Source organism: Sulfitobacter dubius, assembly GCF_027214245.1.
Classification (GTDB): Bacteria; Pseudomonadota; Alphaproteobacteria; order Rhodobacterales; family Rhodobacteraceae; genus Sulfitobacter; species Sulfitobacter dubius_A.
Map to the genome: position 1 here is coordinate 564,015 of NZ_JAPWHM010000003.1, position 55,800 is coordinate 619,814.

Annotated in this window: 52 protein-coding genes, 1 tRNA gene and 1 riboswitch (1 of these 54 cut by a window edge); of the genes, 20 read left to right on the forward strand and 33 right to left on the reverse strand. The window is 62.9% G+C overall.

From position 1 onward, the window contains the following. Positions 1-398, forward strand: partial view of a DUF2244 domain-containing protein gene (locus tag O4H31_RS09805; RefSeq protein ID WP_269345366.1) — the 3' portion only. Its footprint begins 85 nt before the window's first position; the window shows 398 of its 483 coding nt (coding positions 86-483); the start codon falls outside the window, past its left edge; its stop codon occupies positions 396-398. Positions 399-449: 51 nt separating this feature from the next. Here the strand turns inward: O4H31_RS09805 and O4H31_RS09810 are convergent, their stop codons facing one another. Next, the gene (locus O4H31_RS09810; protein ID WP_067622724.1) at positions 450-908 is read right to left on the reverse strand and encodes a GatB/YqeY domain-containing protein; all 459 of its coding nucleotides are present in this window, start codon (positions 906-908) and stop codon (positions 450-452) included. A gap of 194 nt (positions 909-1,102) precedes the next feature. Between O4H31_RS09810 and carA the strand changes: the two genes are divergently transcribed. After that, on the forward strand, positions 1,103-2,263 hold the full coding sequence (gene carA, locus O4H31_RS09815) for a glutamine-hydrolyzing carbamoyl-phosphate synthase small subunit (RefSeq protein WP_269345242.1): 1,161 nt from the start codon (positions 1,103-1,105) through the stop codon (positions 2,261-2,263). Positions 2,264-2,356: 93 nt separating this feature from the next. Then, positions 2,357-4,303, forward strand: coding sequence for a glycosyltransferase family 2 protein (locus O4H31_RS09820; RefSeq protein ID WP_269345244.1), 1,947 nt, complete (start codon positions 2,357-2,359; stop codon positions 4,301-4,303). Here O4H31_RS09820 and O4H31_RS09825 read toward each other — a convergent pair. Continuing rightward, a complete protein-coding gene (locus O4H31_RS09825) occupies positions 4,254-4,907 on the reverse strand; it encodes a GntR family transcriptional regulator (protein ID WP_067622715.1) in 654 nt (217 codons plus the stop codon). The two genes, O4H31_RS09820 and O4H31_RS09825, sit on opposite strands and share 50 nt — an antisense overlap. A 101-nt stretch (positions 4,908-5,008) precedes the next feature. Between O4H31_RS09825 and O4H31_RS09830 the strand changes: the two genes are divergently transcribed. Next, on the forward strand, positions 5,009-5,656 hold the full coding sequence (locus O4H31_RS09830; protein WP_243263142.1) for a pyrimidine 5'-nucleotidase: 648 nt from the start codon (positions 5,009-5,011) through the stop codon (positions 5,654-5,656). Further along, positions 5,656-6,855 carry a UbiH/UbiF family hydroxylase gene (locus tag O4H31_RS09835; protein ID WP_269345247.1) on the forward strand — a complete coding sequence of 400 codons (1,200 nt, stop codon included), beginning with the start codon at positions 5,656-5,658 and terminating at the stop codon, positions 6,853-6,855. Before O4H31_RS09830 ends, O4H31_RS09835 begins: the two co-directional genes overlap by 1 nt. 18 nt (positions 6,856-6,873) lie before the next feature. Here the strand turns inward: O4H31_RS09835 and O4H31_RS09840 are convergent, their stop codons facing one another. The 3 genes from O4H31_RS09840 to O4H31_RS09850 form a co-directional block, all read right to left on the reverse strand. Next, the gene (locus tag O4H31_RS09840) at positions 6,874-7,998 is read right to left on the reverse strand and encodes an aminotransferase class V-fold PLP-dependent enzyme (protein WP_269345249.1); all 1,125 of its coding nucleotides are present in this window, start codon (positions 7,996-7,998) and stop codon (positions 6,874-6,876) included. Positions 7,999-8,060: 62 nt separating this feature from the next. Continuing rightward, complete coding sequence (locus O4H31_RS09845) at positions 8,061-8,516, reverse strand: Lrp/AsnC family transcriptional regulator (RefSeq protein WP_269345252.1); 456 nt, start codon at positions 8,514-8,516, stop codon at positions 8,061-8,063. Further along, on the reverse strand, positions 8,513-8,968 hold the full coding sequence (locus O4H31_RS09850) for an Lrp/AsnC family transcriptional regulator (RefSeq protein WP_269345255.1): 456 nt from the start codon (positions 8,966-8,968) through the stop codon (positions 8,513-8,515). The genes O4H31_RS09845 and O4H31_RS09850 overlap by 4 nt, the downstream gene beginning before the upstream one ends. A 134-nt stretch (positions 8,969-9,102) precedes the next feature. Between O4H31_RS09850 and ilvC the strand changes: the two genes are divergently transcribed. After that, complete coding sequence (ilvC, locus tag O4H31_RS09855; RefSeq protein WP_067622701.1) at positions 9,103-10,125, forward strand: ketol-acid reductoisomerase; 1,023 nt, start codon at positions 9,103-9,105, stop codon at positions 10,123-10,125. A gap of 76 nt (positions 10,126-10,201) precedes the next feature. Beyond that, a complete protein-coding gene (locus O4H31_RS09860; protein ID WP_269345258.1) occupies positions 10,202-11,122 on the forward strand; it encodes a DMT family transporter in 921 nt (306 codons plus the stop codon). A 6-nt stretch (positions 11,123-11,128) separates the two neighbouring features. Here O4H31_RS09860 and glmM read toward each other — a convergent pair whose 3' ends face one another. The 9 genes from glmM to O4H31_RS09905 all read right to left on the reverse strand — a co-directional run bounded on the left by glmM (position 11,129) and on the right by O4H31_RS09905 (position 22,573). Continuing rightward, a complete protein-coding gene (glmM, locus tag O4H31_RS09865) occupies positions 11,129-12,475 on the reverse strand; it encodes a phosphoglucosamine mutase (protein ID WP_269345260.1) in 1,347 nt (448 codons plus the stop codon). Beyond that, positions 12,472-13,485, reverse strand: a complete 1,014-nt coding sequence (gene folP, locus O4H31_RS09870) for a dihydropteroate synthase (protein WP_269345262.1) — start codon at positions 13,483-13,485, stop codon at positions 12,472-12,474. The genes glmM and folP overlap by 4 nt, the downstream gene beginning before the upstream one ends. Beyond that, the gene (locus O4H31_RS09875) at positions 13,485-14,414 is read right to left on the reverse strand and encodes a dihydroneopterin aldolase (RefSeq protein WP_269345264.1); all 930 of its coding nucleotides are present in this window, start codon (positions 14,412-14,414) and stop codon (positions 13,485-13,487) included. The genes folP and O4H31_RS09875 overlap by 1 nt, the downstream gene beginning before the upstream one ends. Before the next feature lie 113 nt (positions 14,415-14,527). After that, on the reverse strand, positions 14,528-15,172 hold the full coding sequence (locus tag O4H31_RS09880; RefSeq protein WP_201722067.1) for a cell wall hydrolase: 645 nt from the start codon (positions 15,170-15,172) through the stop codon (positions 14,528-14,530). A 126-nt stretch (positions 15,173-15,298) separates the two neighbouring features. Beyond that, positions 15,299-17,836 (reverse strand): putative PEP-binding protein, encoded by a 2,538-nt coding sequence (locus tag O4H31_RS09885; protein ID WP_269345267.1) that lies wholly within the window; start codon positions 17,834-17,836, stop codon positions 15,299-15,301. A 74-nt stretch (positions 17,837-17,910) separates the two neighbouring features. Next, positions 17,911-20,124, reverse strand: coding sequence for a glycine--tRNA ligase subunit beta (gene glyS, locus O4H31_RS09890; RefSeq protein ID WP_269345268.1), 2,214 nt, complete (start codon positions 20,122-20,124; stop codon positions 17,911-17,913). A 92-nt stretch (positions 20,125-20,216) separates the two neighbouring features. Further along, on the reverse strand, positions 20,217-21,032 hold the full coding sequence (locus tag O4H31_RS09895) for a DUF1206 domain-containing protein (RefSeq protein ID WP_269345269.1): 816 nt from the start codon (positions 21,030-21,032) through the stop codon (positions 20,217-20,219). 81 nt (positions 21,033-21,113) lie between these two features. Continuing rightward, the gene (locus O4H31_RS09900; protein ID WP_269345270.1) at positions 21,114-21,629 is read right to left on the reverse strand and encodes a DUF6446 family protein; all 516 of its coding nucleotides are present in this window, start codon (positions 21,627-21,629) and stop codon (positions 21,114-21,116) included. Continuing rightward, positions 21,626-22,573: a glycine--tRNA ligase subunit alpha gene (locus tag O4H31_RS09905; RefSeq protein WP_269345272.1), complete on the reverse strand. Its 948-nt coding sequence runs from the start codon at positions 22,571-22,573 to the stop codon at positions 21,626-21,628. Before O4H31_RS09905 ends, O4H31_RS09900 begins: the two co-directional genes overlap by 4 nt. A gap of 155 nt (positions 22,574-22,728) precedes the next feature. On the opposite strand from O4H31_RS09905, the gene O4H31_RS09910 reads away from it, so the two are divergent. Next, a complete protein-coding gene (locus O4H31_RS09910) occupies positions 22,729-24,585 on the forward strand; it encodes a serine protease (protein WP_269345274.1) in 1,857 nt (618 codons plus the stop codon). 66 nt (positions 24,586-24,651) lie between these two features. Here the strand turns inward: O4H31_RS09910 and O4H31_RS09915 are convergent, their stop codons facing one another. The 7 genes from O4H31_RS09915 to O4H31_RS09945 form a co-directional block, all read right to left on the reverse strand. Further along, a complete protein-coding gene (locus O4H31_RS09915) occupies positions 24,652-26,100 on the reverse strand; it encodes a TrkH family potassium uptake protein (RefSeq protein ID WP_269345276.1) in 1,449 nt (482 codons plus the stop codon). Positions 26,101-26,181: 81 nt separating this feature from the next. After that, entirely contained in the window at positions 26,182-26,430 is a 249-nt protein-coding gene (locus O4H31_RS09920; protein ID WP_269345278.1) for a hypothetical protein, read from the reverse strand. Continuing rightward, on the reverse strand, positions 26,427-26,558 hold the full coding sequence (locus O4H31_RS09925; protein WP_269345280.1) for a hypothetical protein: 132 nt from the start codon (positions 26,556-26,558) through the stop codon (positions 26,427-26,429). The genes O4H31_RS09920 and O4H31_RS09925 overlap by 4 nt, the downstream gene beginning before the upstream one ends. 87 nt (positions 26,559-26,645) lie before the next feature. Next, complete coding sequence (gene folE2 / locus O4H31_RS09930) at positions 26,646-27,737, reverse strand: GTP cyclohydrolase FolE2 (protein ID WP_269345282.1); 1,092 nt, start codon at positions 27,735-27,737, stop codon at positions 26,646-26,648. A 77-nt stretch (positions 27,738-27,814) separates the two neighbouring features. Beyond that, positions 27,815-29,005 (reverse strand): O-succinylhomoserine sulfhydrylase, encoded by a 1,191-nt coding sequence (gene metZ / locus O4H31_RS09935; RefSeq protein WP_269345284.1) that lies wholly within the window; start codon positions 29,003-29,005, stop codon positions 27,815-27,817. A 65-nt stretch (positions 29,006-29,070) separates the two neighbouring features. After that, positions 29,071-29,147: riboswitch (SAM riboswitch) on the reverse strand. Positions 29,148-29,209: 62 nt separating this feature from the next. Beyond that, entirely contained in the window at positions 29,210-29,815 is a 606-nt protein-coding gene (locus O4H31_RS09940; RefSeq protein WP_269345286.1) for an inner membrane-spanning protein YciB, read from the reverse strand. Positions 29,816-29,825: 10 nt separating this feature from the next. Beyond that, positions 29,826-30,728 (reverse strand): DMT family transporter, encoded by a 903-nt coding sequence (locus O4H31_RS09945; RefSeq protein ID WP_243262657.1) that lies wholly within the window; start codon positions 30,726-30,728, stop codon positions 29,826-29,828. A 63-nt stretch (positions 30,729-30,791) separates the two neighbouring features. On the opposite strand from O4H31_RS09945, the gene O4H31_RS09950 reads away from it, so the two are divergent. Further along, positions 30,792-31,277, forward strand: a complete 486-nt coding sequence (locus O4H31_RS09950) for an MgtC/SapB family protein (protein WP_259984687.1) — start codon at positions 30,792-30,794, stop codon at positions 31,275-31,277. Positions 31,278-31,310: 33 nt separating this feature from the next. On the opposite strand, the gene ftsY is transcribed toward O4H31_RS09950, so the two are convergent. Continuing rightward, positions 31,311-32,681: a signal recognition particle-docking protein FtsY gene (ftsY, locus tag O4H31_RS09955; protein ID WP_269345293.1), complete on the reverse strand. Its 1,371-nt coding sequence runs from the start codon at positions 32,679-32,681 to the stop codon at positions 31,311-31,313. A gap of 96 nt (positions 32,682-32,777) precedes the next feature. Further along, a complete protein-coding gene (locus O4H31_RS09960) occupies positions 32,778-34,490 on the reverse strand; it encodes an NAD(P)H-dependent oxidoreductase subunit E (protein WP_269345295.1) in 1,713 nt (570 codons plus the stop codon). 161 nt (positions 34,491-34,651) lie between these two features. Between O4H31_RS09960 and O4H31_RS09965 the strand changes: the two genes are divergently transcribed. Further along, positions 34,652-35,653 carry an alkane 1-monooxygenase gene (locus O4H31_RS09965; RefSeq protein ID WP_269345297.1) on the forward strand — a complete coding sequence of 334 codons (1,002 nt, stop codon included), beginning with the start codon at positions 34,652-34,654 and terminating at the stop codon, positions 35,651-35,653. Positions 35,654-35,694: 41 nt separating this feature from the next. After that, positions 35,695-36,084, forward strand: a complete 390-nt coding sequence (locus tag O4H31_RS09970) for a hypothetical protein (protein ID WP_269345299.1) — start codon at positions 35,695-35,697, stop codon at positions 36,082-36,084. Positions 36,085-36,090: 6 nt separating this feature from the next. Here the strand turns inward: O4H31_RS09970 and xseA are convergent, their stop codons facing one another. Then, positions 36,091-37,653, reverse strand: a complete 1,563-nt coding sequence (xseA, locus tag O4H31_RS09975; protein ID WP_269345301.1) for an exodeoxyribonuclease VII large subunit — start codon at positions 37,651-37,653, stop codon at positions 36,091-36,093. 70 nt (positions 37,654-37,723) lie between these two features. On the opposite strand from xseA, the gene purD reads away from it, so the two are divergent. Beyond that, entirely contained in the window at positions 37,724-38,989 is a 1,266-nt protein-coding gene (purD, locus tag O4H31_RS09980) for a phosphoribosylamine--glycine ligase (protein ID WP_269345303.1), read from the forward strand. A 30-nt stretch (positions 38,990-39,019) separates the two neighbouring features. On the opposite strand, the gene O4H31_RS09985 is transcribed toward purD, so the two are convergent. Together O4H31_RS09985 and O4H31_RS09990 are read right to left on the reverse strand one after the other, a co-directional pair. Then, positions 39,020-39,715 carry an FG-GAP repeat domain-containing protein gene (locus tag O4H31_RS09985; RefSeq protein WP_269345305.1) on the reverse strand — a complete coding sequence of 232 codons (696 nt, stop codon included), beginning with the start codon at positions 39,713-39,715 and terminating at the stop codon, positions 39,020-39,022. Beyond that, positions 39,715-40,038, reverse strand: coding sequence for a 2Fe-2S iron-sulfur cluster-binding protein (locus O4H31_RS09990; protein WP_269345307.1), 324 nt, complete (start codon positions 40,036-40,038; stop codon positions 39,715-39,717). The genes O4H31_RS09985 and O4H31_RS09990 overlap by 1 nt, the downstream gene beginning before the upstream one ends. Positions 40,039-40,204: 166 nt before the next feature. Between O4H31_RS09990 and O4H31_RS09995 the strand changes: the two genes are divergently transcribed. After that, positions 40,205-40,756 (forward strand): peptidoglycan-binding domain-containing protein, encoded by a 552-nt coding sequence (locus tag O4H31_RS09995; RefSeq protein ID WP_269345309.1) that lies wholly within the window; start codon positions 40,205-40,207, stop codon positions 40,754-40,756. Between the two features lie 54 nt (positions 40,757-40,810). On the opposite strand, the gene O4H31_RS10000 is transcribed toward O4H31_RS09995, so the two are convergent. The 6 genes from O4H31_RS10000 to rpiA all read right to left on the reverse strand — a co-directional run bounded on the left by O4H31_RS10000 (position 40,811) and on the right by rpiA (position 47,346). Beyond that, positions 40,811-42,298, reverse strand: a complete 1,488-nt coding sequence (locus O4H31_RS10000; protein WP_269345311.1) for a DegQ family serine endoprotease — start codon at positions 42,296-42,298, stop codon at positions 40,811-40,813. A 194-nt stretch (positions 42,299-42,492) separates the two neighbouring features. Next, positions 42,493-42,687 carry a DUF2065 domain-containing protein gene (locus tag O4H31_RS10005; protein WP_269345313.1) on the reverse strand — a complete coding sequence of 65 codons (195 nt, stop codon included), beginning with the start codon at positions 42,685-42,687 and terminating at the stop codon, positions 42,493-42,495. After that, a complete protein-coding gene (gene hflC / locus O4H31_RS10010; RefSeq protein WP_269345315.1) occupies positions 42,684-43,799 on the reverse strand; it encodes a protease modulator HflC in 1,116 nt (371 codons plus the stop codon). Before hflC ends, O4H31_RS10005 begins: the two co-directional genes overlap by 4 nt. Continuing rightward, positions 43,799-45,022: an FtsH protease activity modulator HflK gene (hflK, locus tag O4H31_RS10015; RefSeq protein ID WP_269345317.1), complete on the reverse strand. Its 1,224-nt coding sequence runs from the start codon at positions 45,020-45,022 to the stop codon at positions 43,799-43,801. Before hflK ends, hflC begins: the two co-directional genes overlap by 1 nt. A gap of 68 nt (positions 45,023-45,090) precedes the next feature. Further along, the gene (gene gorA / locus O4H31_RS10020) at positions 45,091-46,470 is read right to left on the reverse strand and encodes a glutathione-disulfide reductase (RefSeq protein WP_269345318.1); all 1,380 of its coding nucleotides are present in this window, start codon (positions 46,468-46,470) and stop codon (positions 45,091-45,093) included. An 87-nt stretch (positions 46,471-46,557) separates the two neighbouring features. Next, complete coding sequence (gene rpiA / locus O4H31_RS10025) at positions 46,558-47,346, reverse strand: ribose-5-phosphate isomerase RpiA (protein WP_093926686.1); 789 nt, start codon at positions 47,344-47,346, stop codon at positions 46,558-46,560. Positions 47,347-47,599: 253 nt separating this feature from the next. On the opposite strand from rpiA, the gene O4H31_RS10030 reads away from it, so the two are divergent. After that, on the forward strand, positions 47,600-48,973 hold the full coding sequence (locus O4H31_RS10030; RefSeq protein WP_269345322.1) for an L-serine ammonia-lyase: 1,374 nt from the start codon (positions 47,600-47,602) through the stop codon (positions 48,971-48,973). A gap of 94 nt (positions 48,974-49,067) precedes the next feature. Beyond that, complete coding sequence (locus O4H31_RS10035) at positions 49,068-49,979, forward strand: pirin family protein (protein ID WP_269345323.1); 912 nt, start codon at positions 49,068-49,070, stop codon at positions 49,977-49,979. An 18-nt stretch (positions 49,980-49,997) separates the two neighbouring features. On the opposite strand, the gene O4H31_RS10040 is transcribed toward O4H31_RS10035, so the two are convergent. After that, positions 49,998-50,582 carry a TetR/AcrR family transcriptional regulator gene (locus O4H31_RS10040; RefSeq protein ID WP_259984651.1) on the reverse strand — a complete coding sequence of 195 codons (585 nt, stop codon included), beginning with the start codon at positions 50,580-50,582 and terminating at the stop codon, positions 49,998-50,000. A 75-nt stretch (positions 50,583-50,657) separates the two neighbouring features. On the opposite strand from O4H31_RS10040, the gene O4H31_RS10045 reads away from it, so the two are divergent. The 5 genes from O4H31_RS10045 to O4H31_RS10065 all read left to right on the forward strand — a co-directional run bounded on the left by O4H31_RS10045 (position 50,658) and on the right by O4H31_RS10065 (position 55,661). Next, positions 50,658-51,026, forward strand: coding sequence for a hypothetical protein (locus O4H31_RS10045; protein WP_269345326.1), 369 nt, complete (start codon positions 50,658-50,660; stop codon positions 51,024-51,026). Positions 51,027-51,142: 116 nt separating this feature from the next. After that, positions 51,143-52,429: a homoserine dehydrogenase gene (locus tag O4H31_RS10050; RefSeq protein WP_269345328.1), complete on the forward strand. Its 1,287-nt coding sequence runs from the start codon at positions 51,143-51,145 to the stop codon at positions 52,427-52,429. A 285-nt stretch (positions 52,430-52,714) separates the two neighbouring features. Further along, positions 52,715-53,677, forward strand: coding sequence for a class II fructose-bisphosphatase (gene glpX, locus O4H31_RS10055; protein WP_269345330.1), 963 nt, complete (start codon positions 52,715-52,717; stop codon positions 53,675-53,677). A 52-nt stretch (positions 53,678-53,729) separates the two neighbouring features. Further along, positions 53,730-55,469, forward strand: a complete 1,740-nt coding sequence (recJ, locus tag O4H31_RS10060; RefSeq protein ID WP_269345332.1) for a single-stranded-DNA-specific exonuclease RecJ — start codon at positions 53,730-53,732, stop codon at positions 55,467-55,469. 117 nt (positions 55,470-55,586) lie between these two features. Then, positions 55,587-55,661 (forward strand) — tRNA-Glu (locus O4H31_RS10065). Positions 55,662-55,800: the final 139 nt, after the last annotated feature.

Genomic DNA, 55,800 nt, shown 5'->3' on the forward strand with positions numbered 1-55,800 from the left:
TTGCGGCTTTCATACTGGCGACTTTCACGCTGGCGATGATCCCGCTTTTCGCCATGCTCGGCACCGCCCTGCTCTGGGGGCTGCTGCCCTTCGTGCTCTTGGCCTTGGGCGCGGTTTACTGGGCTTTGCAGCACAATCATCGCGCCCGGCAAATCGAAGAGGTACTGACCCTCGACGAGACCACGGCGCGGCTGGTGCATACCACCGCCAAGGGCGAGGTGAAGGATTGGAACTGCAACCGCTATTGGACCCGAGTGAAGAAATACGACGATGACGGCCCGGTGCCGCATTACGTGACCCTGCGCGGCGAGGGCCGCGAGGTAGAGATCGGGGCCTTTCTCAGCGAAGAGGAGCGGATCGCGCTTTACGATGATCTGTCACGTCACCTGCACACCTAAAAAGGGCCGGACCCAACGGCCCAGCCCTTCATCTCAAACCCTGATCGCGACTCAGCTCAGGCGGTCTTTGATAACCGGCCCCACCGCGCCAAAATCCATCTGGCCGGTATAGCGCTCTTTCAGCAGCCCCATGACCTTGCCCATGTCGCGGATTGAGGTCGCGCCAACGTCGGCCACAGCCTTATCCACCGCGGCAGAGGTTTCGGTAACGCTCAGTTGCCGTGGCAGGAACTCTTCAATCACCTCGACTTCTTCGCGCTCCCGCTCCGCAAGGTCCAGACGCCCGCCCTCTTCATAGGCGCGCGCCGATTCCTGACGCTGCTTGGCCATCTTGCTGAGAATGCCCAGCACTTCGGCATCCGACACGCCCTCATCCGTGCCGTTGGCCCGGGCGGCGATGTCCTTATCCTTGATCGCGGCATTGATAAGCCGCAGCGTCGAAAGCCGGTCCGCCGCCTTGTCTTTCATGGCCTGTTTCAAAGCATCCGAGATGCGCATCCGCAATGACATGGTGGTTTCCTGTGTTTCGCTAAATCCAAGTGTCGCAGCTTACCTGCTCTCTCCGCGCGGAGCAATGGGGGGCGACGGAAGGTAACCCACTGTTATAAAACGATATCTCATTTCTCTCCGGCTATTGACCCCGCGCCCGCACGGGATTAGGTTGCCACCCGTTTACCCGCCCATTTCTGCCCGGAGACTGCCCCATGTCCGCGCCCGCTCGCCCACGCCCAACCGCCTGCCTTGCCCTTGCGGATGGATCGATTTTCTACGGCATGGGGTTTGGCGCCACCGGCCAGACCGTGGCGGAGTTGTGCTTCAACACCGCGATGACCGGCTACCAAGAGATCATGACCGACCCTTCCTATGCGGGCCAGATCGTGACCTTTACCTTCCCGCATATCGGCAATGTCGGCACCAATCCCGAAGATGACGAAACCGGCGACCCGGTCGCTGCCGGGATGGTCGTCAAATGGATGCCCACCACGCCCAGCAGCTGGCGCAACATCCAGCCGCTGTCGGATTGGCTCGCCGCGCGTGGCCGCATCGCCATCGGTGGGATCGACACCCGCCGCCTGACCCGCGCGATCCGTCAGCAGGGCGCGCCGCATGCCGCCCTTGCCCATGACCCGGACGGCAACTTTGACATCGAAGCACTGGTCGCCGCCGCCCGCAGTTTTGCCGGGCTCGAAGGCATGGATCTGGCTAAGGATGTCACCTGCGCCCAGACTTACCGTTGGAACGAGATGCGGTGGGCATGGCCCGACGGCTACGCGCCCCAGACCGAGGCCAAACACAAGGTCGTGGCCGTGGACTATGGCGCGAAACGCAACATCCTGCGCTGCCTTGCATCTGCGGGCTGCGACGTGACCGTGTTGCCCGCCACCGCGACCTATGACGATATCATGGCGCATAAACCGGACGGCGTATTCCTTTCCAACGGTCCGGGCGACCCGGCAGCGACCGGCGCCTATGCCGTGCCGATGATCCGCGACGTGCTGGATAAAACCGATCTGCCGGTCTTTGGCATCTGCCTTGGCCACCAGATGCTGGCGTTGGCGCTTGGTGCGACCACGGTCAAGATGAGCCATGGCCACCATGGGGCGAACCACCCGGTCAAAGACTATGACACCGGCAAGGTCGAGATCACCTCAATGAACCACGGTTTCGCAGTCGATGGCCAATCCCTGCCTGAAGGCGTACGCGAGACGCATGTGTCGCTCTTTGACGGGTCGAACTGTGGCATTCGCGTCGATGGCCGCCCGGTTTGGTCGGTGCAGCACCATCCCGAAGCCAGCCCCGGCCCGCAGGACAGCTACTACCTGTTTGAGCGTTTCAGCGAAGCCATGGCCGCGCGTAGCGCCTAAAATTCTCCACATGCATTGATTGCATAGGCGGCTGTTAATTCTCAATTAACGGTCGCCTGCCAGTCTCATTCCGGAACCTCGACGGGGCACGGAATGAGCAACCTTCGCCTTAAACTCTCAGCGCCGCGTATGGCCGCCGCGCCCGCCCGCCGGATGCGGTTGGGTCAGCATCTGATTGCGGCGGGGGTCATCGGGCCAAACGATCTGCTCCACGGGCTCGACCTACAGCGCCGGATCGACGCCCCCTTGGGCGAGGTCCTCGCGACCGAAGGGCTGGTCGCGCCTGATGACATCGTCAGGGCGCTCGCCCGGCAGTACGGTGCGCAGCCTGTCGATCTTACGCGCAGCCCCTCCGATCCGCGCCTTTCTGCTCTGATACCCGCGCGCCTCTGTCTGAAATTTGGCGCGGTGCCTTGGCTGGAACTAGGGGACCGGCTGTTCGTGGCCAGCAGCCGTCCCGCCGAATTTTCCCAGCTTTGCAGTGCCTTGGGCGAAAGGGGGAAGTCCTTGGTGCTGGTCATCGCCGACCCCCAGCAGGTGCAGACCCAGATTGGCCGTCTTTATGCGACAGAGCTCGCGCATCATGCCGTCACCCGTGTGGCGGATGCCGAAAGCTGTCGAAACTGGGGGGTGCGCAGCCGAAAACGGCGGTTTGCGTTGCGGGGCATTCTGCTGTCCCTTGTCGCCCTGCTGATATTCTTTCCCTCGGCAGTCCTCGCCGTGGCGCTTCTCTGGGGGGCCGTTACGCTGCTTTTGACCAGTGGCCTCAAGGCGGCGGCGCTTTGGGCGTCTCTCATGCGGCCCGCCTCACCGCGGTTACCGCCAGAAGCCAGTGATATGAAGGGGTTCCGCCTGCCCCGCGTCTCTGTCCTCGTGCCGTTGCTGCATGAGGAAGAGATTGCGCAGGCGCTTATCGCGCGGCTGTCTTGGCTGACCTACCCCAAATCACTGCTGGAGGTGGTCTTGGTCCTCGAAGCAAGCGATAACCTCACCCGAAAGACCATCGCCCGCACCCCTTTACCGCCGTGGATCAGCGTGATCGAAGTGCCCGACGCCGGGGCGCTCAAGACCAAGCCCCGCGCGCTGAACTACGCGCTCGACTTCTGCCGGGGCAGTATCATCGGCGTGTGGGACGCCGAGGATGCGCCAGAGCCGGACCAGATCGAACAGATCGTAACCCGTTTTCAGAACGCGCCCGAGAATGTCGCCTGTTTGCAGGGGGTTCTGGATTTTTACAACAGCCGCAGCAATTGGATGGCCCGCTGTTTCGCCATCGAATATGCAACGTGGTGGCGGGTGATCCTACCCGGTGTCGCCCGACTGGGGCTGGTTGTCCCTCTGGGTGGGACAACCCTGTTTTTCCGCCGCGATATCCTTGAACGGCTCGGCGCTTGGGACGCGCATAACGTGACAGAGGATGCCGATCTGGGTCTCCGACTGGCGCGGCACGGCTATGTGACCGAACTGATGCCCACCACCACTTTTGAGGAGGCCAACTGCCGCCCTTGGCCTTGGGTGCGACAACGATCGCGGTGGCTGAAAGGCTATCTCATTACATGGGCCGTACATATGCGAAAGCCAAGCGCGCTGCTGCAAGACCTCGGGCTGCGGCGGTTCATCGGCGTGCAGGCGATCTTTCTCGCGACGGTGTCGCAATTTGCCCTTGCCCCGCTGCTCTGGTCGCTCTGGCTGACCTTCTTTGGCCTGTACCACCCGGTCACTGACTGGCTTGCCCCACCCATCATGACGGCGATATTCGCACTGTTCATCCTGTCCGAACTGCTGAACCTCTGCGCCTCTGTGATTGCGGTCTCAAACCGTGGGCAGCGCCACCTGCTGCCTTGGGTTATCACCTTCCCGCTCTATTTTGCCCTGGGGGCCGTAGCCGCTGCCAAGGCACTTTATGAGCTCTATCGCAGCCCCCACTTTTGGGACAAAACCGCCCATGGGCATACATTGCCCCACTACGTAAGGCCGCAGAAAAAGACGCCTAAAAATCTTCCTCGCGCCGGGCCGCTTCCTGCTTCAATCGGGTCATGAAGGCGACGGAAATATGCGTGCGCAGCGCCTCATCCGCGCCATCCTCATCGCGCGCTTCAATCATCTCCACGATGCGGTTATGTTCGGCCTGCGCGATCTCCCCGCGCCCCTCCACCGCAAGCGAAGATGTCGCCATCAAGGCCATGGAGCGGTGCACAAGGTCAAGCTGCTGCACCAGATAGCGGTTATGCGACGCAAGATGGATCTGCTTGTGAAACCGCTTATTCGCCCGCGCCAGCGCATTGGGATTGCCCGCCAGCGCGTTGTCGGCATCCACCATCTCGCGCAGCACGCGCACTTCCTCAGCCGTGGCATGGCGCGCGGCCAGACGCGCGGCCAGGCCTTCCAACTCCCCCCGCACGACGTAAAGCTCGGCCATCTGGTTGTGATCCAGCGAGGCCACGATCAGGCTGCGCCCGTCGCGCATCAAAAGTGATTGGGTCTCAAGCCGTTGTAAAGCCTCACGGATCGGGGTGCGCGACACGCCGAAACGCTCAGCCAACTCGCTCTCGACCAACCGGTCACCGGGGCGATAGGTGCCGATGTCGATGGCCTCTAGAATCATCGAATAGGCGTCGGTCGGGCCAGTTTTGGCGTCGGGCATGAGCTATCAGTCCTTGAAAGTTGCGCCACCTTACTCACCGCGACCATATGCGCAACCCGAGAGGGCTTGCGCGGCTGCCCGTCTCGACCTACCTCTGCGCCATGCCGCGCGATGCTTTCTCTCATGTCACCACTTGGGTCTTCGACCTAGATCAGACGCTCTACCCGCCCGAGGCGCGGCTTTTCGATCTGATCGAAGCGCGTATGGTCGATTGGGTGATGCGCGCCATCAAGGTTGACCGGGCCGAGGCCAATCACCTGCGCCAGCACTATTGGCAGACCTATGGCACCACGCTGGCGGGGCTGATGCGTGAACATGGCGTCGATCCCGGCCCCTACCTCACGGATGTGCATGACATCCCGATGGACCGGCTGACCCCCGACCCGCTGCTTGCCCAAGCGATCCGCGTCTTGCCGGGGCGGCGCATCGTCTATACCAATGGCTGCGCTCCCTACGCTGAACGGGTGCTGGAGGCGCGCGGTCTCACCGGTCTATTCGATGCGGTCTACGGCGTCGAACACGCTGATTTCCTGCCAAAACCCGAAGCCGCCGCCTATGACAAGGTCTTTGCCATCGACGGTTTCCAAACCGCAGCCGCCGCGATGTTCGAGGATGACCCGCGCAACCTTGCAGCCCCACACGCGTTGGGGATGCGCACAGTGCATGTGGCGCCCACACGTGGCGAAGGCGATCACATCCACTACCATACGCAAGACCTTTGCGAATTCCTGACACGGGTGGCGGGCTGATGACCTTTGATTGCGATATTCTGATTTCCGGTGGCGGCATTGCCGGACTGACCGCCGCGGCGGCCTTCGGTGCGGCGGGCTTTGACGTGATCTGCGTCGATCCCACACCGCCCGTCACCGACGGCGCAGCTGAGGGCGCCGACATGCGCTCCACCGCGCTGCTGCAACCGGCGCGCTTGCTGCTGGAAGACGTCGGCCTCTGGGACCGCCTCGCCCCCCATGCCGCCCCTTTGCAGATCATGCGGATCGTCGATGCGGGGGGCGATGACCCGAGCCCCCGCGTCACCCGCGAGTTTGACGCCGCCGATATCTCAGATGCCCCCTTCGGCTGGAACTTCCCCAACTGGCTGCTGCGCCGTGAACTGCTCACCCGCCTGAACGCGCTGCCCAACGTCGATTTTCGCCCCGGCACCGGCACCACGACACTCTTCACCCGGCAAAGCGAGGCCCGCGTGGGCCTGAGCGACGGCAGCCGGATCAGAACACGCTTGGTGATCGCCGCCGATGGGCGCAACAGCCCGATGCGCGAAGCGGCCGGGATCGAGGTCACCACCCGCCGCTACGGTCAAAAGGCGCTGGCCTTCTGCGTTACCCATCCGATCCCGCATGAGAATGTCTCGACCGAAGTGCACCGCTCCGGCGGCCCCTTCACCCTCGTCCCCCTGCCCGACCGCGACGGCATGCCCTGCTCCGCCGTAGTTTGGATGGACGACGGCCCCGCGACCCAAGCCCGCGCCACGCTGGAGACTGCCGCTTTCGAGGCCGAAGCAACGGCGCGCTCGGCCAATCTCTTCGGGCCACTCACCCTCGCCAGCCCGCGCGCGCTCTGGCCGATCATTAGCCAAGAGGCCAAGCGCCTCTCTGGCGAACGACTGGCATTGGTGGCCGAAGCCGCACATGTGCTGCCCCCCATCGGCGCGCAGGGGTTGAATATGTCGCTGACCGATCTGGCGACGCTGCTAGATTTAGCCCGCAAATCGCCCGGAACGCTCGGCGACGCTGACATGTTGGAGGCCTACCACAAGGCCCGCCACGCCGACATTGGTCTGCGCGTTCGGGGCATTGACTTGCTCAACCGGGCCAGCCAAGCCAGCAGCCCACTGGCCCGCGATGCACGGGCGGCGGCGCTCAATGCGCTCTACGCCCTGCCCCAAGTGCGCAAGATGCTGATGCAGATGGGGCTGGGCCTGCACCGCTAACACGCGGCGCAGCCTGCCTTACAAAACCTCGTCGAGCACAGCCGTCAGCCGCGCCACGGTCGCGTCAACGTCATAGAGCTTATCCAACCCGAACAGCCCAAGACGGAAGGTGCGGAAATCATCCGGCTCTCCCACCTGCAACGGCACCCCGGCAGCAATCTGCATGCCTTGAGCGGCAAAAGCCTTGCCGTTTTGCACATCCGGATCGGCGGTATAGCCGACCACCACGCCCGGCGCGGCAAACCCGTCTGCCGCGACCGAGGTGACCCCCCGTGCGGCCAGCGCCTGCCGCACCGCTTCCCCCAAACGCCACTGCGCTTCTTTCAACCGGTCAAACCCATAATCGCGGGTCTCTTTCACTGTATCACGGAACAGCCGCAGCGCATCCGTCGGCATGGTCGCATGATAAGCGTGCCCCCCGGCCTCATAGGCTTTCATAATGTCGCGCCACTTGCGCAGGTCGATGGCGAAACTATCCGATGTGGTCTCATTCAACCGCGCCTCCGCCCGCGCGGACATCATCACCAGTCCAGCGGAAGGCGACGCGCTCCATCCTTTCTGCGGGGCCGAGATCAGCACATCGACACCAAGCGCCTTCATGTCCACCCAGACACAGCCCGATGCGATGCAATCAAGCACCATCAGCGCACCCACTTCATGCGCCGCCGCGGCCATTTCTTTGATGTAGTCATCCGGCAGTATCATGCCCGAGCTAGTCTCCACATGCGGCGCAAACACGACCTGCGGTTTCTGCGCGCGAATAGCCGCAGCGACCTCTTCAATCGGCGTGGGCGCAAAGGGCGCAGGGCTGGCGTTGCCCTGCATCCGCGCCTTCATTACCTCGGCACCCTTGGTCAGATCGGCGCTTTCGATGATCTGGCTCCAACGATAGGAAAACCACCCGTTGCGCACGACCAACACGTCTTGGCCCCGTGCAAACTGCCGCGCCACGGCTTCCATCGCATAGGTGCCGCCACCGGGCACCAGCGCGACGGCATCAGCGTTATAAACCTCGCCCAGCCAGCCCGAGAGGTCGCGCATGACCTGCTGAAATTCCGCCGACATGTGGTTGAGCGACCGGTCGGTAAAGACCACGCTGAATTCATCAAGCCCCGTGGGGTCTACCGTGTCGAGCAATGCCATCGTTCTTCCTCCATCTTTCGATTAAAGGCATATGGCCCGCCGCCGCAAAAGGCAATTCGCGGCTAAAGCGGCCCTGGCAGACGCTCTTCACTCAAAAGCACATTGGCCTCCACCTCACCCGCGCCGGGCAGCGTCATGATCCGCCGCCTCAGCACACGCTCGAAGTCAGGCAGGTCCCGCGCCACGACCCGCAGACGGTAGTCGAAAAGTCCCAAAACATGCTCCACCGTCTGCACCTCGGGAATCGCACTCACCGCCCGCTCAAAATCCTCCAAACTCACCCGCCCCCGCGTGGCCAGTTTGATGCCCAAAAAAACGGTCACGCCAAAACCCAACGCCTCGGCATTCAACCGCAACCGCCGACCCGATATCGCGCCACCCTCCTCCAACCGCCTGATGCGCCGCCACGTTGCAGGCTGTGACAGACCAAACCGCCGCCCCAATGCGCTCGCACTCTGCGTCGCATCCCGTGCCAAGGCGCGGAGCAACGATCGGTCAATCTCATCAAGCTCAATCACAGCGGCAGCCCCTCCTGCGTCTTGATCCGCGCTACATGCATCAGCGCCTCGATCTCGGCGATATGCGGTAGCGTGAGGATACGACTGCGATAGATCTGCTGGTAATGCCCCATATCCCGCGCGATGATCGACAGCCGCAGATCGACCCGCCCCAAAAAGGTCTGCAACTCGATCACCTCAGGCACCTGCCGCGCCGCCGCCATGAAGATGTCGAAGGCATTGGCCTGCGTCTTGTCCAGCGTCACCCGCAAAGACACCTCCAACGCATAGCCCAGTGCGGCCCAATCAATCACCACACCGCTGCCCTGCACGATCCCCTGATCCTGCAGACGCGCAATCCGCCGCGCCGCCTTGCCGGAGGTGATACTACACCGCTCCGCCAACTCGCCGGGGCTGAGGCTCGGCTCCGCCTGCCAATAGCGCAGAATACGGCGATCCAGATCATCAAGCATGAATTTTCCGTTTTCTAGTGAAATAACGAATAACTATCTTCATTCTTTCACAAATACCTCTGCGATGACAATGGCCACTAGACGCAACATCGCTATGGTGACCCCCAGATAGAGATCAACCAAAGGACAAGATCATGCGCGTTTACTACGACCGCGATTGCGACGTGAACCTCATCAAGGACAAGAAGGTGGCCATCCTCGGCTACGGTTCCCAAGGCCACGCCCACGCCCTGAACCTGCGCGACTCGGGTGCCAAGAACCTCGTCGTCGCCCTGCGCGAAGGCTCTGCCTCCGCCGCCAAGGCCGAAGGCGAAGGTCTCAAGGTCATGGGCATCGCCGAAGCTGCCGCTTGGGCCGACCTGATCATGTTCACCATGCCCGATGAACTGCAGGCCGAGACCTACAAGAAATACGTGCATGACAACATCCGCGAAGGTGCCGCTATCGCATTCGCCCACGGTCTGAACGTCCACTTCGGCTTGATCGAGCCCAAAGAAGGCGTCGACGTGATCATGATGGCGCCCAAAGGCCCCGGCCACACCGTGCGCGGCGAATACACCAAAGGCGGCGGCGTGCCCTGCCTCGTGGCCGTGGACAAAGACGCCTCCGGCAAAGCGCTGGAAATCGGCCTCTCCTATTGCTCCGCCATCGGTGGCGGCCGTTCGGGCATCATCGAAACCAACTTCCGCGAAGAATGCGAAACCGACCTCTTCGGTGAGCAGGCCGTGCTTTGCGGCGGTTTAGTTGAACTGATCCGCATGGGCTTTGAGACACTGGTCGAAGCGGGCTACGCCCCTGAGATGGCCTATTTCGAATGCCTGCACGAAGTGAAGCTGATCGTCGACCTGATCTATGAAGGCGGCATCGCCAATATGAACTACTCGATCTCGAACACCGCGGAATATGGCGAATACGTCTCTGGCCCGCGCATCCTGCCCTATGACGAGACCAAGAAGCGCATGAAAGACGTGCTGACGGACATCCAGAACGGCAAATTCGTGCGCGACTTTATGCAGGAAAACGCCGTGGGCCAGCCCTCGTTCAAAGCGACCCGTCGCATCAATGACGAGCACCGCATCGAACAGGTGGGCGCGAAACTGCGTGAGATGATGCCGTGGATTTCCGCAGGCAAGATGGTGGACAAGGCCAAGAACTGAGCCATCTCCCCCTACAAACAAGACGACATCGACCCCGGCCTTGCGCCGGGGTCTTTGCCTTCACGCCGGAGCCTCGATGAACACCACGCCTCAGATCACCCGCACCAGCTGGCTGCTGATCGCCATTCTGGGCTTTGTCTGGGGCGGCACCTTTCTGGCCATTGAAATTGCGCTTACGGGCATCACGCCCTTCTGGCTCGCCGCTTCTCGGATCGGGTTTGCCTCGGTGGTGATGCTCGCCCTATGGGCCGGGCGCGGTTTCGCGCTATTCGCCGACCGCCCGACGCGGGGCGTGATCGCGACACTGACCACCATCGGCATTATCAGCTCGGCCCTGCCGTTTTCACTACTGGCTTGGGGGCAGCAATATGTGACCTCTGGCTTTGCCGGGGTGACCATGGCCTCGGTCGCGCTGATCGTTCTGCCCCTGGCACATTTCCTACTTCCGGGAGAGCGTATGACCCCGCGCAAGGTTGGCGGTTTTGTCATTGGCTTTATCGGCGTGGTGGTATTGATCGGCGGGCAGGCGTTTGAAAGCACGGGCGCCGCGATGGAGACTGCGGGGCGTATCGCCTGCGTCGGCGCGGCATCGTGCTATGCCATCAGCTCAATCCTCATGCGCCGCTTGCCGTCCGTAGACCCGATCGGGCTGGCCACGATCCTTATGCTGATTGGTGCAGGCATCATGTTGCCTGCCGCTTTTATCAGCGAAGGCCCGCCGCCCCTGCCCGGGCCCAAGATCGTGGCCGTCTTGGCCTTTCTGGGTCTGATTCCCACCGCAGGCGCGGCCTTTCTGCGGGTCTATGTGGTGCGCACCGCCGGGCCGGTCTTTATGTCCTTGGTCAATTACCAAGTGCCGGTCTGGTCGGTCCTCTTAGGCGCGCTGGTTCTGTCAGAGCCGCTGCCGATGTCGCTGCTCTACGCCATGGTGCTGATCCTTGCGGGGGTCGGGCTCAGCCAATACGGCGCGCTGAAACGGCTGTTCCAGCGCGGATAGGACAGCCTAGCTGCCCACCGCCGCATTCACCGCGTCAACCACGCTGTCCACGGCACGTTCCATCAGTGCCGCGTCTTCATGTTCGGCCATGACACGGACCAGCGGCTCGGTGCCCGATTTACGGATCAACAACCGCCCGCCTTGCGCCAGATCGGCCTCGGCCTGCGCGATGGCGGCTTTGACCTGCGCCTCTTCCAACGGGGTTTGCCCTTCGGAGAACCGGACGTTTTTCAGCAGTTGCGGCACCGGGTCGAATTGGTACAGCAGCTCTGAGGCAGCTTTGCCCGAGCGGACCATCTCAGCCAGAAACTGCATCCCGGCCATAAGGCCGTCGCCCGTGGTCGCGTGGTCGGTCATCACGATATGGCCCGACTGTTCCCCGCCAAGGTTGAACCCCCCTTCGCGCATCCGTTCCACCACATAGCGGTCGCCCACGCTCGTGCGCTCCAACCGCAGACCGCGGTCGTCGAGGAAACGCTCCAGCCCAAGGTTGCTCATCACAGTGGCCACAAGCGCCTTGCCCGCAAGCCGCTCTTCTTCGGCCCAACGGGCGGCCATCAGCGCCATGAACTGATCGCCGTCGCCGATGCGGCCATTCTGATCAATCAGGATCACCCGGTCGGCGTCGCCATCAAGGCAGATGCCCACATCGGCGCCATTGGCCACCACGGCCTCTGCCGCGGATTGCGGCTGGGTCGAACCACAGCCATCGTTGATATTGAACCCATTGGGGGCCACGCCCACGGGGATCACCGTCGCACCCAATTCCCACAGCGCCATGGGCGCCACGTGGTAGGCCGCGCCATGGGCGCAATCGATCACCACTTTCAGCCCATCAAGACGCATCTGCCGCGGGAAAGAGGATTTGACCCGTTCGATATAGCGATAGCGGCTGTCATCGATCCGCTTGGCCCGGCCGATTTGATCCGGCTCCGAGGGCGCAACCCCTTCCGCGACCAGCGCTTCGATTTCCTGTTCGACCTGATCGGAGAGTTTGAAGCCATCCGGGCCAAAGAATTTGATACCATTGTCGCTGGCCGGGTTGTGACTGGCCGAGATCATGACCCCCAGATCGGCGCGCATCGACCGCGTCAAAAGCCCCACCGCCGGTGTCGGCACCGGCCCCAGCAGCAGGACGTTCATGCCTGTGCTGGTGAGGCCCGCCGTCAGCGCGTTTTCGAACATATAACCCGACAGCCGCGTGTCCTTGCCTATGACCACACGGTGCACGGTGTCTTTCTCACGCCGGAAATAGCGCCCCACGGCGGCACCGATGCGCAGCGCCATTTCGGCGGTCATGGGGTGAATATTGGCGGTGCCGCGCACGCCATCAGTACCAAAGAGTTTTGTCATAGCTGTTTTCCTGTCAGTGCCGCGCGGTAAAGTGAAATGGATTGGATGGTCTGCGCCACGTCATGGACGCGCAAGACTTGGACACCGTGGCTCAGCGCCGCCAGCGCGACCGCGATGGACCCCGGTGCGCGATCTTCCCCAGCCGCGCCGCCGCCTATGGTGCCGATGAAGCGTTTGCGCGATGCGCCCAGCAAGATCGGCACGCCAAGGCTGTGGAACAGGCTGAGATTTGCAAGCAGCGTGAGGTTGTGCTCAAGCGTCTTGCCAAAGCCGATGCCCGGATCGGCGATGATGTTGTGCCGCGCGATGCCCTCGGCCTCCAACGCGGTGATCCGTTCGGCCAGATAGTCATAGACGTCGAGCAGGACGTTTTCATACTGCGGGTCACGTTGCATCGTGGCCGGGTCGCCTTGGGCATGCATCACGCAGACCGGCAGGTTCCGCGCCGCACAAAAGGGCGCGAGCGCCGGGTCAAAGGTCAGCCCGGCCACGTCATTGACCAAATCTGCCCCCGCCGCGACCGCGGCTTCGGCCACGGCGGCCTTGCGGGTGTCGATGCTGATCGCTCCGGGTCCAGCAGCGCGCAGCCCTTCGATTACGGGACGAACGCGCGCGATCTCTTCGTCCTCAGGCACCGTTTCGGCCCCCGGACGGGTCGATTCGCCGCCGATATCCAGCATGTCGACCCCCGCCGCCCGCATTGCCGCCCCCGCAGCGACCGCGATCTGCGGATCGGCATGGCGACCGCCATCTGAGAAACTGTCGGGCGTGGCATTGAGAATCCCCATCACGCGGGGGCGGTCGAAAGTCAGCCCTGCGATGGCCGGGCGCGGCGCGGTCAACGCCGCCCGCGCCGTAGCGGAGATCGCGTCTGCCGTGATCACATGCGGCGCTTCCCCCCGCGACAACACCTCAACATGGGTAAACCAGCCCCAGCCGCCCGCGAGGGTCAGCGCACCTTCGGGCCGCGCGGGACCAATCTGAACCAAGGGGCGGTGGTAAGAGGTCATCAGGCAATCTCCGCAGTGTCGACATCGAGCACCCGCACCGGAAGTGCCGCGCCCTCGGGCCGGTCTGCGCCGATCAACACCAACTCGCTGGCGGCAGAGCTCTCTGCGAACCACGCAGCCAAGGCCGGTGCCGCGCTTGGCGGGGCGGCGGGGCCGTCCACCGCATCGAGCACGATCCGCGCGGGCGCCCAAATGCTGATCTGGCCGTTCTTCATGACCCAGTCCAACTCTGTCCGGCTGCCCACCACCGCGCAGCGGGGATCGCGCGCCCAGAGCACCCAAGCGTTCTGTTCGATCGCCAAAAGGTCGATGTGGCGTTGTGCTTTTTCATCTCCGGCCCGTGGGGCCGCGATGTCAGCGGGGCCAACGCACAGGATCATCGGCTGGGCGGAGGCCTCCAATTGGTCGAGCCATCCGGTCAAACGGTCAGAGGCGATGGCGGCATTTGACAGGTATACCACGCGCGGCTGCGGAGCCTCTTGGGCGGCGTCCTCCGCTTTGGCACCGCCCTCCCGCGCCCGCACGATCTCAACCCCAAGCGCACCGGGGCCACGGTCGAGTTTTTCGATCCGCACGAAAACCCGCATCGCCTGCGGTTCGATCAAAATCCGATCCGCCACCCGTTCGGCCAGCGTTTCCAAGAGGTTGAGCCGTTCGGCAGCAAGCTCGGCGGCGATGGCTTCGGTCACGCGGTCATAGGACAGGATGCGGTCCACATCGTCATCCACCACGCCCGTCAGGGGCGCCACCTCGACGACCACGTTGAAACAGACCCGTTGCGTCACATCCCGCTCGGCCTGAAAGGCGCCGATCTCTACCTCAACGATATGATCGCGCAGGGAAATACGGTCGCGCGGCTCAGGGCCGGCCATCGTCTCTGCCCGCTCGGAAGGGTGGGCAAAGGCAAGTCGAATTTCGTCGTCGGACATCGGCAGCGCCTATCGGATCAGGGTATCGGGCCCCGTCGGGGGCGCTTCGATGCACATTTAGCAGGCCCACCGACGGCAGGCCAGCACCCGAAGGCACATCCGCCCCCGAACTTTTAGTTCGACGCGGTTTTCCACGTGTGGCGGTAAAACAGATGCTGACCGATCCGCGCGGTCTTGGTATAGACCCGCGCCCAATTGGGGTTCACGGCGGTGGTGTGGTAGTGGGTCGCGCCATCCGTCAGCTTGGGCGCGGAGCCGTCGATGATCGCACGCGCCACTTTGGAGACACGGGCAAAGGCGCGAGGCTCATTGATGACTTCTTTGTAGCCGTCACAGGTATAGGTGAACTGACACTGATATTTGCGCCCCGTCCCCTGATTGATCACGCCGCAAAGCGTACCCGGAAAGCGGGCCGATTTCACACGGTTCATAATCACTTCGGCCACGGCGAACTGGCCTTTGACTGTCTCACCGCGGGCTTCGAAATAAAGCGCTTCGGCAAGGCACTGCAACTCGGCGTTGCCTTCGGCTTTGGGCTGGCTGTCGACCCAAGCCGTCGAGAATTTTACATCTGTCTCGCTGGCCGACACGGGCTGAGCGACCATCTCCTGAAGCCGCGCCGCACCGGCGGATTTCAGACCTTGAATTTCAATCTGCGCAAGATCGCTCGCGCTTTCGGAGCTTGCTTGAACAGCCAGCGGGCTGCTGCACAGAGCCATGGAAAGAGCAAAAGAGATCGACCGGATAAAACGCATCATGCGCCTCGCATCATTGTTAGGGCTGCGGGGCGGATAGCCAAAAGGTTCCGGGCGGTAAACCCAACCGGGCATTATGTGCAGAAACTTGCCGAATTATGGTATAAGTTGGGCTGGAGCCCGCTGCCCCTACCCGATCTTGTGGGCAATGGCGAGCTGGGCCGCAGCCAAACGTGCAACCGGTACGCGAAACGGCGAACAAGAAACATAATCAAACCCCGATTCGCGGCAAAAAGCGATGGATTCGGGGTTGCCGCCATGCTCCCCACAGATGGAAAGGGTGATTCCGGGCTGGGCATTGCGCCCCCTTTCCGCCCCAAGTTGCAGCAATTCGCCGACCCCATCGGTGTCGAGCACATGGAAGGGGTCCTCCGGGTAAACCCCCTGTTGCACGTAATTCGACATGAAGCGCCCCGCATCGTCGCGCGAGAGGCCATAGGTCATCTGCGTCAGGTCGTTGGTCCCGAAACTGAGAAAGGCGCAATGCGGCGCGATTTCCTCGGCACGCAAACAGGCGCGCGGGGTTTCTACCATCACGCCGAGACGGTAGGTGAAGCTCGCGTCGCGCTCACTGCGCACGGCGGCGGCCACGGCATCGACGCTGGCTTTGACCAATTCCACCTCGCGCCGGGCGCTGACCAGTGGGATCATGATCTCGGGCACCACAGGCTCACCATCCCGGCTGGCCTCAATGGTCGCTTCAAAGATCGCGCGGGCCTGCATTTCGTAGATTTCCGGCACTGTGACCCCCAGACGCACGCCGCGCAGGCCCAGCATCGGGTTATACTCCGTCATCGCCGCCACGCGGCGCGTCACGTCGGACATCTGCAGCCCGAGCGCCTCGGCCAGTTCGCGCTGCCCGGCCTTGTCGGAAGGCAGGAATTCATGCAGCGGCGGATCGAACAGGCGAATGCAGACAGGTTGCCCCTGCATGATGCGGAACAACTGGGTAAAATCCTCGCGCTGCATGGGCAGCAGGCGTTCCAGCACGGCGCGGCGGTCTTCGCCGCTTTCGGCAAAGATCATCTCGCGCATCACGGTCAGGCGACCGGGCTCAAAGAACATATGTTCGGTGCGGCACAATCCGATGCCATGCGCGTTGAAATTGCGCGCGGTCTGCGCATCGGCTGGCGTGTCGGCATTGGCGCGAATGCCGATGTCGGCCACATCCTCGGCCCAGCCCATCAGCCGGGTGAACGTATCGTCCAGCGCGGCCTCTTGCATCTTGGCCGCCCCCGCCAAGACCTGCCCGGTCGAGCCATCAACGGTGACTTGATCCCCCTCGACAAAGACCCGCCCATCAGGGGCGATGATCTGCCGCTGGGTCACGATAAAGCGCATGTTCGACGCACCGACAACACAAGGAAGCCCCATGCCGCGCCCAATGACCGCCGCATGGCTGGTGATGCCGCCGCGCTCTGTCAAAACGGCGGCGGCGGCATGCATGCCGCGAATATCCTCAGGCGAGGTCTCACGCCGGACAAGGATGCAAGGCTCCCCCCGCGCGGCGCTGGCCTGCGCATCGCTGGCCGAAAAGACGATCCGCCCGGTGGCCGCGCCAGGGCTGGCGGCAATGCCCCGCCCGATCACGTCGCGTTTGGCGCTTGGGTCAACCTGACGGTGGAGCAGTTCCGACAGCGTGCGCGGCTGCACCCGCATGAGCGCCTCCTCGCGGCTGATGATCCCCTCGTCCGCCAGCGCCACAGCGATCCGCACGGCGGCCCGAGAGGAACGCGCGACCTTCACACCGTCCAAGATATGCAGTTTGCCCTGATCGATCACGAATTCGACCTGCATCTCGGCCCGCAGCCGTTTGCGCATCAGCGCCGCGTGCTCTTTCAGCTCGGCAAAGGCATCGGGCACCAGCTCTTCCAACGACGGCCCACGCGGATCACGGGTGAGATACATCGCCGCCGCATCGCCTTCGAGCGCATCGCGGCCTTGGCTCTGGCTCAGATACCGCCCGGTAATTTGCGGCAGGCCGGTATCACTATCGACCAGTTGCAACACACCCGAGCCGCACTGCCCCTGCCCCACGCCAAAGGCCATTTCCTGAACCACCAGCCCCAACCCCGCATCCGCAGGCGCGCCCTTAGCCTGCCGGAGCAGCCGCGCCGAGGTCCCGTTCCACGCCCGCGCCATGGAGCGCAGCACGGCGGCAAGCTGGGTCGCCGGGTCTTGGGGAAAACGCTCTTCCGTCTCGGCTTCATAAGCGCGCAAGGAGGCCATCAGCGCCGCGCGGCCATCGCCGTTCACATCGTCGAACATATCCGGGTCGAGACGGGCGACATTGACCGCATAAGACTGCACGAACCGTGAATAAAGCGCCGCCGCCGGGCCTTCGCCGATGGTGCCCGCATAGCTTTCAAAAAGCGCATCGTTGATCCCGATGTTCAACACCGCCCCCGGCCCGCCCCAATCAGGGTCTTGACTGGAGGGCCGCACACAGAGAAGCGCCCCTTTGGGGAACTGATCGACCACTCCCTGCACATCAGGCATCTGCCCCCGCGCGATCTGCTGCACCGCGTCAAAGGACAGCGCAATGGTGCGCGGCACCGGCAGGTCGAGCCGCACGAGACGTTGCAGGCATTTGGCCCGTCCGCCGTGGGTGTTATTGGCAATCGGCGCGGTGGGGGTCACCAGCGTGGTATGGGGATCATTCTGCACTGCGGCACCTTAATCGTTCCGGTGCAGCATAGGGGTTGAGGCAGAAGGGGCAAGTGATCTCGCCCCCTCAACGGTCAGCCGTCCAGTTTAGTCAAGTCCGCCACGGCACTACAGATCGTGCGAATGCGGCTCAGCAGATTAAGCCGGTTGCGCCGCACCGTGGGGTTCTCGGCATTGACCTGCACCGCCTCAAAAAAGGCATCAATCGGTCCGCGCAAGTCGGCCATCGCCGCCATCGCGGTCGAGAAATCCTGCTCTGCCATCGCCGGGGTGATCTTGGCCTCGGCCTTGTCGAGCGCGGCGAAGAGGTCTTTCTCCGCTTCGGTTTCCGCGAACTTCGGATCGGCACCAAAGGAATATTCCACGCCATCGGCCTCTTCGGCTTGGCTGAGGATGTTGTTGGCGCGTTTGAAGCCTTGGATCAGGTTCTCGCCATCGTCGGTTTTGAGCGTTTCCGACAGGGCGCGGGCGCGTTTGACCAACAACGTCAGGTCGTCGCTGCCGTCCATCGCGATGCAGGCGTCGATGATGTCGTGGCGGATGCCTTGGTCGCGCAGGTAGACTTTGAGGCGGTCGTGGATGAAGGAAAGGAGATCGCTCTGCAATTCGCTGTTAAAGTGCCACTCATGGATCGTCACACGGGTCCGGCCCGCTTCAGCGAGTTCCTTGAGATCAAACTCACCTCGAATATCCTCGGCTCGTCCTGTTCCGATTACACGACCGTCTTCTTGAACCGTCGCGAGGGCATCAGCTTCGATAGTGGCGCGGTGTGTCTGCAAAGTATCCGACAAGGAAAGATATAGGTCATTCTCCACCAGAATCCGAATAACCCCCAAAGCCGCACGGCGCAGCGCGAAGGGATCCTTGCTTCCGGTCGGCTTCTCATCAATCGCCCAGAACCCGGTCAGCTTGTCGATCTTCTCGGCCAAAGCCACAGCGATCGACACCGGCGCTGTTGGCACGTCATCGGACGGCCCCAGCGGCGCGTAGTGATCTTTCGCCGCATCGGCCACGGCGTCCGACAGCCCAGCCTTGCGCGCGTAGTAGCTGCCCATCAGGCCTTGCAGCTCGGGGAACTCATAGACCATTTCGGAGCTGAGGTCGGCCTTGGCCACCCGCGCCGCCTGCTCGGCCTCATCGGCGTCGGCGCCGACCAGCGGGGCAAGCTCACGCGAAAGGGTCGCCATGCGGTCGATCAACTCGGCCTGTGTGCCGAGCTTGTTGTGGAAGGTCACGTTTTCCAGCGCCTTGACCCAAGTCTCCATGCCGCCGCCCGAGGTCACGGTGCGCAGGTCATTGTCCCAAAAGAATTTCGCATCCGACAGCCGTGCGCCCAGCACTTTTTCGTTGCCCGCAAGGATCGTCGCGCCATCGTCGGCGGTGGTGCGGTTGGCGACGGTGACGAAGCGTTCAATCTGGCCAGACTTCGGATTGCGAACCGAGAAGAACTTCTGGTGTTCTTTCATCGATGTCTGCAGCACCTCGGGCGGCAGGCCCAAGAAATCTTCGCCGATGCGGCCCATCAGCACGACGGGGTATTCCACCAATCCGGCGACCTCGGCCAGAAGCCCTGCGTCCTCAACCACTTCCAACCCGGCGGCGAAGGCCATGTTGGTCGCGTCATGCCAAATCGTGTCGGCCCGCGCGGCGGGGTCGAGCACGACAAAGGCGCGCGAGAGTTTGTCTTGATAATCCTCGAACCCCGAGACTTCGATCTCAGCCGGTGCAAGGAAACGGTGCCCGCGCGTGGTGTTGCCAGCGGCGATGCCGTCGATGGTCAGCGGCACCACCTCGGCGCCGGCCTCATCGCTGATGACGCAAAGGATCGAATGCAGCGGGCGAACCCATTTGAGGCTCCCCGTGCCCCACCGCATTGACTTGGGCCATGGGAAGTTGCGGATGGTCTGTTCCAGCACCTCGGCCACGATCTCAGCCGCAGGGCGGCCTGGCTTTTCGATCTTGGCAAAGAATACTTTGCCTTTGGGCGTGTCGCGTTCTTCCAATTGATCACGGGTCGCCCCAGCACCGCGCAAAAACCCTTCGATGGCTTTCTCAGGCGCGTCGGCTTTCGGGCCTTTGCGCTCTTCCACCTGTCGCGGACTGGCGGCAAGCATATCGCCAAGCGCCAGCGTCAGACGGCGCGGGGTGGTGAAAACGGCGGCGGAGCCATAGGTCAGACCGGCTTCGACCAGACCGTTGGTGACCAGCTTTTGCAGGTCTTCGCCCGCGCGTTTCTGCATCCGCGCAGGGATTTCTTCGGAGAAAAGTTCAATCAGCAGATCTGGCACGGGCGGCCCCCAATTCTTGCCGCAATGGCGGCGTCTCATCGGGGGCTTGGATAACGAGTGCTAGGCGGAGGGTCTAGCCCCCCGCCCTGCGTTTAATCCAACAAGGTGCGGATATCGGGGTCGGAGAATTTCGGCACCACGCGGTAGCCCGCTTCGACGAAGTTATAGACCGCAAAGCCAATCAGCCCCAGCCCAGCACCGCCCAGAAGGAAACGCCCAAAGGCCATGCCGCGCAGGCTTTGCAGCGCCTCGCCCAGACCGCCCGCCTGTGCGGGGTTCGCGGTCAGCGCCGCATAGCCCAGTGAAAAGGCAACCAACCCCAAGATACCGCCATAGATAATCAGGCCAATCTTCACGATGGGGTCGATGCTTTCGGTGAACTGGGTGCGCGCCAGATGACCCTTATATTTTCCGCTCCAACCTTTGTAGGCATAGTAGATGCCTGCGCCCAACAAGATCAGCGCGCCAGCGGCCACGATATAGCGCCCGGCGGGCATCGCCATCAGCTTTTGCGTCCAGTCCTGCGCGGAACTGCCGCCGGAATTCTTGCCGCTCATCGCCAAGGCCAGAACGGAAACGCCGATACCGCCGTGGATCAGCCCGGTCGTGACTTGCCCCAACCGCGCGATCAACCCCTTGGCGTCGGTCCCGTGATCTTCGACATCCTTCACGCCCGCAGCCACGCGCCAGACCAGATAGGCAAGTAGCCCGATGCCGATCGCGATGAGTGCCGGAATACCGTATGGCTCATCCCGCAGCGCCGCGAGGGCGTCTTTCGTGCCCGAGGCTTGGGTGCTTTTGACGGCGGCCAATAGGGCCAGCCCCCCGATGATCGTATAGATCACCCCGCGCGCGCCGTAGCCCGCGCGCATCACCCATTTCAGCCCCTCATGTGTTTTTTCCGACATTTTCGCCCCCGTTCTATGTGGGGACAAGCGTTCGGCAGCGCCAAAAGGTTCCGCGCAAACAGGCCGCGCCTGCGTTTAAGATCAGTCGGCGGGGCGTTCGGGGCAAGCCTCTCCTATCACGGTCCCGTCATAAGACTTCTCGCCGCAGTCGTTCAGCTCATGCCAGATGTAGCCGCGGCCATCGTCGGTTAGCGCCACGATCCGGTCGACCCCGTAGTGCACGTTCTTACCGCCGAGGAAGGTCAGCGCGGTGCCAGCCTCAATCTCAGCCCCGATGGCGGGGGCGTCGAAACAATCGAACCAGCCCGGGGCGTTACGCGGATCTGTAGGGTCGGTCATCTCATAGGTCTCGGTGGCCATGGCGAGGCTGATGTCATGCTCGAAACAGGCGCGGAACCGGATCGGAGAACTGTCGGCGTCAATGGCCTGTAGGTTCTCCGCCGCGATCTCCTCCGGCTCCTGCGTCGTCAGAGAGACGAGTTCGACCTTGGCCTCGGGCACCTCGTGATAAAACCCATAGATCTGCAAATAATAGAGTGCAGCCCCGGCGATCAGTGCGGATACAAGGATCACGATACAGACAATCTTGCCGCTCATGCCGCGCTGTCCGCCTCAGGCGTCCAGCCGCCCGCACGGGTCTGCACGAAGGCATCGGCGCATTGTTTGGCCAAGGCCCGCACGCGCCCGATATAGGCCTGTCGCTCGGTGACCGAGATCACGCCGCGCGCGTCGAGTAGGTTGAAGATATGGCTGGCTTTGATGCATTGGTCATAGGCCGGATGCGCCATGATAATGCGTTTCCCGGTTTTGGGATCTTCGGCGGGCTGCTCAAGGATGAACTGGCAGTGCGCCTCAGCCTCGTTGAACTGATCCAGCAGCACCTCGGTATTGGCGGTGTCAAAGTTCCAGCGCGCGAATTCTTCTTCGGTCTGTTTGAACACATCGCCATAGGTCAGCGGGATCGGCGCCTCTGGGCTATTGAAGGGCATGTCCATTACGTGGTCGACGCCCAGCACATACATCGCCAGACGCTCCAGCCCGTAGGTCAGTTCGCCCGAGACCGGGTGGCAGTCATGACCGCCGACCTGCTGGAAATAGGTGAACTGCGACACTTCCATCCCGTCGCACCAGACTTCCCAGCCTAGACCCCATGCGCCCAGCGTCGGGCTTTCCCAGTCGTCTTCGACAAAACGGATGTCATGCAGCGCCATGTCGATGCCAATGGCCTCAAGCGAACCGAGGTACAGTTCTTGCAACTTGGGCGGGCTGGGTTTGATCAGCACCTGATACTGGTAGTAATGCTGCAAACGGTTAGGGTTTTCGCCATAGCGCCCATCGGTGGGGCGACGCGAGGGCTGAACATAGGCCGCGGCCCATGGCTGCGTGCCGAGACTGCGCAGCGTGGTGGCCGGGTGAAAGGTGCCCGCGCCCACTTCCATGTCATAGGGTTGCAAGATCGCGCAGCCCTGCCGCGCCCAATAGCTCTGCAATGCAAGGATGATCTCTTGAAAAGAGCGTGGTTTCTGCGCCGCGTCAGACATGGTGATTGCCCCTTTATGATGCGCGCCTTTCCTACGTCTGCAATCCATGGGGGTCAATCGCAGCTTTGTGAGAAATTCGCCCCCTTTGCCATGGCATTTGCGCTGCTTTCCGGCGTAATCTGGCTCGGATTTGGTTTTGCGAGAGTTGAGTGACGATGAAGCGAATTCTACGTGCCCCGGTGGCGATCTTTTTGGCCCTGAGCCTGTCTTGGGCCAGCCTTGCGCGGGCGCAATCGGCGGAGGATATCGTTTGGGTCCAGATCGAGGCGCAACCCTCGTTGGCCGAAGCAACCGACCGCGCACGTGCCTATGAGACCCTGTTGGATGACGTGAATGGCTTTTCCCTTGGCGGCGGTTGGTACGGCATCGCCGTGGGCCCCTACCGGCGCGAAGATGCGGAACTGGTGCTGCGCAGCTATGTGCGCGACGGTCTGGTGCCGCGTGACAGCTTCATCCAGCAGTCCAGCCGTTTCCAGCAGCAGTTCTGGCCTGTGGGCGACAACGTTCTGGAAACCGGCGTTATCGACGCCCCCGCAGGCGTAGATGGCGTTGAGCCAGAGGAAGCCGCAGCGGGCAGCACCACCCCCGACGTCACCACAACCCCGCTGGACGCGACAACGACCGAAGGCGAGGCCGACGCCGCTGAGGCAGAGGCCGAAACCGCTCCGGCCCCCACCCCGCCAGAGCCGGATGAGACCCCGGCAGAGGCGCGCCGTTCGGAACGCGCCCTCTCGGCGCAAGAGCGCAAAGACCTGCAAATCGCCCTGCAATGGGCCGGTTTTTACGACGCCGCAATTGATGGTGCTTTTGGCCGGGGCACCCGCGCTTCTATGGGGGCATGGCAGGCGGCGAACGGATATGACGAGACTGGCGTGCTGACCACCCGGCAGCGTGCCGCGCTGATTGCCCAATATAATGCCGTGCTCGATGGGCTGGGCCTGCAAATGGTGCGCGATGAGAAAGCCGGGATCGAGGTTATGATGCCCACGGCTGAGGTCGAATTCGCCCGCTACGAGCCGCCCTTCGCCCATTACGACACCAGCGGCAACATCGGCGCACGGGTGCTGTTGATCAGCCAGCCGGGCAACCAAGATACGCTCTACGGTCTTTATGACATCATGCAAACGCTTGAGATCGTCCCCTTGGATGGCCCGCGCGAACGCAAGCGCAACTCCTTTGAGTTGATCGGCGAGAACGGCAGCATCATCAGCCAGACGCAGGTCTCGCTGGAAAACGGTCAAATCAAAGGGTTCACCCTGATCTGGCCCGCCGGGGACGAAGACCGCCGCCGCCGCGTGGTGGCTGAGATGTCCAAAAGCCTGACCCGCCTGCCCGGCGTGTTGGACGCCGCCGCAGGCAACAGCGACGCGCAGGCGATTGATCTGGTCGCGGGTCTGCAAATCCGCCAGCCCAAGATCGCCCGCAGTGGCTTTTTCATCGACGGCAATGGCGCGGTTGTCACCACGAGCGAGGTTGTCGCCTCCTGCTCCCGGGTAACGCTGGACGCGGATACCGATGCCACTGTGATCGCCACCGATGACGCACGCGGGCTTGCGCTGCTCAAACCCGAAAGCCGTCTCGCCCCGCTGGCCGTGGCCGAATTCAGCAACGGCGCACCGCGTCTACAATCGGAAATCTCTGTCGCGGGCTACTCCTACGAAGGGGTGCTGAGTGCTGCGACCCTGACCTTTGGCGCGCTGTCGGACCTCAAAGGGCTGAACGGGGATGAAAACCTCAAACGCCTGTCGGTCAACGCCCAGCCCGGTGATGCCGGGGGACCGGTCTTTGACAAGAATGGCCATGTGGTGGGCATGTTGCTCCCCCAGACCGAGGCGGACCGCAAACTGCCCGAAGACGTGAGCTTTGCCCTTGATGGAAGTGTGATCCTTAAGGCGGCGCAAGACGCAGGCTTGGGCAGCAAACAGGCGCAGGGGGCCACGAGCCCGATCGCGCCGCGCGATCTGACGCTGCGCGCGCAGGGCATGACGGTCTTGGTTAGCTGCTGGGAATAACGCGGGGGGCTCAGCCTCAAGCGACAAAAGCAAAGGGCGGTGCCATCGGCGCCGCCCTTTCGCGTTTCAAGCGCGCCAGAATTTCGCGGTGAACATGACATAGACCGCCAGCAATTCCAGCCGCCCGATCCACATGGCGATGATCAAAATCCACTTCGCCGTGTCGTTGAGGCTGCTGAAGTTCCCCGCCGGGCCGATGATCTCTCCCAACCCCGGGCCGATGTTTGCCAGCGCCGCCGCCGCGCCTGAAACGGAGGTGACGAAATCCAACCCCGTCAGGCTTAGCGCGACCGAGATCAGGCCGAGCGATACGACGAAGAACATGAAGAAGGACATCACCGAGCTCAGCACGTCCGCCCCCACCGGGCGGCCATCGTAGCGCGGGGTAAAGACACCATGGGGCGAGCGGATCCGCCGCAACTGCGCGCGGATCGAGGCAAAGAGCAATTGATAGCGAAAGATCTTGATCGAACAGGTGGTCGAGCCCGCGCAGCCGCCGATCAGGCCGATGAAAAAGAACAGCGCCACGGCGAAGCTGCCCCATTTCATATAATCCGCCGACGCATAGCCGGTGCCCGAGATGATGGAGGTGATGTTAAAGATCGCTTCCCGCAAGATCCGCTCGGACTCGTAGGTCGTGCCGCTGCGCAGGACGAAAAAGACAATCACCACCAGAAAGGTCAAGGTCATGAAAAAGCCGCGCACCTGCGGGTCGCGGTGCAGGGCCACGGGGTTGCCGTTGATAAGCTGCACGTAGCGCACGAAAGGCAAGGCCGCGAGGATCATGAAGATCGCCGCGACATATTCGGCGGGGCCAGAGAAGGTGCTGAACGAGGCATCGTAGTTGGAGAACCCCCCGGTCGACACCGTGGTCAGCGCGTGAACCGTCGCGTCGAAGGTGCTCATCCCGAGGGCGAGATAGCTCAGCATACAAGCCAGCGTCAGCCAGAGGTAGATCACGGAAATCTGCGTCGCGATTTGCCCCGCGCGGGGCAGGATTTTACCAAAGGTGTCAAAAGATTCGGATTTGAAGATCTGCATACCACCGACCCGCAACTCGGGCAGGAACACCATGGCGACCACGACGATACCGATGCCGCCCAGCCACTGCAGAATACCGCGCCAGATTAGAAGCCCCTTGGGCAGCTCTTCCAATCCGGTCAGCACCGTGGCCCCGGTGGTCGTCAGCCCCGACATCGCCTCGAACATCGCGTCGGTGACGCTGGCATCGGTCGCGCCCAGAACGAAGGGCAAGGCCCCGAACAACGGCAGCATCAGCCAGACGCCGGTGGTGAGCATAAATGTCTGTTGGATGGTGAGCCCTTCGCGGACCCCGTTGGCGCTGGCAAGGGCGATCATACCGCCGCCCAGCGTGGTGATCAGCGCACTTTCGACGAAGACCCACCATTGACCCCGGCCCTCGGCCAGATCGACCAAGATCGGGATGATCATGGCAAGGCCAAGCACGGCCACCAAAAGGCCCACGACATATCCGACAGGTCGTATATCCAACATGGGCGCAGCGTTGGCTTGGCCGCTCGTCGCTGTCAAGCCGAGACGGGACCGGGGCGCGATTTGGCCCCGGTCCGTGTCGTCTTAGATGTAGTAGAGGTCTTTGAAAACGTGGTGAACGATGTCATCACGCTTGATGCCCATGGCGGACAGTTCTTCGTCGCTTTTCGCTTGCAGGATTTGGACCTGTTCAAAACGGCGGTGGGCGGTGGAGCCCATCATGATGCCATGACCGATCCCCGCAAAAAAGCGACGCAGACCGGCGCCGGCGCGCCGTAGCCCTTCGAGAGGTGAGACGGAATGGGCGGGATGAGCAGTGCTCTGGTAGGTCATCTGATTGCCTTTGCAATTTCCAGTATTTCGATGACCGTTAGATAGGCAATGCTGCGCCGCAGCAGAACCGACGTTTTCGCATAGCCGCTGGTCGGGACTTGCAGGGCTGACGAGGCGACATTCGCCATTTTCGTCCTAATGCACGCGAAATGCCCCGCAAAGGGGCGCGGCGCGGGCTGCGGACAACCCATGCGCGATTACCGCGTCGCGCCGGATCAGCCGACGTGAAAGAGCGTGTTGAAAAGCTTGGGGTCGATGCTTTGCGCCGCGAAGGTCTCGCCTTGGGTCAGCACGCTGATCGCATCGTGGCTGTGCAGGCTTTCTTGATGGCTGGCGACAATGCGGAAATCCCCCACCCGTCCATCGGCCAAAAGCTGTTCACAAAACAGCCGCGCGGCATCCTCAACAAAGATCGGATTGGCGGCGTTGAGTTCGGCGAAAGCCTGTTCGTCTTCGCGTTTGACCATGACCTGCGTCTCGGTCGGCACGGCGCGGCGGCAAATTTCGATGAGGTCTTCGAACCACAGGCAATCGCCCTCGTCCTGCGTCTCGACCGAAATGCGCGCCACGGAACGCTGCGAATGCGGCGTGGCCAATTGCCCGCGCGTTTCCCGAGCGTGTTCACTGAGTTCCAGCGAACAGGGGCAGGTGCTGGAATAGACGTAATCAAGATGCACGATCTTTTTGCGCTCTCCGTCCTGCTCAACCAGTTCCAGTGCGATGTCGTAATACTGATAGCCCGTCAGCCCCGAGCGGAGACTGGCAGTCTTCATCGGGAAAGAGAACCGCATCTGGATCCGCGCGTCCAAGCTTTCGAGATCGGTCTTATAATCATCCAGCGCCGCTTCGATCACCTCAAAGCTAAAGGTCGCCTCTGCATGGCGGTAAAAGCTGCGCATGATGCGGGACATGTTGATGCCCTTCTTCTCCGCATCAAGCGACACCGAACCGGTCACAGATGTTTCCAGCCGCATATCCCCGCCCTCACGGCTGCGGTAACGGATCGGCAGGCGAAAATTCGAGATGCCGACATGCTGGATCAACTGCTGCGCGCCGCGGATCAGGCTGGAGGGACCGTTTTGCAAATCCGGCAGGCTGGCGCGGTAGTTGGCACCGGCGGTGAAGTCCTCGGGGTAGGCACGGCTCAGCACCGGGTAGTCCGCGGGCGCGAGCATCCGCGCCATCGCCGGGTCGAGGGCTGCAATCTCTGCCGGGGTGGCCGTTTCCGCCCAAGCGCGCAGAGTGGCGAGCGCAGTCTCCGCCGCGCTTCGATCCGGTGTTTCGGACATCTCAGTCACGATATTCATTGCGCGGCCCTCCGGTCTGTCATCCTCAATGTATGATGCGCGGGGAAAAAATGCCACCGCGCCCGCGACACATCAGGTCAGGCTTGCGTCGCCGCCGCCAGCGCTTGCAGCAGATCAGCCTTGAGATCGCCAGTATATTCCAGCCCCACGCTGATGCGAACCAGCCCCGGCGTGATGCCCAAAAGGTCTTTGGTTTCCTGCGGCAAACGCTGGTGCGTCGTGGTGGCCGGGTGGGTCACGATGGTCTTCGCATCGCCAAGGTTGTTAGAGATCACCCCCACCTTTAGCGCATTCAGGAAGGCGAAGGCCGCCGCCTTGCCGCCGTTGAGGTCAATGGACAGCACGGTGCCCCCTGCCCCCATCTGCTGCATCGCCAGCGCGTTTTGCGGATGGGCGGATAGGCCGGGGTAAATCACCCGCGCCAGTGCCGCGTGGCCTTCAAGCGCCTCGGCCAATTCCTGCGCGCTGGCCGCCTGCGCCCGTACCCGCAGGTCGATGGTTTCCAACCCCTTGAGCATGATCCACGCTGTAAAAGGGCTCATCGAGCCGCCGGTGTGTTTCATGTAATGCTCAAGCGTGCCGCGGATGAAATCGCGCCTGCCCAGCACCACACCGCCAAGCGCGCGGCCCTGCCCATCGATATGTTTGGTCGCCGAATAGACCACCACATCCGCCCCCTGCGAGATCGCGCGGGAGAACACCGGCGTGGCAAACACGTTATCGACCACCACCAGCGCGCCCTTGGCATGGGCCAGTTTGGCGACGGCTTCGATGTCGATCACCTCAAGCGTGGGGTTGGCGACGGATTCAAAGAACACCGCGCGGGTGTCCTCGCGGATCGCGGCCTCCCACGCGCCTAGATCGCTGCCGTCGACGAAAGTGACCTCCACCCCGTAGCGGCCAAGGATTTCTTCGAGCACATATATACAGGAGCCGAAAAGCGCCCGGGCCGACACCACATGATCGCCCGCCTTCAGCATCGAGATCAGCGCACCCGACACCGCCGCCATGCCGCTGGCCGTGGCAAAGGCATCTTCGGCCCCTTCCAAGGTGGCGATGCGGTCTTCGAACATCGCGACCGTCGGGTTGCCATAGCGGGCATAGATGAACTCATCCGGGCCAGTTTCCTCAAACCGGGCTTCGGCCTGTTCGGCACTGTCATAGACGAACCCTTGGGTGAGGTAGATCGCCTCGCTCACCTCGCCATATTGGCTGCGGCGGGTGCCTGCGTGGATCGCTTGAGTGCGCGCGTGACGGTCGTTGCTCATGTATCTCATCCTTCCGGCCCGACCTTGCGGGCATAAAAAAACCCCAGACGCGGCCAAGCGAAAGGGGGTCTTTCATCCTGACCTTTTAGCGGCATGTTTAACGTGGCCCACAATCCGGTAACAAATCGCCACGCGGGGTGGATTACGCCGCGCGACGCTGCAGGTCAACAGTTTCGCGCGGGGCATTGGTTAAATTTGAGCGGATCAGCCTTGGTCTTTCTTCTCGCCATAGGCTTCGAACAACTTGCCCTGCGCCATGAAGAAAACGAAAATCGCTGCCGTCAGGCCGAAGGTTTTGAAATAGACCCAAGTGTCGGTCGAAAAGAACCGCCAGATCAGCTCATTCGCCAACGCCAGACCAAAGAAGAAGAACATCAGCCGCTTGGTCAGCAGCATCCAGCCCTCATCGCGCAGCGGCATCATCTCTTCCATGACGTATTTCAGGTAGGACTGCCCGCGCAGCAGGCCCACGGCCAAAAGGCCGCCAAAGAGCACATAGATCAACGTCGGCTTCATCTTGAAGAACCGGTCGTCGTTCAGCCAGACCGACAGCCCGCCGAAAATCACCACCAGCACCACGGTGGCGACCTGCATCCGGCTGAGCTTGCCCGTCAGCGCCCAGAGCGCGCCGGTCGACAGCACCAGCAGCGGCACGAACATCGCGGTGACGACGATAAAGCCGTCGTATTCGGTCCCGCCAAAGGTATAGGTGTTATCCTTGAGCCACAGATAGGCGACGAGGAAGGCCAGCACCGGCCCGTATTCCAAGCCTGCACGCAGCATTGGGTTGATCTCTCTTGGTTCTGACATGCCTGTTCCTTCAGCCGCCCATTTCAACAATCACCGCCCCGGCCGCGATCAACGCCATCAGCGCGATGCGGCGCGGGCCGACGGTTTCTTTCAGCACCAGCACCCCGATCAGCGCGGCAAAGACGGTCGATGTCTCGCGCAGCACCGCCGCCTCGCCCACCTTATCGAGCCGCGTGGCCAACATGACCGACCCAAAGCTCGCGAATGCGATGAACCCGCCGATCACGCCGCGCAGCATCAGCGGTGCGACCTCGGGTGGGTTCTCCATCCGGTGCCAGCGCCGCCATGCAATCACCGGCATCACCAACCCATCGATCATGAAAAACCATGCAAGGAAGGTGAAAGGATCCGCCGTGGCTCGGATGCCGTATGCGTCATATGTGGTGTAAAGCGCCACGAACAAGCCCGTCAGTACCGCCAGCCCGAGCGCCGCGTGCAGCGTATCTCGCGCGGCGACCAGATTGCGCAGGTTATAGAGGGCAAGGCCGAAGATACCGCTCAAGAGCACCGCTACACCCAGCCATTGCACCGCGTTGAACCGCTCGCCAAAGATCAGATAGGCCCCCACCACGGCAAAAAGCGGCCCCGTGCCGCGCACCACCGGGTAGACCACCGTATAAGCGCCCTTGGTATAGGCCCAGGCTTGCAACAGCTTGTAGATCACATGGATCACGAAAGCGCCGAGGAAAATCAGCCACATATGCGGCTCGGGCCATGGCACGACGAACAGCGCAAAGGGCGCGGCCATCACACCATAGGAGACATCAATCGCCCCGCGCGTGAGCCACGGATCATGCCGCCCCTTTTGCAGCGCGCCAAAGACGGCATGCAAAAAGGCCGCCGAAAGCGCCAACCAGAGCGCCGCAGTATGCCCCGCGGGCGTGCCTTCGATCGACAGGATCCATTCGGTCATCGCGGAACCACCACAGCGGCGAAAGGTTTATTCCTCAAAGCCTTTATCATCAACGGAAATTCCATGTTTGAAAGCCTGCTCGCCGATCTGACCAACAGCTTTTCCAAAGTGCCCGTCACGGTTGCCGCGGCGCGGCTGCTGATGGCCGCGTTTCTGGCGGGTGTTGTGGGGTTTGAGCGCGAGCGGCGGGACAAGCCCGCGGGGCTGCGCACCCATATCATGGTGGCCATCGCCGCCTGCCTGTTCATCATCATCGGGCAAGAGCTGGGCAGTCTGGAGTTCGGAGAGGGCGACCAGATGCGCTTTGATCCGCTGCGTTTGATCGAAGCGGTCACGGCGGGCGTGGCCTTCCTCGCCGCGGGGATCATTTTCACCTCCAACGGCGAAGTGCGCAACATCACCACCGGCGCGTCGATGTGGTTGGCTGGGGCCATTGGTCTGTCCTGCGGCGCGGGGCAAATCCTGCTGGCCTGCCTCACGGCGGGGATCGTCGTTGCCGTGCTCACCGTGTTGCGCCAGATCGAAAAACTGCTTGGCACCCATGATTGAACCGGGCCGCCGACCGCAGCGGCCAAGAGTGCGCTAGCCATCCGTGCCCACCAAAGCAGCGGCAAATTCATCCGGGTCGAAGGGCGACAGATCATCGATCTGCTCCCCCACGCCCACGGCATGGATCGGCAGACCGAAACGATCCGCCAGCGCCACCAGAACGCCCCCCTTTGCGGTGCCGTCGAGCTTGGTCATCACCAGACCGCTGACGTCTGAAATCTCTTGAAAAACCTTCACTTGGTTCAGCGCGTTTTGCCCGGTCGTGGCATCAAGCACTAGAAGGGTGTTATGCGGCGCGGTCTCGTCCTTCTTGCGGATGACCCGCACGATCTTGGCCAGCTCCTCCATCAGGTCGCCCCGGTTTTGCAACCGGCCTGCGGTGTCGATCAGCAGCAGGTCGGCGCCTTCCTCTTGCGCGCGACCCATGGCGTCGAATGCAAGGCTGGCCGGATCGCTGCCATGGGCTGCGGTCAAGACCGGCACGCCCGCACGATCGCCCCAGACCTGCAATTGCTCCACCGCAGCGGCGCGGAAGGTGTCGCCTGCGGCGATCACGACCTTCTTGCCCGCCGCGCGGAATTGTGACGCCAGTTTGCCGATGGTTGTCGTCTTGCCAGAGCCGTTCACGCCGACCACCAGCACCACCTGCGGGGTCTTGGAATAGATCGGCAAGGGCCGCGCCACAGGCTCCATGATGCGGCTGACTTCGCTGGCGAGCAGTTGTTTGATCTCCGCCACCGAGAGTTTCTTGCCAAAGCGCCCTTCGGCCATATTGGCGGTGACCCGTAGCGCGGTGTCAACGCCCATGTCAGCACTGATCAGCAGTTCTTCGAGCTGTTCGAGCATCTCATCGTCCAGCGCGCGGCGCACCACAGGCTGCGCCGTGCTGCGGCCCATCAAACGGCCCAGAAGGCCTGGCTTCGCAGGAGCGGCCCCTGCTTCGTCGAGCGCAGGGGCGACCGGGGTCATGGCTTGGCGCAGATCCACGGCGGGCGGCACTTCATCGGGGGCTGGCGCGGGTTCGGGATCGACCGCTGGCGGCACCTGTTCCGGCTCGGGCGCGGGCTCCGGATCTGCGGGCTCAGGTGGTACCGCTGGCGCAGGCTGAGGGGTGGGCTCGGGAATGGTGACGGGCGTCGGTTCTGGCATTGGCGCGGGCGTTGGTTCTGGCATCGGCGCGGGTTCGGGGGTTTCCTCCTCCTGCTCAGCCGCCAACATCGGGCCGCTGTCGTCCTGCCCATCGGGCATCACATCCGACGCCGCGCCGGGCTGGTCCATCACCGCATCCACGGGGGCCGCTTCGGCCTCCGTTTCGCCGCCATCGCTGACAATCGCCTCTAGCCCCTCGTCGATCTTGGACGAGGATTTGAACAAGCGGTCCTTGAGCTTCGTGAAGAAGGCCATCGGCGTCTCCCATGCAGTTTCGTCTTGATCTATAGGCTTGCCCGCGCAGATGGAAGGGCGCCTAGGGCAGATCAAGGCTACCGGGAGGTGCCGCGGTTAGATTTCGTCAGGAAAATGCTTCATTACCAGCCGGATCGGGTTCGGCGCCGCCTGCCCCAACCCACAGATCGAGGCATCGACCATGGCGGTCGACAACTCCTCCAACAACCCTTGATCCCAGCAGTCCTCTTGCATCAGCTTGACCGCCTTTTCGCAGCCCACCCGACAAGGCGTGCATTGGCCACAGCTTTCGTCCTCGAAAAACCGCAGCATATTGAGCGCGGCCGCGCGGGCACTGTCATGTTCCGAGAGGACAACAACCGCCGCCGAGCCAATAAAAGACCCATGCGGTTGCAGCGTGTCGAAATCGAGCGGCACGTCATCCATCGAGGCGGGCAGCAGGCCAGAAGACGGCCCGCCCGGTTGGTAAGCCTTGAAAACATGCCCCTCGGCCATGCCGCCTGCCGCCGCGATGATATCGGTGATGGTCGACCCTGCAGGCAGCACATACATTCCCGGCTGCGCCACCCGCCCAGAGACCGAGTAGCTGCGCAGCCCCTTGCGGCCATTCTTTTCGGTCGCGTTCAGCACCTGTGGCCCTTCGCGGCAGATGCGGGCGATCCAATGCAGGGTTTCCACGTTATGCACCAATGTCGGACGGCCAAAGACACCGACCTGTGCCACATAGGGCGGGCGGTGGCGCGGCAGGCCGCGCTTGCCTTCGATGCTTTCGATCATCGCGCTTTCTTCGCCGCAGATGTAAGCGCCCGCGCCACGGCGCAGATCGACATAGCCAGGGGTAATCACGCCAGCATTCTCCAGCGCTGCAATCTCGCGCCGCAGAATTTCCAGCACCGCTGGGTATTCGTCGCGCATGTAGAGGAAGACTTTTTCCGCCTCGACCGCCCATGCCGCGATCAACATACCCTCAAGGAAAAGATGTGGCGTGCGCTCAAGATACCAGCGGTCCTTGAACGTGCCCGGTTCGCCTTCGTCTCCATTGACCGCCAGATAGCGCGGCCCCGGATTTGCGCGCACAAAGCCCCATTTCTTGCCCGAGGGGAACCCCGCCCCGCCGAGCCCGCGCAGCCCGGCCTCTAGCAGTTGTTCTTGCACCGCTTCCCAATCGCCGCCAGCACGCAGGTTCAACATCGCCTCGTAACCACCTGAATTCGCGTAAGCTTGGTAATCCTCATACTCCGGCAGCCGGGCGTGTGTTTCCTGCCCCTTGATCGCCGCCTCAACCTTTTCCGGCGTCGCATGGTCGATATGATTGTGTCCCAATTCCAGCACCGGCGCGGTGTCGCAGCGCCCCATGCAGGGCGCGCGCAGCACGCGGACCTCTGCGGGGTCCAGCCCCTCTTCCAGCGCCGATTTCAATGCCTGCGCCCCGGCCAGTTCGCAAGACAGCGAATCGCAGACACGGATGGTCAGCGCGGGCGGTGGGGTCTCGCCCTCTTTCACCACGTCGAAATGCGCGTAGAAACTTGCGACCTCATAAACCTCGGCCATCGACAGGCGCATCTCTTCGGCCAAGGCACGCAGATGCGCGGCAGAGAGGTGGCCAAAGCGGTCTTGGATCAAATGCAGAAACTCGATCAGCAGGTCGCGGGCGCGCGGGCGGTCGCCCAACAGCGCGCGAACTTCCTCCCAAGCCGCATCCTGCACCTGCCGCCCCTTGGGGTGATGCCGCCCCTTGCCCTTGCCGGATTTCCAGACGCCCTTTTGCGGTTCCTGCCCCGCCGCTTTACCGTGATCATCCAGCGCCATGTCGCTTCCCCCCGCCTTGCTTTCAGCAGTCGTAGCAAATCAAGACGCAGCCCGGCGATCAAAAAGCGACAATCGCGCGGGTGTTTGCGTTGTGCGCAGGCCGTGCGGCGGGCAGAATGAGGGGGCCGAGCCGATCGGCGCGGGGTCGCAGGGGAAAACGCATGCTGTGGTATGTGATCGCAAGTCTGACACCGGCGGTGCTTATCGCCGCCGCCGCCCTCTGGGGCGGGGTTTGGCCCGTGCTGGCGCTTTTGTCGATCACGGTTCATGTCGCCTTTATGGACCGATTGGGCCGCGCGCTGAGCCTTTCCGATAGGTCCGGTCGGGGGCTGACGCTGCTGTTGGCTGCCGTGCATTTCATGCTGCTCCCGCTCGGGGTCTGGGCGATTGGCGGCGCGCCGCATCTTGAGGGGCTGGACCGCGTTCTGATCTTTGCCGCCCTCGGCCTGTTTCTGGGTCAGATCAGCAATTCCAACGCGCATGAGTTGATCCACGCATCCCGCCGCCTGCCCCTGCGGATCGGCACGGCGGTCTATATCTCGTTGCTGCACGGGCATCACGTCTCGGCCCATCTGCGGGTGCATCATCCCGCCGCAGCCACCCCGGCTGATCCCAACTCTGCGCCCAAGGGCATGGGGTTCTGGCGGTTTCTGCTAAACGCAAGCTGGGGGGAGTTTCGCGCCGGGTGGCAGGCCGACAACGCGCAGCGGGCGCGCAAAACGGGGGCGAAGGGGCTTCACCCCTATGCGATCTACCTCGGCGGTGCCGCAGTAGCCCTGCTCACCGCGCTGCTTTTGGGCGGCATTACCGGGCTGTTGGCCTATCTTGGCCTTGCCGCCTATGCGCAGATGCAACTGCTGCTGTCGGACTATGTGCAGCATTATGGCCTGCGGCGGCAGCAACGCCCCGATGGCCGGTTCGAGCCGATCGGCCCGCAACACAGCTGGAACGCCCCGAAATGGTATTCCGCGGCCATGATGCTGAACGCGCCGCGCCATTCGGACCACCACATGCGCCCCGCCCGCGCCTTTCCGGCGTTGGAAGTGACCGAAGAGATGCCGAAACTGCCCTATTCCCTGCCCATCATGGCGGTGATCGCCCTTGTACCACCGCTCTGGCGTCGGGTGATGGACCGCCGTGTGGCGCGGTGGCGCAGCGGCTGATCCCACTGGCGCGGGGCGCAGGCTTCTGGCAGGCTGTTGGGATGAGACATGCCCTCACCCTAATCTGCGCCCTCCTGCCCCTGCCCGCCTTGGCCGAGATGTCGGCGACGGAGTTCGAGGCCTATACGCAGGGCAAAACGCTTTACTACGGCCAGTCCGGCGCGCCCTATGGGGCGGAGATCTATCACAAGGATCGGCGCGTGCAGTGGTCCTTTCTTGATGGCCGCTGCAAGGAGGGACGTTGGTATGAGGCTGAGGGGTTGATCTGTTTCGTCTACGAGGATGACCCCACCCCGCAATGCTGGAGCTTTACCGAAAGCACATCCGGGCTGGTCGCTCGGTTCGAGAATGACCCGACCCAGACAGAACTTTACGAGGCAAAAGAACTGAATGATCCTCTGCTCTGTCTCGGGCCCGAAGTCGGGGTCTGAGCGGCCTTAGCTTTCGCCTTTGACCGCCAACCGACCATCCGCAAATTCGATTTCCAGATGTGCCGCGTTCTGGGCGGCCTCCGCACTGGTCACCACATCACCGTCGCCCCGCACCACGGCGAAACCACGGGCCAGCGTTTCGCGGTAACCGAGCGTGCCGAGCGTCCGGCCCATCGCGTCGATCTCGCGGCGACGGCGGTCTTGATCCGCGCGGCCTGCGCGCGCCAGCCGGGCGAGCATTTCCTTTAGCCGCTGGTCTTGGCGAGAAAGGTCGCGGAGCAGCACCTCCGGACGGAAGGTTTGCGTGCGGTCGAGCAGCCGTTCACGACGACGCAGGATTTGGCGTTGCAGCACCTCGGGGTGGAACCGGTCAATCCGCGCGGCCAGCCGCTCGCGCTGCCCGGCCAAATTGCGTTGCCACGCCGGGCTGAGCCGTGCCGACAACTGCGCCAGCCGCTGGCGATCAGCCTCCAACTGGCGGCGCAGGGTGCCGGGACGCAGCGCGCCGGACATATCGGCCAGCTTCACGCGGCGGCCTTGGACACCCGCGATCAGCGCGGGGGCGAGTTTTTCACCTCCGCGGTCAAGACGTTGGCGCGGCCCCTCCAACAGCGTGTCGGCACGCGGCAAAGCCCGCGCCAGATCCCGCATCCGCTGGCCACGGCGGGTCAGCCCTTGGCTTAGCGCCTGACGCATCCTTGCGCCCTGCCCTTCGAGCCATGCTGCCAGTTCATGCCGCACGGGCACCGCCAATTCCGCCGCAGCGGTCGGCGTCGGCGCGCGTTTGTCTGAGACAAAGTCGATCAGCGTCGTGTCGGTTTCATGCCCTACGGCAGAGATCAGCGGGATGTCCGAGGCTGCCGCCGCACGCGCGACGCTTTCCTCGTTAAAGCCCCAAAGGTCCTCGACCGATCCACCGCCACGGGCCACGATGATCAGCTCGGGCCGGGGCAATGCGCCACCGGGGGTCAGCCGGTTGAACCCTTCAATGGCGCGCACCACTTCGGGCGCGCATTTAGCGCCCTGTACGGCAACCGGCCAGACCAGCACCTTGCGCGGAAAACGATCCCGCAGCCGGTGCAGAATGTCACGGATCACGGCCCCCGAGGGCGAGGTCACCACGCCGATGATCTCAGGCAGGTAGGGCAGCGGGCGTTTGCGTTCGGGCGCGAAGAGCCCCTCCGCCGCCAGCGCCGCCTTGCGTTTCTCCAACAGCGCCATCAGCGCGCCCATGCCCGCCGGTTTGATATCCTCAATGACGATCTGGTACTTCGACTGTCCGCCGAAGGTAGTGATGCGCCCGGTGGCGACGACCTCCATCCCCTCTTCGGGCTGGGTTTCAAGCCGCGCGGTCACCCCTTTCCAGATCACGCCTGAGATCACCGAACGGTCGTCCTTTAGATCAAGATAAACATGCCCCGAACGCGGTCGGCTGACGCGCCCCACTTCACCCCGAATTCGGACATGGGCAAACTCACCCTCAATCACCCGCTTGATCGCACCAGAAAGCTCGGTGACGGTAAATTCGGGGCTGTTTGCACCGGGGGCGGGGTCGTCGAACAGATCCATCTGGGCACCTTGTGTCTGTGGGCACCCCAGCTTAGAACGCGGAGCAACGAAGTCCAAGGGAGTGCGCGGCATGAATATCCTGATCCTCGGCAGCGGTGGCCGCGAACATTCACTTGCTTGGGCGGTCATGCAGAACCCCAAATGCGATAAGCTGATCGTGGCACCGGGCAATGCGGGCATCGCGGCCATTGCGCAATGCGCCAAGCTCGACATCATGGATGGCGCAGCAGTGGTGGCCTTTTGCGAGGGGAACAACATCGACTTCGTCATCATCGGCCCCGAAGCGCCCTTGGCGGCAGGCGTGGGTGACGATCTGCGTGCGGCGGGTTTCGACGTTTTCGGCCCCTCCAAAGCGGCGGCGGCGCTGGAGGCTTCCAAAGCCTTTACCAAGGAAATCTGCGACGCCTGCAAGGCACCCACGGCGGCCTATGGCCATTTCACCGATGCCGCCAGCGCCCGCGCCTATGTCGAAAAGCAAGGCGCGCCGATTGTCATCAAGGCCGACGGTCTGGCAGCGGGCAAAGGTGTCATCATCGCCATGACTGACGCCGAAGCCCTCGCCGCCGTAGATGAGATGTTCGACGGTGCCTTTGGCGACGCGGGCGCCGAGGTCGTGATCGAAGAGTTCATGGAAGGCGAAGAGGCGTCCTTCTTCGTGCTCTGCGACGGGGAGACGGTGCTGCCCATCGGCACGGCCCAAGACCACAAACGCGTCGGCGAAGGCGACAGCGGCCCCAACACCGGCGGCATGGGCGCCTATTCCCCCGCGCCGGTGCTGAGCGACGAGATCGCCGAACGCGCGCTGGATGAGATCATCCGCCCCTGTATGGCCGAGATGGCAAAACGCGGAATGCCCTATCAGGGCGTGCTTTATGCCGGGTTGATGATCAAAGACGGTGCGCCGCGTTTGGTGGAATATAACGTGCGCTTTGGTGACCCGGAATGCCAAGTTTTGATGATGCGCCTCGGCGCACAGGCTTTTGATCTGATGCAGGCGACGGCCAAGGGCGCGCTGGCCGATATGCAGGTCAACTGGGCTGAAGACCACGCGCTGACCGTGGTGATGGCGGCGAATGGCTATCCCGGTGCCTATGAAAAGGGCAGTGAGATCAAGGGGCTGAAAGACCTGCCCGAAGACAGCGCCAATATGGTGTTCCACGCGGGCACTGTGGCACAGGACGGGGCAATCTTGGCCAACGGCGGCCGCGTGCTGAATGTCACCGCGCGGGGCGCCACGCTGGCCGAGGCACAGGAGCGTGCCTATGCGATGGTCGACGGGATCGATTGGCCAGAAGGTTTCTGTCGCCGTGACATCGGCTGGCGCGCGCTGAGCTAACAGGCGGCGGCTTAAGCCGACCTAGCACTCTCACTCACAGGCAAGTGCCTTGGCAAAGCTCTCGGCCCCCGCGGAAGGGCCGATGTTGCGCCGTGCAAGCTGCCCGTCCTTCAGGGTTACCCCGACCACGCGCTGCCAATCGGCATCCCCCAGCACCATCTCAGGCCCCGCACCGCAATCGCGCAGACCGCCCGAGATGAAGGACTCTCCGATTCGATGATTGGTCAGCCCCGGCATTTGGGCCACTTCACTCAGCTCCCCATCCGCAAAACGCCAGACCCGCAGCACCCGCGCCAGATGCGGGCGGTCGACATAGGCGATCTCAACCGCGCCGTCACCGTCGAGATCAGCGGCGCCTATGGGGGCAAGCCAGCGGTTGCTTTGGCCGATATGCGGGGTCTCAGCAATCTTGCCCTTGGGGCCGTAGATTGCCAGCGCCGCACCGCGGTTCATGTCGGTCTCAATCACCAGCACTTCGGGCGCGCCATCGCCGGTCACATCGACCAGCCGGGGGGCGATATCTTCGAAAACATGGTCACGGGGCAGATTGAAGCGTCGCGCGCTTCCGTCTGCCAAAGAGACCTGTAGCCCGCCCCATTCCAGCGCGTCGCCCAGAATGCCATGGGCGTAGCGCCCTGTGGGCGAGATATAGCGCGCGGCGGTGATCGTCTCCGCCACGGCGCTGGTTGCGATCAGCGCCAGCAGTGCCGCGCCGACCGCCCGCATCAGATTTGCTTTTCGGGCATCTGCACGCGCAGACCGTCCAGCGCATCGGTGACTTTGATCTGGCAGGTCAGACGCGACCGCGCAGGGTCAGGCTCGAACGCGAAGTCGAGCATGTCTTCTTCCATGTCGTCCATCGGCGTCAACTTATCTGTCCAGGCCGGATCGACATAGACGTGGCAGGTGGAACAAGCACAGGCCCCGCCACAGTCGGCTTCGATGCCGGGAATGTTATTGTCCCGCGCGCCTTCCATGACCGTGAGACCATTGGCCACCTCGACCACATGTTCGGTGCCGGAATGTTCGACATAGGTGATTTTGGCCATGATGATGCCCTTTCGTCCTAAAAGTTCGGCCTTGTTTAGCGGGCTATGGCAGCCGGTTCTAGCCCCCTTTTCGTGAGGTCACGCAGTGCGTGACATTACGGTGGGCAAGGTCCGCGCATCCCGCTAGTCTGCACCGCAAACAACAGGCGAGCCCCGCGATTCCGGCATGACACAGCCCCCTCCCCTCCGATCCACTTTGCAGCGTGCGGCCTTGCTGCTGCTCGTCGCCGGTATCGCGGGCTGTGAGACAGCGGCACCGGCCACCCCGCGCCCTGAGCCGGGGGTGCTGGAAGCCACCCGCGACGGCCCCGCAGGCGCGGCTGAGGGCAGTTGCTGGGGCCGCACGGTCAGCCCTGCGGTGATCGAGACGGTGACCGAACAGGTCGAAGTCACCCCCGCCAAAATGAACGCCGATGGCAGCATCGCCAAACCGCCCGTCTACAAGACAGAGACCCGCCAAGAGATCGTGCGCGCACGGGTCGACAACTGGTTCGAGACCCCCTGCCCGGATGTGCTGACGCCAGAGTTCAACAGCACCCTGCAACGGGCGCTGCAGGCACGCGGGTTTTACGCCGGGCCGATCACCGGTGAGATGGACAGGGCGACACGGCTCGCCGTACGGCGCTATCAGGCCAAACAGGGGCCGAACAGCGAGGTGCTGTCGCTCACCACCGCCCGCGCGCTTGGGCTTGTCGCGGTGCCCCGGCAAGGCGGCTGATCCCCCAACGAAAAAGGGCGCCCGGAGGCGCCCTTTCCAAACCACGGTAGCGGATCACTCAGTCAGCGACAGCGCGACAAATCGTGGGTCGCCACCACGGCGCACCAGCAGCAGCAGAGACTTGCGGCCAGCCTCTTTCGCTGCGGTGATCCGCGCTTCCAGATCAGCGATGCTTGTCACCTGCTCCTGACCCGCTTCGGTGATGATGTCCCCCATGCGCAGGCCCTTCTCAAAGGCCTCCGACGTTTGATCCACATCCGTCACGGCAAGACCGTTCATATCGTCATCGGCCCCCAGTTCGGCGCGCAGATCGTCGGTCAACGGCATCAGAGTCAGGCCCATCAGCATGGTCGACTGCGGCTCTGCCTCGGTGCCGTCATCGGCGTTTTCGTCCATATCGGCAGGCACAGCGCCATCGGCCTCTTCGCGGCGGCCCAGCACAACCTTGATGGTCTGTGTCTTGCCATCGCGCAGCACGGTCACGCGGACCGTCGCGCCCACGGGGCTGTTGCCCACCTGACGCACCAGACCGCGGGTATCGACGACTTCGACGCCATCGAAGGATTTGATCACGTCACCTGTCTTGAGCCCTGCTTCCCGCGCCGGGCCTTCCGGCACGTCGGTGATCAAGGCCCCAACGGCTTTCTTGAGGCCCATGGCGTCAGCCACATCATCGGTCACATCCTGAATGCGCACACCCAGCCAGCCTCGGCGGGTCTCACCGAATTCCTGCAACTGGTCGATTACGCGGGTGACCACATTCGAGGCCATCGAAAAGCCGATCCCGATGGAGCCCCCATTAGGCGACAGGATCGCGGTGTTCACGCCGATCACCTCGCCATCCATGTTGAACAGCGGTCCGCCCGAGTTGCCCCGGTTGATCGCAGCATCAGTCTGAATGTAGTCGTCATAGGTGCCCGAGAGTGCCCGGTTGCGGGCCGAGACGATGCCCGCAGAAACCGAAAAGCCCTGCCCCAGCGGGTTGCCCATGGCGATCACCCAGTCCCCTACACGCGCGGCATTGCTGTCGCCGAAAGAGACGAAGGGCAACGGCTGGCTGGCTTCGACCTTTAGCAGTGCAATGTCGGTCTTGGGGTCGGTGCCGATCACCTTGGCGACCAGTTCCTCGCCCGAGAAAAATTCGATCGTAATCTCATCGGCGCTCTCGATGACGTGGTTGTTGGTCACAACATAGCCATCTTCAGAAATCACAAAGCCCGAGCCAAGCGCCGAGGAACGGCGCGGCCGGTTGCCCTCGCCATCGTTGTTGCGGTCCTGAAACTCGCGGAAAAAGTCTTCGAAAGGCGAGCCCTCGGGAACGATGCCCTGCGGCCCGGTGCGGCCCTCAACCGTGGTCGAGGTGGTGATATTCACCACCGAGGGGCTGATCTTTTCCGCAAGCGGGGCGAGGCTTTCAGGTTTGGCCAGCGCCATGCTGGCTTGCAGGATCAAGAGGGTCAGCGCCATCACCCCCATTGCCATCGCTCGTATCCATTGGGTGTGTTGTGCTGTTTTGGACAGGGAAACCGCCTTGGCCTGCATTCATCGTCTCCTGATTGTTCCTGTTGTTGCCAACGTGGGCAGAGTGCATTCCGAAAGGACGCGCTGCAACAGCAAAGATGGGGCCGATCACGGGCATTTCAACGGGCACGCGGCTGATGATTTACGGCTCGGGCCTCTGTGCCTCGGCAGAATGCGCGGCGAAACCGAACGTCCTTCCGCCCCTAATCCGGCCTTTAGACGCCCAATTGAAACGCTAGCCAGACAAGTATCAATCCGGCGACCACCACCAGTGCACCGAGTTGACGCAGCGCCGCCTCAGGGATGCGGTGGAACATTTCCAGCATCTGCTCTAAAAACGAAGGGGCCAGTGCGTACACCAGCCCCTCGAATATCAGAACCGACCCTAGAGCCAGTAGAACAAGGCTCATTCGTTGACCGCGGCTGGCTGGTCGGCCTCCGCGTCCGGCGCGACAGGTGCAGGCGCGACAGGTTCAGGCGTGGCGGGGGCCGCAGGGGCGGCCTCCTCCTGCGTGTCATCGGCAGCAGCGCTATCGTCCGCTGGCGCAGGTTCCGCCGCCGGCGCATCGGTTTGTGGTACCTCGGCTGGCGTCTCGACCTGTGCCTCGGGCGCTGTCTGCGGCGGTGCGTTCGCATCGACAGTGGTCGAAGGATTGCGGTCCGAGCGCAGGTAGTTGAAGAACTCGCTGTCCGGCGACATCACCATGGTCGAGTTTTCGCCCCGCAGGGCCTGCTCATAGGCAGTCAACGACCGGTAGAATTCAAAGAACTCCTGATCCTGACCATAAGACTGCGCGAAGATGTTGTTTCGCTGAGCGTCCGCCTCACCTTCGATGATCCGTGCGTCCCGACGCGCCTCCGACAGGATCTCTTCGTAGGTCCGGTCAGCAAGGGCGATCACACGCTGCGCCGCCTCGCGGCCACGGGCGCGTTCATCGGTGGCTTCACGCTCCCGCTCGGCGATCATCCGCTGCAATGTCGCATCAAAGTTCTGCTCGGGCAGGTTGGTTTGACGCAGACGTACATCAACGACCTTGAGGCCAAGCGCCTGTGCACGGGCATCTGCGCGGACACGAATTTGCTCCATCAGGTCCGACCGCTCGGGCGACAGGATCGTGTTGGAGGTCACGCCTTGCGAACCCAAAACGGCACGAATTTGGCTTTCCATGATGCCGCCCATTTCGCTTTCGGCCTGACGTTCACCGCCCGCACCCAAAGCCTGCCGGTACTGGACCATATCGTCGATCCGGTAGAGCACGAAGGCGTCGATTTCCAAACGACGGTCATCGGCGGGGGTGACTTCGATCACCGGGGTTTCCAGCGACAGAATGCGGTCTTCGTAACGCACGACCTCATCCAAGAAGGGCACTTTGAAGCCGATGCCCGGCTCGTTGCGCACCTGTTTGATCTGGCCGAAACGCAGCACCAGCGCTTTTTCGCGCTCGTCCACGACAAAGACAGCCGAAAGGACACCCACGATGGCGATCACCAAGATGGGAATGATAAGACTTGTTTTCCGCATCAGTTCGACCCTCCGCCGCGCCGCAATTCATTGAGTGGCAGATAGGGAACGACGCCCTGCCCGCCTAGGCCGCTGCCGTTTTCGAGGATAATTTTATCCACGTCGCCCAGCACCTTTTCCATGGTCTCAAGATACAGACGTTTGCGCGTCACATCAGGCGCGTTGCGGTATTCTTCCAAGACGGCCTCAAAACGGCTGGCTTCACCCACAGCGTCGTTCACCACACGGGCGCGGTAACCTTCGGCGGCTTCCAAAAGCTGCGCGGATTCACCGCGCGCCTCAGCCGTGCGACGGTTGGCATAGGCATCGGCCTGACGCTCTACCCGGTCACGCTCCTGCTCGGCGGCCTGCACGTCGCGGAAAGCGTCAACGACCGACTGTGTGGTCGTGTTGCCATTGGCATCGGTGACCTGCACAGTCTGGCTGGGCGGGTCGACCTTGTTCACGTTAACACGCAGCACGTTGATGCCGGTTTTGCGGTTATCAAGCGTGGTTTGGATCAACTCTTTCACCCGATCTGCAACGGCACCACGGTCCCGGTTGAGGATCGGCGCGAGTTCGGATTGGGCGATAACTTCGCGCATCGCGGATTCGGAAATCGCACGCACGGAGGCTTCGGGATCGCGCAGCGAGAATTTGAAATCGCGCGCGTTCTTGATGTTCCAGACCACCTGAAAGTCGATGTCGACGATGTTTTCATCGGTGGTCAGCATCAGGCCTTCGTTGCCGCCCGTGCCGCGCCGCACGCCAAGCTCTTCGGTGCGGTTGGTGGTGACGTCAAAAACCTCTGCCGTGACCAGCGGCCATGGGGCAAAGTTCAGACCCTCGGTGCCAATGCCGGAAAATTCGCCCAAGAACAGTTCGATCGACTGCTGTTCGGGACGCACGGTATAAAAACTGGCAAAACCCCAGAGCGCCACTCCGGCCAAAAGGGCAATACCAATGGTCGAGCGGGGCACGCCCGGCCCGCCAGAGCCGCGGCCACCGCCGCCGGTGCCATTGCCCCGATCGCCACCACGGCCGCCCATCAAGACGCGCAGCTGCTCTTGGCCCTTGCGGACCAGATCGTCGATCTCGGGCATCTGCGGACGGTCACCGCCCTGCCCGCGTGGACCTTCTTTGCGGCCCCCGTTGCCGCGGTCTCCACCGGTGTCACGGTCTCCACCGTTGCCCCGGTTGCCGCCTCCGCCGCCCCCCCAGGGGCCTTGCGAATTTCCTGCCATTGATATGTTCCCCTCTCGGCCGCCCATGCGGCCTATCGTTCCAAAAATTGTACGCTTTCGCGCGATATTCAAGCCGTGCGGGTTGGATTACGCATGGTAACCAGTTCTTCCGACATGGTCGGGTGTACCGCGCAGGTGGCGTCAAACTGCTCTTTCGTGGCCCCCATCTTGACCGCGATGCCGACCATTTGGATCAATTCACCCGCATTCGGTGCGACGATATGACAGCCCAGCACGACCCGCGTATCGGCACAGACGATGAGCTTCATCAGCACCCGGTCGGCCTTGCCCGCAAAGGCCCCCTGCATCGGTTTGAAGGAAGTCGCATAGACCTCGATCGGCCCTTTGTCGCGTGCGTCTTCCTCGCTCAGCCCTACGGTGCCCATTTCAGGCTGCGTGAAGATCGCCGAGGGCACCAGATCGTGATCGACCGGCGTCGGGTTGCCGCCAAAGACCGTTTCGACAAAGGCCATGCCTTCGCGGATCGCCACGGGCGTAAGGTTGATCCGGTTGGTTACATCGCCGATAGCATAGACCGAGGGCACGGCGGTCTGGCTGTATTCATCCACTTCGATCGCACCGCTGCGGCCCAGTTTTACACCCAGTTCTTCCAGCCCCATGTCGTCGCTGTTCGGGCGACGGCCCGTGGCAAAGAGCACTTGGTCGAACATCTTTTCGGTGCCGTTGGTCGGCTTGACCTTCATTGGGCCGCTGCCGTCTTCGTGGCTGGGCGTCATCTCCAGAATGTTGGTGCCAAGATGCAGGTCGATCCCCTTTTCCTGCATCATCTCGGCCACCATGCCGCGGGCTTCGTCGTCAAAGCCGCGCAGGATCTGCGCACCGCGGTAGTACTGCGTCACTTCGACGCCCAAGCCGTTGAGGATACAGGCGAATTCACAGGCGATATAACCTCCGCCGATGATCAGGATCGACTTGGGCAGTTTTTCCAGATGGAACAGATCGTCAGAGACCAGCCCCAGTTCCGCATTCTCGATCTCGGGGCGCACGGGGCGACCGCCGCTGGCGATGAGGATGTGTTTCGCGGTCTTCTCGGTGCCGTCGGACAAGGCGACGGTATGGGCGTCTTTGATCCGCGCACGGGCGTCGAAGGTGTCAACGCCGGAGTTCTTCAAAAGCTTGCGATAGACACCTTCGAGGCGGTCCAGCTCTGTGTTCAGACGGCCTTTGAAGTCATGCCAATCGAAGGGCCCAGCCTTGAGATCCCAGCCAAAGCATTTCGCCTCATCCACTACATCGGCATAGCCCGAGGCGAAGACCATCAGCTTCTTAGGCACGCAGCCCCGGATTACGCAGGTGCCGCCATAGCGGTCTTCCTCGGCCAGTCCGACCTTGGCGTCATGCTCGCCCGCCGCGACACGCGCCGCGCGCACACCGCCCGAGCCGCCACCGATGACAAACAGGTCGTAGTCGAATTCATTCTTGGCCATTTGGCGCCTCTCTTAGTCGTTTTTGGTCTTGCGCGGGATCGCGCATATTCTGGTGCTGCGCGGGATCGCGCGTGTTCGCTTGGTGCGTCAGTCGCTCAGGTCGGAAAACAGATTGTCGGTCTCGACGAATTCCAGCCGGTCGGTCGCCACGGTGCCTTCATTTATGTCGCGCACCTCGACCCTGCCATCCCCGTAGCCGATCACAACCGCGTCACAAATATCTATGAACAGTCCGTTTTCGACCACGCCGGGCATCTGGTTCAGCACCAGCGCTAGTTGCCGCGCATTGCCGATGCGCCCCAGCCGCAGGTCTAGGATATAGTTCCCCTCGTCGGTGATGAAAGGCACCTCGCCGTTCATCCGCAGGGTCGAGTTGCGGCCAAGCACATCCATCGAGATCAGCGTTTCTTCGACCAGCGCCTGCGTGGTTTGCCAGCCAAAGGGAATCACTTCGATGGGCAGGGGGAAGCCGCCGAGATGCTGCACCTCTTTGCCGACATCGGCGATCACCACCATCTGGTCGCTTGCCGTGGCGACGATCTTTTCTTGCAACAGCGCACCACCACCGCCTTTAATGAGGTTCAGGTCGCCGTCGAATTCATCCGCCCCGTCAATCGTCAGGTCGAGCCATTTCGCCTCGTCGAGCGAGATCACCTCGATCCCCACATCCCGCGCCAGCTGCGCCGTGCGCGAGGAGGTCGGCACGCCTTTGATACGCAGCCCATCGTCGCGCACCATCTCGCCCAGACAGCGCACCAGCCACGCGGCGGTCGATCCTGTGCCAAGCCCGACACGCATTCCATCTTCCACAAAATCGCACGCCCGTTTCGCAGCCACAAATTTGGCCTTGTCGATAGGTGATAGTTCTCCGGACATGGGGCAGCTCCCTAGAGGCGTTTGCCGCGTTATAGGGCGAATTGGCATAGGGTGCGAGGGGCAAGTCAGCGGTTTTTGGACGCACGGCAATGCCACAGGACGGCCAGAGCGCGCGCCCTGTCGCTTTTAGCGTGCCAAGCGGCGGCAGGAAATGGTTGGCTCGGCCCACACCGCTTGCATTGCGCCAAAGGTCTGGGCGATACCCGTCTCACCAAGCCCCGACACCCGCCACCATAAAAGGGCCCGCCCCCAGATGTTTCTTTCCGTTTTCGACATGTTCAAAGTGGGCATCGGCCCTTCGTCTTCGCACACAATGGGGCCGATGGTGGCGGCGGGGCGTTTCCTTGACCAAATGCGCGCATCGCCCTTCCAATTCGCTGGGCTGCGCGCGTCGTTGCACGGCAGTTTGGCCTTTACCGGGGTGGGCCATGCCACCGACCGCGCCACGATCCTCGGCCTCGCCGGGTTCACGCCCGAGGACTATGACGCCGAAGCCGCCGAGAAGACGCTGGACCAGATCAAGCAGACCTGGCGCATCAGCGTCGAGGGGCTGCCCGAACTGCGCTTCGACCCCGAGCGCGACATGATCTTTGACTACGACACCAAGCTTACAGGCCATGCCAATGGCATGATGCTGATGGCCACCGATGCCCAAGGCGACGTGACTCTGCGCGAGACCTATTACTCCATCGGCGGCGGCTTCGTGATGACCGAAAAGGAACTGGCTGCAGGCAAGGACACGGATGAGGGCGCGCCGGTGCCCTTTCCGTTCAAGTCCGCCGCGGAAATGCTTGAGATGTCGGCCAAATCCGGCAAGACCATCGCAGGTATGAAACGCGCCAACGAAGAGGCGCGTGGAGGGGCCGAGAACCTGCGCGAAGGCAGCAAACGGCTCTGGCAGGTGATGCGCGATTGTATCGACCGGGGGCTGACCACCGATGGCACCCTACCCGGCGGGTTGCAGGTGAAACGCCGCGCCAAGGGCATCCACGACGCGCTGATCGCCGAGCGTGGGCAGAACCAATCCGCGCCGCATACGATCAACGACTGGATGAGCGTCTATGCCATGGCGGTGAACGAGGAGAACGCCGCTGGCGGTCAGGTCGTCACCGCCCCCACCAACGGGGCTGCGGGCGTGATGCCCGCGACCTTACGCTATTACCTCGATCACGTCCCCGGCGCGTCAGAGGCGCATATCGAAGACTTCCTGCTCACCGCCGCCGCGATTGGTGGGCTGGTGAAATACAACGCCTCGATTTCGGGGGCCGAAGCAGGCTGTCAGGCCGAGGTCGGCAGCGCCGCGGCCATGTCCGCCGCCGGGCTCTGCGCTGTAATGGGCGGCACGCCCGAGCAGATTGAAAACGCCGCCGAGATCGCGCTGGAGCATCACCTCGGCATGACCTGCGACCCGGTCAAAGGGCTAGTGCAGGTGCCTTGTATCGAACGCAACGGCTTGGGCGCGATCAAGGCGGTGTCGGCGGCCTCTCTGGCGCTGCGCGGCGACGGCACGCATCTGGTGCCGCTTGATGCCTGTATTGAGACCATGCGCCAGACGGGCGCGGACATGAGCGAGAAGTACAAGGAAACCTCGCTCGGTGGGTTGGCGGTGAACGTGCCAAATTGCTGAAGCTGCGCAAATTTGCACAGGGCCCGTTCGCCGGGGCCAATTGTTGAGGGCACCGCCACCGCCTATCTTCTAAGCAACTGCACAGGAGAGCATCATGTCCCTCAGACCCACATTGGAAACCCGCCGTGCCACGCCCACGATGGAAGGCGCAGGCGTCAAACTGCACCGCGCTTTCGGGTTCCACGACCCGTCGGAGCTTGACCCCTTCCTGCTGTTCGACGACTTCCGCAACGACCGGTCCGAAGACTTTGAGAAAGGCTTCCCATGGCACCCCCACCGCGGGATCGAGACGATCACCTATGTGCTCGAAGGCACCGTAGAACACGCGGATTCGCTGGGCAACACCGGCGATCTGAACGCGGGCGACGTGCAGTGGATGACCGCAGGCTCGGGCATCTTGCACCAAGAAATGCCGCGCGGGAATGCCGCCGGGCAGATGCATGGCTTCCAGCTTTGGGGGAACCTGCCGTCAGCGCAAAAGATGACCGCGCCGCGTTATCAGGATATGAAATCCGCCGACATTCCTGTGGTGACCGATGACGACGGCACGCGGGTCAAGATTATCACCGGTGAGTTCTGGGGCAAACGCGGCCCCGTCGATGGCATCGCGGCTGACCCGCAGTATCTGGATGTTTTCGTGCCCGCAGGGGTCAGAAAGACCTTTAAGATCGACACCTACCGCCGGGCCTTCGCCTATGTTTTCCAAGGCGCGGGTGCGTTCGCGGATGCCTCTGCCCCCTCGGGTGTGCTGCTGGAAAAAGAAGTCGGCGGCGAAGAGGTCAACATCCGCGATATGTCGGGCGACCGGACGCTGATCCGTTTCGGCACCGGGGATGAGGTGACGGTTCAGGCTGGCGAGGAAGGTGTGCGTTTCCTTCTGATCTCAGGCGCGCCGATTGAAGAGCCTGTCGCGTGGCATGGGCCGATCGTGATGAACACCCGCGCCGAATTGCAGCAGGCGATGCGCGATCTGAACAACGGGACGTTCATCCGCCCTGCACATTGAATGAAGGGCCGTGGCCGCTCAGGCGGTCACGGCCTTGCGCACCATATCCCAATATTGCGCAACGACCTCATCCAGCGACAGCCGCCCCCCCGCGCGGTACCAGGTGTTTACACCCGTCAGCATGGCAATAATCGCCAGCGTCACGATCTTGGTATCGGCGACGGAGAAATCGCCGCTGGCCACCCCGGCGCGCAGGATCGTCTCCAACCGGTCCTCATAGTCACGGCGCAGGCGCTCGATCACGGCAAAATTCTCCTCCGTTAGATTACGCAATTCCATATAGGCGATGAAAACCTCATCAGGCCGATCCGCGTGAAAACGGATGTGGAAGGCCACAAAATCCTGCAACTGTTGCATGGCAGAGCGGTCTGCATCGCTGGGCGTTTCGGCCAGCAGGTCGGTCATATGGGCCTGCATTAGGTCAAACAGCAGGCTCTGTTTATCGGGCGTGTAGTTATAAAGCGCCCCGGCCTGCACGCCGACTTCGGCGGCGATCGCGCGCATCGACACGGCGGCATAGCCGCCCCGTGCAAAAAGCCGCAGTGCAGCCGCGCGCACGCGCGGGCCGGTGATATCTGAATGAGAGCCTGTGGTTCTTGCCATGGCGGCAATTTAATGAACAAGCGTTCAAAAGCAAACCCCGCTTGCGCGAGGATCGCGGCTGGGGCAGAACGAGGCATGACCCTCATGCGCACGCCCCGCCCCCTCTCGATCACCGCCATGTTTCTGGGCGTCTCGCTGATTGCGAGCTGCACGCAGTTTCCCGAACTTGACCGCACAATTACCCCAGAGCTTGAGGCAGCGCCCTACCCCGATCTGGTGCCGATCGAACCGCTTTTGGCCAAGGCCACCGCCGGGCGCATCGACCCCGTTCGGACCGAAGCCGAACTTTCGGGGCGCGCCGCCCAGCTTGACGCTCGCGCCGGGCGGATCGGCACAACAGGCACTGACGCCACGACCGCGACGCGGGTGACGCGACTGCGGGCAAAGGCCGCTGAGTTGCGACGCGCACGTCAGGCCGCCGAAACCAGTGCAGAAGCTGAATAAACAGGCATGTCTGAGATGCGTATGCGCGTTGCACGTGCGCGCTGAACCCGCTACATCGCGGCTATGCCCGGCCCCATCTGCCGGGCCTTTCGGATCAGACCAGAAGGACCACCGCCATGTCTAAGCCGCTTCGCCTCGGGATTGCCGGATTGGGAACCGTGGGCGTGGGTGTGCTGCGCATTCTGCGCCAGCAGGCCGCCCTGCTACAGGCCCGTACCGGCTGCGCGATGACGGTTTCTTCGGTGTCGGCCCGCACCCGCAACAAGGACCGCGGGCTGTCGCTGGCGTCTTATGATTGGGAAGATGATCCCGTCAAACTGGCGACCCGCGATGACGTGGATGTTTTCGTCGAACTGATGGGCGGCGCGGACGGCCCCGCCAAGGCCGCGACCGAAGCCGCACTGGCGGCGGGCAAACATGTGGTCACCGCGAACAAGGCCATGCTGGCGATGCACGGCCAAGCGCTGGCCGAACAGGCCGAAGGCGCAGGCGTGGCGCTGCGCTATGAGGCCGCCGTGGCGGGCGGCATCCCGGTCATCAAGACGCTGATGGAAGGGCTTGCTGGCAATGAGATCACCCGCATCATGGGGGTGATGAACGGCTCGTGCAATTACATCCTCACCCGGATGGAAGACTCCGGCAAAACCTATCAAGAGATTTTCGCCGAGGCCGATGGGCTGGGCTATCTCGAAGCCGATCCGCAATTGGATGTCGGCGGCATCGACGCGGCGCATAAGCTGGCGATCCTGTCCTCCATCGCCTTCGGCACCAAGATCGACTTCGACGGCATCCAGCTTGAGGGGATCGAACGGGTCGCCATCGAAGACATTCGCGCCGCCGCTGACATGGGCTATAAGATCAAACTGCTGGGCGTCACGCAAAAGACCGGCCGCGGGCTGGAGCAGCGGATGATGCCCTGCCTTGTGCCGCAGACCTCGCCCTTGGGTCAGCTGGACGGCGGCACCAATATGGTGGTGATCGAAGGTGACGCGGTGGGTCAGATCGTGCTGCGCGGTGCAGGCGCGGGCGAAGGTCCGACGGCGAGCGCAGTGATGGCCGATGTCTGCGACATCGCACGCGGGTTGCGCGGGCCGGTCTTCGGGCAGCCCGCCGAGACGTTAGAGCAAACAACCCCCGCCAGCAGCCAGCGCCCTGCCCCCTATTATCTGCGCATGGCGCTCGTCGACAAACCCGGTGCACTGGCGAAGATCGCGACAGTGCTGGGCGAAGCGGGTGTTAGCATCTACCGGATGCGGCAGTATGAGCACGCCGATACCTCTGCCCCCGTGCTGATTGTGACGCATAAAACCAGCCGGGATGCGCTGCTCGAAGCACTAGCGAATATGGACAAAACGGGCGTGTTGGCGGGCGAACCGGTGGCCCTGCGCATCGAAGAGGTCTGAGGCTGTGGGCCATCGCCTGCCCGCGGGTCGGTGATGAGACGGTGCTTCGTGCCACTTTATAGTGTGCCCGTGATGTGCGTTTCGCGCGGGTGCGCCTAGCATCACCAAATCGCCTACCCGGTCGCTCCAGAGATGCGCCCCTAGAATACGGCACGCCTTTAGCGTGACGGCCCGGCGCCTGCGGCTTGATTCCCGGCCAAGTGCTACCCGCGCCCAACCCAAAACTTGCCCCGAGGCCCGCGCGAGGGTACAGGACAGAAAACACATTGCACCCAAGGACACTCCATGACCGCTTCTGCCGAATTCCAAGACCGCATGCTCTCACTGGGCCTCGCCCGTGTTTCCGAAGCCGCCGCATTGGCCTCGGCCAAGCTGATCGGCAAGGGCGACGAGAAGGCCGCCGACCAAGCTGCCGTGAACGCCATGCGCGAACAGCTCAACATGCTCGACATCGCAGGCGTCGTGGTCATCGGCGAAGGTGAGCGGGACGAAGCCCCGATGCTTTACATCGGCGAAGAGGTCGGCACCGGCAATGGCCCCGGCGTGGACATCGCGCTTGACCCGCTCGAAGGCACCACGCTGACCGCCAAAGACATGCCCAACGCGCTCACCGTGATCGCCATGGGCCCGCGCGGCTCCATGTTGCACGCGCCCGACACCTATATGGACAAACTCGCCATCGGTCCGGGTTTCGAGACGGATGTCGTCACCCTCGACATGGCCCCGGGTGAGCGGGTCGAAGCACTGGCCCGCGCCAAGGGCTGCGCGGCGTCCGACATCACCGTCTGCATCCTCGAACGCCCCCGCCACGCCGATATGATCGCCGAGGTACGCGCCACCGGTGCTGCTATCCGTCTGATCACCGATGGTGACGTGGCTGGCGTGATGCATTGCGCCGACCCCGAAACCGGCATCGACATGTATATGGGCCAAGGTGGCGCGCCCGAAGGCGTGCTGGCCGCCGCAGCGCTGAAATGCATGGGCGGGCAGATGTATGGCCGCCTGTTGTTCCGTAACGAAGACGAAAAGGGCCGCGCTGCTAAGGCCGGGATCACCGAGTTCGACCGCATCTATTCGCGCGACGAGATGGTCACCCAAGACGTGATCTTTGCCGCCACCGGCGTCACCGGTGGCAACATCCTGCCAGGCGTGAAACGCGAGCCGGGCTGGCTGACCACCGAGACGCTGATCATGCGCTCGCGCACCGGCTCGGTCCGTCGCATCAACTACCGCACCCCGGCGGAGTGAGGGCCAGACTGGCCCTCCCCACCCCCTTCCATAACGGCCAAATGAGGTCCGCATGAGCTTTCTCGGTGTCGAAACATCTTTGACCGGGCGGCGCTGGATCGGCCCTGACGTGGAACTGACCCGCGCGGCGGAACTGCTGGTGCAGCGCGCGGGCCTGCCCGACCCGGTGTGCCAAGTGCTGGCCCGCCGCGGCGTGGTCGACACCGAGGCGGCGGGCTTTCTGGCCCCCGCCCTGCGCGACCTGCTGCCCGACCCACGCTCCTTGCGCGATATGGAGGCAGCGACGACGCGGTTTCTATCGGCCCTGCAAAACCGTGATCGCATCGCGATTTTCGCGGACTATGACGTTGACGGCGGCTCTTCCGCTGCGCTGTTGCTAGTCTGGCTGCGCGACATGGGCCACCGCGCGACGCTCTATATCCCCGACCGTATCGACGAAGGCTATGGCCCCAATGACGAGGCCATGTCGGCCCTCGCCGCCGAGCATGACCTGATCGTCTGCGTCGACTGCGGCACGCTCTCTCACGGCCCCATCGCCGCGGCCAAGGGCGCGGATGTCATCGTGCTCGATCACCACTTGGGCGGAGAGACGCTGCCGGATGCGCTCGCTGTGGTGAACCCCAACAGACAGGACGAAGACGGCAAGCTGGCGCATCTCTGCGCCGCCGCGGTGGTGTTCCTGATGCTCGTCGAAGCAGGCCGCCAGCTGCGTGAGGCGGGCCAGAAGGGGCCGGATCTCATGGGGATGCTGGACCTCGTGGGGCTGGCCACCGTGGCCGATGTGGCCCCGCTGATCGGCGTCAACCGCGCCTTTGTGCGTCAGGGTCTGAAAGTCATGGCCCGCCGTGCGCGCCCCGGTCTGGCCGCCCTCGCCGATGTGGCGCGGATGGACACGGCCCCTACGGCCTATCACTTGGGCTTTCTGCTTGGCCCCCGCATTAACGCAGGCGGGCGCATTGGCCAAGCCGACCTTGGCGCACGGCTTTTGGCCACCCCCGACCCGCATGAGGCCGCCGCATTGGCCGAACGCCTCGACCAGCTCAACACCGACCGCCGCGAGGTCGAGGCCGCCGTGCGCGCCAGCGCCATGGCACAGGCCGAAGAACGCGGCTTTGACGGGCCGCTGGCATGGGCCGCTGGCCCCGGCTGGCACCCCGGCGTGGTGGGCATCGTCGCCTCCCGCCTGAAAGAAGCCGCCAACCGCCCCTCCATCGTCATCGGCGTCGAAGACGGCATCGGCAAAGGCTCTGGCCGCTCGATCAGTGGCATCGACCTTGGCGCGCCGATCCAACGCCTCGCTGCCGAAGGGCTGCTGATCAAGGGCGGCGGTCACAAGATGGCAGCGGGCCTGACGGTGGCAGAAGACAAGATCGACGCGGCGATGGAACGGCTTGGCGAATTGCTCACCAAACAAGGTGCGCATCTGGCCGGACCTGCTGACCTGAACCTCTGCGGCATGATGATGCCCGGCGCGGCCACGGTGGAACTGGCCGAAATGGTCGATCAGGCCGGCCCCTTCGGCGCAGGCGCCCCTGCCCCACGCTATGCCTTCGCCGATATGCAAATCCGCTTTGCCAAACGCGTGGGTGAGAACCACCTCAAAGTAAGTTTCGGCGACGGTTTGGGCGCGAACCTCGAAGCGATTGCGTTCGGTGCCTATGACGGCCCCCTCGGCCCCGCGCTTGAAAACCACGGCGGCGCGCGCTTCCACCTCGCAGGGCGCCTCGACATCAACAACTTCCGTGGTCGGCGCACAGTTCAACTGCGTTTGGAGGACGCCGCGCAGGCCTGAAAACTTTTTCTAGAAAAAGTTCATTTTTCTGCTTGCAGCCCTCCGCAGGATTACTTAAACGTCCGCTCACAGACAGAGCAGCACACACGAAACGCTGCACTGACCTGACAAAAGAGTGGCCCGTTCGTCTATCGGTTAGGACGCCAGGTTTTCAACCTGGAAAGAGGGGTTCGATTCCCCTACGGGCTGCCACTTTCCCTCAGAGCTATGCATTTTCAACGGCTTGAGGGTGGCATTTGTCCCACCGGCTTCTCCGGCTTCCAAAAGTGGGACACTTTTCGCAGACCGACCGCCTTCCACAAGCTTCGTCAGAGCCCGTTCCGCCCGCGTT

Excerpts from the sequence above, each read along its gene's own strand:
- O4H31_RS09895 (WP_269345269.1), bottom strand. The coding sequence starts at position 21,032 with ATGTCGGAAAAAACACATGAGGGGCTGAAATGGGTGATGCGCGCGGGC.
- ilvC (WP_067622701.1), top strand. The coding sequence starts at position 9,103 with ATGCGCGTTTACTACGACCGCGATTGCGACGTGAACCTCATCAAGGAC.
- folP (WP_269345262.1), bottom strand. The coding sequence starts at position 13,485 with ATGACCTCTTACCACCGCCCCTTGGTTCAGATTGGTCCCGCGCGGCCC.
- O4H31_RS09905 (WP_269345272.1), bottom strand. The coding sequence starts at position 22,573 with ATGTCTGACGCGGCGCAGAAACCACGCTCTTTTCAAGAGATCATCCTT.
- O4H31_RS09940 (WP_269345286.1), bottom strand. The coding sequence starts at position 29,815 with ATGTCAGAACCAAGAGAGATCAACCCAATGCTGCGTGCAGGCTTGGAA.
- O4H31_RS09810 (WP_067622724.1), bottom strand. The coding sequence starts at position 908 with ATGTCATTGCGGATGCGCATCTCGGATGCTTTGAAACAGGCCATGAAA.
- O4H31_RS09985 (WP_269345305.1), bottom strand. The coding sequence starts at position 39,715 with ATGCGGGCGGTCGGCGCGGCACTGCTGGCGCTGATCGCAACCAGCGCC.
- O4H31_RS10005 (WP_269345313.1), bottom strand. The coding sequence starts at position 42,687 with ATGAGCCTTGTTCTACTGGCTCTAGGGTCGGTTCTGATATTCGAGGGG.
- O4H31_RS10045 (WP_269345326.1), top strand. The coding sequence starts at position 50,658 with ATGACCCTCATGCGCACGCCCCGCCCCCTCTCGATCACCGCCATGTTT.
- O4H31_RS09995 (WP_269345309.1), top strand. The coding sequence starts at position 40,205 with ATGACACAGCCCCCTCCCCTCCGATCCACTTTGCAGCGTGCGGCCTTG.
- O4H31_RS09875 (WP_269345264.1), bottom strand. The coding sequence starts at position 14,414 with ATGTCCGACGACGAAATTCGACTTGCCTTTGCCCACCCTTCCGAGCGG.
- O4H31_RS09880 (WP_201722067.1), bottom strand. The coding sequence starts at position 15,172 with ATGATGCGTTTTATCCGGTCGATCTCTTTTGCTCTTTCCATGGCTCTG.
- O4H31_RS09910 (WP_269345274.1), top strand. The coding sequence starts at position 22,729 with ATGAAGCGAATTCTACGTGCCCCGGTGGCGATCTTTTTGGCCCTGAGC.
- glmM (WP_269345260.1), bottom strand. The coding sequence starts at position 12,475 with ATGACAAAACTCTTTGGTACTGATGGCGTGCGCGGCACCGCCAATATT.
- O4H31_RS09970 (WP_269345299.1), top strand. The coding sequence starts at position 35,695 with ATGAGACATGCCCTCACCCTAATCTGCGCCCTCCTGCCCCTGCCCGCC.
- folE2 (WP_269345282.1), bottom strand. The coding sequence starts at position 27,737 with ATGAATATCGTGACTGAGATGTCCGAAACACCGGATCGAAGCGCGGCG.
- O4H31_RS10050 (WP_269345328.1), top strand. The coding sequence starts at position 51,143 with ATGTCTAAGCCGCTTCGCCTCGGGATTGCCGGATTGGGAACCGTGGGC.
- O4H31_RS09990 (WP_269345307.1), bottom strand. The coding sequence starts at position 40,038 with ATGGCCAAAATCACCTATGTCGAACATTCCGGCACCGAACATGTGGTC.
- O4H31_RS09830 (WP_243263142.1), top strand. The coding sequence starts at position 5,009 with ATGCCGCGCGATGCTTTCTCTCATGTCACCACTTGGGTCTTCGACCTA.
- hflC (WP_269345315.1), bottom strand. The coding sequence starts at position 43,799 with ATGCGGAAAACAAGTCTTATCATTCCCATCTTGGTGATCGCCATCGTG.
- O4H31_RS09945 (WP_243262657.1), bottom strand. The coding sequence starts at position 30,728 with ATGACCGAATGGATCCTGTCGATCGAAGGCACGCCCGCGGGGCATACT.
- gorA (WP_269345318.1), bottom strand. The coding sequence starts at position 46,470 with ATGGCCAAGAATGAATTCGACTACGACCTGTTTGTCATCGGTGGCGGC.
- O4H31_RS09960 (WP_269345295.1), bottom strand. The coding sequence starts at position 34,490 with ATGGCGCTGGATGATCACGGTAAAGCGGCGGGGCAGGAACCGCAAAAG.
- O4H31_RS09925 (WP_269345280.1), bottom strand. The coding sequence starts at position 26,558 with ATGGCGAATGTCGCCTCGTCAGCCCTGCAAGTCCCGACCAGCGGCTAT.
- O4H31_RS09965 (WP_269345297.1), top strand. The coding sequence starts at position 34,652 with ATGCTGTGGTATGTGATCGCAAGTCTGACACCGGCGGTGCTTATCGCC.
- O4H31_RS09850 (WP_269345255.1), bottom strand. The coding sequence starts at position 8,968 with ATGCTTGATGATCTGGATCGCCGTATTCTGCGCTATTGGCAGGCGGAG.
- hflK (WP_269345317.1), bottom strand. The coding sequence starts at position 45,022 with ATGGCAGGAAATTCGCAAGGCCCCTGGGGGGGCGGCGGAGGCGGCAAC.
- O4H31_RS10030 (WP_269345322.1), top strand. The coding sequence starts at position 47,600 with ATGTTTCTTTCCGTTTTCGACATGTTCAAAGTGGGCATCGGCCCTTCG.
- O4H31_RS09900 (WP_269345270.1), bottom strand. The coding sequence starts at position 21,629 with ATGAGCGGCAAGATTGTCTGTATCGTGATCCTTGTATCCGCACTGATC.
- xseA (WP_269345301.1), bottom strand. The coding sequence starts at position 37,653 with ATGGATCTGTTCGACGACCCCGCCCCCGGTGCAAACAGCCCCGAATTT.
- O4H31_RS09835 (WP_269345247.1), top strand. The coding sequence starts at position 5,656 with ATGACCTTTGATTGCGATATTCTGATTTCCGGTGGCGGCATTGCCGGA.
- recJ (WP_269345332.1), top strand. The coding sequence starts at position 53,730 with ATGAGCTTTCTCGGTGTCGAAACATCTTTGACCGGGCGGCGCTGGATC.
- O4H31_RS09860 (WP_269345258.1), top strand. The coding sequence starts at position 10,202 with ATGAACACCACGCCTCAGATCACCCGCACCAGCTGGCTGCTGATCGCC.
- O4H31_RS09915 (WP_269345276.1), bottom strand. The coding sequence starts at position 26,100 with ATGTTGGATATACGACCTGTCGGATATGTCGTGGGCCTTTTGGTGGCC.
- O4H31_RS09820 (WP_269345244.1), top strand. The coding sequence starts at position 2,357 with ATGAGCAACCTTCGCCTTAAACTCTCAGCGCCGCGTATGGCCGCCGCG.
- rpiA (WP_093926686.1), bottom strand. The coding sequence starts at position 47,346 with ATGTCCGGAGAACTATCACCTATCGACAAGGCCAAATTTGTGGCTGCG.
- O4H31_RS10035 (WP_269345323.1), top strand. The coding sequence starts at position 49,068 with ATGTCCCTCAGACCCACATTGGAAACCCGCCGTGCCACGCCCACGATG.
- purD (WP_269345303.1), top strand. The coding sequence starts at position 37,724 with ATGAATATCCTGATCCTCGGCAGCGGTGGCCGCGAACATTCACTTGCT.
- O4H31_RS09950 (WP_259984687.1), top strand. The coding sequence starts at position 30,792 with ATGTTTGAAAGCCTGCTCGCCGATCTGACCAACAGCTTTTCCAAAGTG.
- glpX (WP_269345330.1), top strand. The coding sequence starts at position 52,715 with ATGACCGCTTCTGCCGAATTCCAAGACCGCATGCTCTCACTGGGCCTC.
- O4H31_RS09825 (WP_067622715.1), bottom strand. The coding sequence starts at position 4,907 with ATGCCCGACGCCAAAACTGGCCCGACCGACGCCTATTCGATGATTCTA.
- carA (WP_269345242.1), top strand. The coding sequence starts at position 1,103 with ATGTCCGCGCCCGCTCGCCCACGCCCAACCGCCTGCCTTGCCCTTGCG.
- O4H31_RS09840 (WP_269345249.1), bottom strand. The coding sequence starts at position 7,998 with ATGGCATTGCTCGACACGGTAGACCCCACGGGGCTTGATGAATTCAGC.
- ftsY (WP_269345293.1), bottom strand. The coding sequence starts at position 32,681 with ATGGCCTTCTTCACGAAGCTCAAGGACCGCTTGTTCAAATCCTCGTCC.
- metZ (WP_269345284.1), bottom strand. The coding sequence starts at position 29,005 with ATGAGCAACGACCGTCACGCGCGCACTCAAGCGATCCACGCAGGCACC.
- O4H31_RS09920 (WP_269345278.1), bottom strand. The coding sequence starts at position 26,430 with ATGACCTACCAGAGCACTGCTCATCCCGCCCATTCCGTCTCACCTCTC.
- O4H31_RS10040 (WP_259984651.1), bottom strand. The coding sequence starts at position 50,582 with ATGGCAAGAACCACAGGCTCTCATTCAGATATCACCGGCCCGCGCGTG.
- O4H31_RS10000 (WP_269345311.1), bottom strand. The coding sequence starts at position 42,298 with ATGCAGGCCAAGGCGGTTTCCCTGTCCAAAACAGCACAACACACCCAA.